The 57,671-nt window shown below is 60.1% G+C and carries 52 protein-coding genes and 1 pseudogene (2 of these 53 running past the window's edge); 36 read left to right on the top strand and 17 right to left on the bottom strand.

All coding sequences use genetic code 11. The features are described 5' to 3' along the window. Positions 1-2,241: the 5' portion of a glycerol-3-phosphate 1-O-acyltransferase PlsB gene (gene plsB, locus J3361_RS16560; protein ID WP_207965473.1), read on the bottom strand. The gene continues 264 nt to the left of window position 1, outside the view; only the first 2,241 of its 2,505 coding nucleotides appear in the window; its start codon is at positions 2,239-2,241; the stop codon falls past the left edge of the window. A 240-nt stretch (positions 2,242-2,481) separates the two neighbouring features. Between plsB and J3361_RS16555 the strand changes: the two genes are divergently transcribed. Continuing rightward, positions 2,482-2,691, top strand: a complete 210-nt coding sequence (locus J3361_RS16555; protein WP_207965472.1) for a cold-shock protein — start codon at positions 2,482-2,484, stop codon at positions 2,689-2,691. 161 nt (positions 2,692-2,852) lie between these two features. Here the strand turns inward: J3361_RS16555 and J3361_RS16550 are convergent, their stop codons facing one another. From J3361_RS16550 to dapE, 3 genes are all read right to left on the bottom strand, one after another. Next, a complete protein-coding gene (locus tag J3361_RS16550) occupies positions 2,853-3,230 on the bottom strand; it encodes a hypothetical protein (RefSeq protein ID WP_003198200.1) in 378 nt (125 codons plus the stop codon). Positions 3,231-3,309: 79 nt separating this feature from the next. Beyond that, entirely contained in the window at positions 3,310-4,119 is an 810-nt protein-coding gene (locus J3361_RS16545; RefSeq protein ID WP_207965471.1) for a putative RNA methyltransferase, read from the bottom strand. Next, a complete protein-coding gene (dapE, locus tag J3361_RS16540) occupies positions 4,119-5,270 on the bottom strand; it encodes a succinyl-diaminopimelate desuccinylase (protein ID WP_207965470.1) in 1,152 nt (383 codons plus the stop codon). Before dapE ends, J3361_RS16545 begins: the two co-directional genes overlap by 1 nt. Before the next feature lie 286 nt (positions 5,271-5,556). On the opposite strand from dapE, the gene tcdA reads away from it, so the two are divergent. After that, positions 5,557-6,375, top strand: a complete 819-nt coding sequence (tcdA, locus tag J3361_RS16535; RefSeq protein ID WP_198796337.1) for a tRNA cyclic N6-threonylcarbamoyladenosine(37) synthase TcdA — start codon at positions 5,557-5,559, stop codon at positions 6,373-6,375. Between the two features lie 126 nt (positions 6,376-6,501). On the opposite strand, the gene J3361_RS16530 is transcribed toward tcdA, so the two are convergent. The 4 genes from J3361_RS16530 to J3361_RS16515 all read right to left on the bottom strand — a co-directional run bounded on the left by J3361_RS16530 (position 6,502) and on the right by J3361_RS16515 (position 9,650). Next, a complete protein-coding gene (locus J3361_RS16530; protein WP_207965469.1) occupies positions 6,502-6,906 on the bottom strand; it encodes a SufE family protein in 405 nt (134 codons plus the stop codon). Next, positions 6,903-8,108 carry a cysteine desulfurase gene (locus J3361_RS16525; protein WP_207965468.1) on the bottom strand — a complete coding sequence of 402 codons (1,206 nt, stop codon included), beginning with the start codon at positions 8,106-8,108 and terminating at the stop codon, positions 6,903-6,905. The genes J3361_RS16530 and J3361_RS16525 overlap by 4 nt, the downstream gene beginning before the upstream one ends. A 112-nt stretch (positions 8,109-8,220) precedes the next feature. After that, entirely contained in the window at positions 8,221-9,255 is a 1,035-nt protein-coding gene (gene dapD / locus J3361_RS16520) for a 2,3,4,5-tetrahydropyridine-2,6-dicarboxylate N-succinyltransferase (RefSeq protein ID WP_207965467.1), read from the bottom strand. Between the two features lie 32 nt (positions 9,256-9,287). Further along, entirely contained in the window at positions 9,288-9,650 is a 363-nt protein-coding gene (locus J3361_RS16515; protein ID WP_053119206.1) for an ArsC family reductase, read from the bottom strand. Between the two features lie 334 nt (positions 9,651-9,984). Here J3361_RS16515 and J3361_RS16510 point away from each other — a divergent pair, with 334 nt between their 5' ends. Further along, complete coding sequence (locus tag J3361_RS16510) at positions 9,985-11,622, top strand: Na+/H+ antiporter (RefSeq protein WP_207965466.1); 1,638 nt, start codon at positions 9,985-9,987, stop codon at positions 11,620-11,622. A 523-nt stretch (positions 11,623-12,145) separates the two neighbouring features. On the opposite strand, the gene J3361_RS16505 is transcribed toward J3361_RS16510, so the two are convergent. Next, entirely contained in the window at positions 12,146-12,502 is a 357-nt protein-coding gene (locus tag J3361_RS16505; protein WP_207965465.1) for a hypothetical protein, read from the bottom strand. Positions 12,503-12,837: 335 nt separating this feature from the next. On the opposite strand from J3361_RS16505, the gene J3361_RS16500 reads away from it, so the two are divergent. Then, a complete protein-coding gene (locus J3361_RS16500; protein ID WP_207965464.1) occupies positions 12,838-13,908 on the top strand; it encodes a DNA cytosine methyltransferase in 1,071 nt (356 codons plus the stop codon). On the opposite strand, the pseudogene vsr reads toward J3361_RS16500, so the two are convergent. The 4 genes and pseudogenes from vsr to J3361_RS16480 form a co-directional block, all read right to left on the bottom strand. Beyond that, positions 13,844-14,259, bottom strand: a pseudogene (gene vsr, locus J3361_RS16495) (DNA mismatch endonuclease Vsr). The gene J3361_RS16500 and the pseudogene vsr sit on opposite strands and share 65 nt — an antisense overlap. Before the next feature lie 48 nt (positions 14,260-14,307). Beyond that, entirely contained in the window at positions 14,308-15,048 is a 741-nt protein-coding gene (locus J3361_RS16490) for an MAE_28990/MAE_18760 family HEPN-like nuclease (protein ID WP_207965463.1), read from the bottom strand. Then, on the bottom strand, positions 15,035-16,138 hold the full coding sequence (locus J3361_RS16485; protein ID WP_207965462.1) for a DUF262 domain-containing protein: 1,104 nt from the start codon (positions 16,136-16,138) through the stop codon (positions 15,035-15,037). The genes J3361_RS16490 and J3361_RS16485 overlap by 14 nt, the downstream gene beginning before the upstream one ends. Beyond that, positions 16,138-16,410 carry a hypothetical protein gene (locus J3361_RS16480; protein WP_207965461.1) on the bottom strand — a complete coding sequence of 91 codons (273 nt, stop codon included), beginning with the start codon at positions 16,408-16,410 and terminating at the stop codon, positions 16,138-16,140. Before J3361_RS16480 ends, J3361_RS16485 begins: the two co-directional genes overlap by 1 nt. A gap of 942 nt (positions 16,411-17,352) precedes the next feature. Here J3361_RS16480 and J3361_RS16475 point away from each other — a divergent pair. Further along, positions 17,353-17,712, top strand: coding sequence for a DUF6124 family protein (locus tag J3361_RS16475; RefSeq protein ID WP_207965460.1), 360 nt, complete (start codon positions 17,353-17,355; stop codon positions 17,710-17,712). A gap of 383 nt (positions 17,713-18,095) precedes the next feature. Here the strand turns inward: J3361_RS16475 and dapC are convergent, their stop codons facing one another. The 3 genes from dapC to map form a co-directional block, all read right to left on the bottom strand. Continuing rightward, positions 18,096-19,295 carry a succinyldiaminopimelate transaminase gene (gene dapC, locus J3361_RS16470; RefSeq protein ID WP_207965459.1) on the bottom strand — a complete coding sequence of 400 codons (1,200 nt, stop codon included), beginning with the start codon at positions 19,293-19,295 and terminating at the stop codon, positions 18,096-18,098. A 122-nt stretch (positions 19,296-19,417) separates the two neighbouring features. Beyond that, positions 19,418-22,120 (bottom strand): [protein-PII] uridylyltransferase, encoded by a 2,703-nt coding sequence (locus J3361_RS16465; RefSeq protein WP_207965458.1) that lies wholly within the window; start codon positions 22,118-22,120, stop codon positions 19,418-19,420. Between the two features lie 53 nt (positions 22,121-22,173). Beyond that, positions 22,174-22,956, bottom strand: coding sequence for a type I methionyl aminopeptidase (gene map, locus J3361_RS16460; protein WP_053118843.1), 783 nt, complete (start codon positions 22,954-22,956; stop codon positions 22,174-22,176). 432 nt (positions 22,957-23,388) lie between these two features. On the opposite strand from map, the gene rpsB reads away from it, so the two are divergent. From rpsB to ispD, 23 genes are all read left to right on the top strand, one after another. Further along, on the top strand, positions 23,389-24,126 hold the full coding sequence (gene rpsB, locus J3361_RS16455; protein WP_003198231.1) for a 30S ribosomal protein S2: 738 nt from the start codon (positions 23,389-23,391) through the stop codon (positions 24,124-24,126). Between the two features lie 195 nt (positions 24,127-24,321). Further along, on the top strand, positions 24,322-25,188 hold the full coding sequence (gene tsf, locus J3361_RS16450) for a translation elongation factor Ts (protein WP_030139490.1): 867 nt from the start codon (positions 24,322-24,324) through the stop codon (positions 25,186-25,188). Between the two features lie 212 nt (positions 25,189-25,400). After that, a complete protein-coding gene (gene pyrH, locus J3361_RS16445) occupies positions 25,401-26,144 on the top strand; it encodes a UMP kinase (protein ID WP_186705496.1) in 744 nt (247 codons plus the stop codon). Next, complete coding sequence (gene frr / locus J3361_RS16440; protein ID WP_060739001.1) at positions 26,141-26,698, top strand: ribosome recycling factor; 558 nt, start codon at positions 26,141-26,143, stop codon at positions 26,696-26,698. The genes pyrH and frr overlap by 4 nt, the downstream gene beginning before the upstream one ends. Positions 26,699-26,711: 13 nt before the next feature. Continuing rightward, positions 26,712-27,467 carry a polyprenyl diphosphate synthase gene (gene uppS, locus J3361_RS16435; RefSeq protein ID WP_207965457.1) on the top strand — a complete coding sequence of 252 codons (756 nt, stop codon included), beginning with the start codon at positions 26,712-26,714 and terminating at the stop codon, positions 27,465-27,467. After that, on the top strand, positions 27,467-28,273 hold the full coding sequence (locus J3361_RS16430) for a phosphatidate cytidylyltransferase (protein WP_207965456.1): 807 nt from the start codon (positions 27,467-27,469) through the stop codon (positions 28,271-28,273). The genes uppS and J3361_RS16430 overlap by 1 nt, the downstream gene beginning before the upstream one ends. After that, positions 28,270-29,460, top strand: a complete 1,191-nt coding sequence (gene ispC / locus J3361_RS16425; RefSeq protein WP_207965455.1) for a 1-deoxy-D-xylulose-5-phosphate reductoisomerase — start codon at positions 28,270-28,272, stop codon at positions 29,458-29,460. Before J3361_RS16430 ends, ispC begins: the two co-directional genes overlap by 4 nt. 52 nt (positions 29,461-29,512) lie before the next feature. Then, complete coding sequence (gene rseP / locus J3361_RS16420; protein ID WP_207965454.1) at positions 29,513-30,865, top strand: RIP metalloprotease RseP; 1,353 nt, start codon at positions 29,513-29,515, stop codon at positions 30,863-30,865. A gap of 74 nt (positions 30,866-30,939) precedes the next feature. Beyond that, a complete protein-coding gene (bamA, locus tag J3361_RS16415; RefSeq protein ID WP_207965453.1) occupies positions 30,940-33,315 on the top strand; it encodes an outer membrane protein assembly factor BamA in 2,376 nt (791 codons plus the stop codon). A gap of 45 nt (positions 33,316-33,360) precedes the next feature. Beyond that, positions 33,361-33,864: an OmpH family outer membrane protein gene (locus tag J3361_RS16410; protein WP_003184901.1), complete on the top strand. Its 504-nt coding sequence runs from the start codon at positions 33,361-33,363 to the stop codon at positions 33,862-33,864. A 3-nt stretch (positions 33,865-33,867) separates the two neighbouring features. After that, the gene (gene lpxD, locus J3361_RS16405) at positions 33,868-34,923 is read left to right on the top strand and encodes a UDP-3-O-(3-hydroxymyristoyl)glucosamine N-acyltransferase (protein WP_207965452.1); all 1,056 of its coding nucleotides are present in this window, start codon (positions 33,868-33,870) and stop codon (positions 34,921-34,923) included. 105 nt (positions 34,924-35,028) lie between these two features. Then, a complete protein-coding gene (gene fabZ / locus J3361_RS16400; RefSeq protein ID WP_003184897.1) occupies positions 35,029-35,469 on the top strand; it encodes a 3-hydroxyacyl-ACP dehydratase FabZ in 441 nt (146 codons plus the stop codon). After that, positions 35,466-36,242, top strand: a complete 777-nt coding sequence (gene lpxA, locus J3361_RS16395) for an acyl-ACP--UDP-N-acetylglucosamine O-acyltransferase (protein ID WP_003198252.1) — start codon at positions 35,466-35,468, stop codon at positions 36,240-36,242. Before fabZ ends, lpxA begins: the two co-directional genes overlap by 4 nt. A 2-nt stretch (positions 36,243-36,244) precedes the next feature. After that, positions 36,245-37,375 (top strand): lipid-A-disaccharide synthase, encoded by a 1,131-nt coding sequence (gene lpxB, locus J3361_RS16390; protein ID WP_207965451.1) that lies wholly within the window; start codon positions 36,245-36,247, stop codon positions 37,373-37,375. Next, entirely contained in the window at positions 37,372-38,025 is a 654-nt protein-coding gene (rnhB, locus tag J3361_RS16385) for a ribonuclease HII (protein WP_207965450.1), read from the top strand. Before lpxB ends, rnhB begins: the two co-directional genes overlap by 4 nt. A gap of 195 nt (positions 38,026-38,220) precedes the next feature. After that, positions 38,221-41,742 carry a DNA polymerase III subunit alpha gene (gene dnaE / locus J3361_RS16380; protein ID WP_207965449.1) on the top strand — a complete coding sequence of 1,174 codons (3,522 nt, stop codon included), beginning with the start codon at positions 38,221-38,223 and terminating at the stop codon, positions 41,740-41,742. Between the two features lie 150 nt (positions 41,743-41,892). Further along, a complete protein-coding gene (locus tag J3361_RS16375) occupies positions 41,893-42,840 on the top strand; it encodes an acetyl-CoA carboxylase carboxyltransferase subunit alpha (RefSeq protein WP_053182408.1) in 948 nt (315 codons plus the stop codon). Between the two features lie 132 nt (positions 42,841-42,972). Continuing rightward, positions 42,973-44,298 carry a tRNA lysidine(34) synthetase TilS gene (gene tilS / locus J3361_RS16370; RefSeq protein WP_207965448.1) on the top strand — a complete coding sequence of 442 codons (1,326 nt, stop codon included), beginning with the start codon at positions 42,973-42,975 and terminating at the stop codon, positions 44,296-44,298. A gap of 274 nt (positions 44,299-44,572) precedes the next feature. Further along, a complete protein-coding gene (locus tag J3361_RS16365) occupies positions 44,573-46,204 on the top strand; it encodes a CTP synthase (protein WP_207965447.1) in 1,632 nt (543 codons plus the stop codon). A gap of 4 nt (positions 46,205-46,208) precedes the next feature. Next, entirely contained in the window at positions 46,209-47,054 is an 846-nt protein-coding gene (gene kdsA, locus J3361_RS16360) for a 3-deoxy-8-phosphooctulonate synthase (RefSeq protein WP_122565457.1), read from the top strand. A 270-nt stretch (positions 47,055-47,324) separates the two neighbouring features. Beyond that, positions 47,325-48,614 (top strand): phosphopyruvate hydratase, encoded by a 1,290-nt coding sequence (gene eno / locus J3361_RS16355; protein ID WP_207965446.1) that lies wholly within the window; start codon positions 47,325-47,327, stop codon positions 48,612-48,614. A gap of 171 nt (positions 48,615-48,785) precedes the next feature. Next, the gene (ftsB, locus tag J3361_RS16350) at positions 48,786-49,064 is read left to right on the top strand and encodes a cell division protein FtsB (protein WP_003184873.1); all 279 of its coding nucleotides are present in this window, start codon (positions 48,786-48,788) and stop codon (positions 49,062-49,064) included. Next, positions 49,061-49,768: a 2-C-methyl-D-erythritol 4-phosphate cytidylyltransferase gene (gene ispD / locus J3361_RS16345; RefSeq protein WP_207965445.1), complete on the top strand. Its 708-nt coding sequence runs from the start codon at positions 49,061-49,063 to the stop codon at positions 49,766-49,768. Before ftsB ends, ispD begins: the two co-directional genes overlap by 4 nt. Positions 49,769-49,922: 154 nt before the next feature. Here the strand turns inward: ispD and J3361_RS16340 are convergent, their stop codons facing one another. Further along, positions 49,923-50,819: a LysR substrate-binding domain-containing protein gene (locus J3361_RS16340; RefSeq protein ID WP_207965444.1), complete on the bottom strand. Its 897-nt coding sequence runs from the start codon at positions 50,817-50,819 to the stop codon at positions 49,923-49,925. A 106-nt stretch (positions 50,820-50,925) separates the two neighbouring features. Here J3361_RS16340 and J3361_RS16335 point away from each other — a divergent pair, with 106 nt between their 5' ends. The 8 genes from J3361_RS16335 to rpoS all read left to right on the top strand — a co-directional run. Then, positions 50,926-52,038, top strand: coding sequence for an S-(hydroxymethyl)glutathione dehydrogenase/class III alcohol dehydrogenase (locus tag J3361_RS16335; RefSeq protein ID WP_186705510.1), 1,113 nt, complete (start codon positions 50,926-50,928; stop codon positions 52,036-52,038). A gap of 86 nt (positions 52,039-52,124) precedes the next feature. Continuing rightward, on the top strand, positions 52,125-52,976 hold the full coding sequence (fghA, locus tag J3361_RS16330; protein ID WP_207965479.1) for an S-formylglutathione hydrolase: 852 nt from the start codon (positions 52,125-52,127) through the stop codon (positions 52,974-52,976). A gap of 43 nt (positions 52,977-53,019) precedes the next feature. After that, entirely contained in the window at positions 53,020-53,493 is a 474-nt protein-coding gene (ispF, locus tag J3361_RS16325; RefSeq protein ID WP_003184863.1) for a 2-C-methyl-D-erythritol 2,4-cyclodiphosphate synthase, read from the top strand. Further along, positions 53,490-54,548, top strand: a complete 1,059-nt coding sequence (gene truD, locus J3361_RS16320) for a tRNA pseudouridine(13) synthase TruD (protein WP_207965443.1) — start codon at positions 53,490-53,492, stop codon at positions 54,546-54,548. The genes ispF and truD overlap by 4 nt, the downstream gene beginning before the upstream one ends. Further along, a complete protein-coding gene (surE, locus tag J3361_RS16315) occupies positions 54,536-55,285 on the top strand; it encodes a 5'/3'-nucleotidase SurE (RefSeq protein ID WP_207965442.1) in 750 nt (249 codons plus the stop codon). Before truD ends, surE begins: the two co-directional genes overlap by 13 nt. A gap of 41 nt (positions 55,286-55,326) precedes the next feature. Beyond that, positions 55,327-55,962, top strand: coding sequence for a protein-L-isoaspartate(D-aspartate) O-methyltransferase (locus J3361_RS16310; protein ID WP_170862085.1), 636 nt, complete (start codon positions 55,327-55,329; stop codon positions 55,960-55,962). A gap of 211 nt (positions 55,963-56,173) precedes the next feature. Then, positions 56,174-57,019 carry a peptidoglycan DD-metalloendopeptidase family protein gene (locus J3361_RS16305; protein WP_207965441.1) on the top strand — a complete coding sequence of 282 codons (846 nt, stop codon included), beginning with the start codon at positions 56,174-56,176 and terminating at the stop codon, positions 57,017-57,019. 106 nt (positions 57,020-57,125) lie between these two features. Further along, positions 57,126-57,671, top strand: the 5' portion of a protein-coding gene (gene rpoS, locus J3361_RS16300) for an RNA polymerase sigma factor RpoS (protein ID WP_003198289.1). Its footprint extends 462 nt past the window's final position; the window shows 546 of its 1,008 coding nt (coding positions 1-546); it begins with the start codon at positions 57,126-57,128; its stop codon lies beyond the right edge, outside the window.

Below are 57,671 nucleotides of genomic sequence, written 5' to 3'. Positions count from 1 at the left end.
GCGCTGGGCCATGACGGTGCAGAGGTCTTCCAATTCTTCGGCGCTGACGGTGTTCTGGCCGCTGTTGAGCAGCAGCGAGACGGTCATGTAGAAGCGCTGCAAAGTCTGGGCGATGCTTTTCGACAGCAACGTCAGCAGCACGAAGTGCCGCGAGCTTGGCGCCGGGCGCAGGTACAGGTCATTTTCGAAACGCAGCAGGCCCTGTTCGACGAAGGCTTCGAGCCACTGGTCGACCACGTCGTCCAGTTCTTCCAGCGACCAGCGAATGAACAATTCCGATTGCAGGTACGGGTACAACGCATGGGTGTAGCGCAGGATCTGTTCGCGGCTCATGCGCGAGCTGCTCTGGAAGAAGCTCGCCAGCAACGCCGGCAGGGCGAAGATGTGCAGCACGTTGTTGCGGTAGTAGGTCATCAGCACCGCGTTCTGCTCGTCCAGGTACAGAATCTTGCCCAAGGCATCGCTCTGTTCCGACAGCAGGTCCATGCCTTTGACGTGCTTGATCAGCGCTTGGCCATCGCCTTCGGGCAGGGTGGTGTGGGGTGAGTACGGGACTTTGCGCAACAACGCCAGGTAAAGGTCGAGCACCCGGGCCATGGCGCGATCGTCCAGGGCCAGGCGGCTGGTGGACAGCAGCGCCAGGGCGACGAGGTTGACCGGGTTGATGGCTGCGGCTTCGTTCAGGTGCCGGGCCACGCGTTCGCCGAGGCGGTGAGTGGTCGCGTTGAGCCAGGCCGGTTTGAACTGCGGGCCCAGTTCCTGCTGGCGCCAATCCGGCTGTTCGCCGTCGAGGAATTCCGCCAGCTTGATCGGTTCGCCGAAGTTCACCGCCACCTGGCCGAAGCGTTGCTTGAGGGCGCCGATGACCTTGAAGATGTCGAAGATCGATTCTTTTTTCTTGCTGGCCCCGCGTAGTTCGCCCAGGTAGGTGCGGCCTTCCAGCACCCGTTCATAACCGATGTACACCGGCACGAAGACGATGGGCATGCGTGACGAACGCAGGAAGCTGCGCAGGGTGATGGCGAGCATGCCGGTCTTGGGTTGCAGCATGCGCCCGGTGCGTGAACGACCGCCCTCGACGAAGTATTCCACCGGAAAGCCTTTGGTGAACAGCGTGTGCAGGTATTCGTTGAACACCGCGGTGTAGAGCGGGTTGCCCTTGAAGGTGCGGCGCATGAAAAACGCTCCGCCACGGCGCAGCAGGCCGCCGATCACCGGCATGTTGAGGTTGATGCCCGCGGCGATGTGCGGAGGCGTCAGGCCGTTGCGAAACAGCAGGTACGACAGCAAAAGGTAGTCGATGTGGCTGCGGTGGCACGGCACATAGATGACTTCGTGGCCTTGGGCGACCTTCTGCACGCCTTCGATGTGGTTGACCTTGATGCCGTCGTAGATCTTGTTCCAGAACCAGCTCAGCACCACTTCCAGGAAACGGATCGCGGTGTAGGTGTAGTCCGAGGCGATCTCGTTGCCGTAGCGCAGGGCCTGGGCCTTGGCTTTTTCCGGGGAGATCTTTTCCCGTTCGGCTTCCTCGGCAATCGCCTGCTTGACCAGCGGCTGGTTCAACAGGCCTTTGACCAAGTGGCGTCGGTGGGAGATGTCAGGGCCGATGACTGCGGCTTTCAGATTGCGGAAGTGCACCCGCAGGATCCGCTGGGCCATGCGCACGGTGCGTTCGTGGCCCTTGTCGTGTTCGATCAGTTCGCGCAGGTGGATCGGCGCGGAGAATTGCACGCGGGTCTTGCGCCCCAGGATCATGATGCTCAACAGCCGACGCAGGCGCCCGGTGACGGCCCAACTGTCGGCGAACAACAGTTTCCAAGGGCTGGATTCGCTGTCCGGCGACTGCCCCCAGAACACGCTGACCGGGATGATCTGGGCGTCTTCGGCGGCATTGTGGGTCAGGGCGTCGACCAGCCGCGTCAGGGTCGGCGGCGCACCGCGCTTGTCCTGGCGGCCGATCCAGTCCGGCGCCGGCGTCAGGTAGAAAAACGCCGCCGGCTCCAGCAGGTTGCCCACCGAGACGGGCAGCACCGGACGGGGCAGGCCGGCATTGGTGCATTCGGTGTCGAGCACCGCCAGGTCGGTGAGCGAAGGATCTTGCAGGACGTAGAACACCGGACGACTGCGGTCGAGGTTGAGGGTGAAGGACGACTGGTTGATGGTCTCGGAGCGAACCCAGAGGTACAACAGTCGGCGCAGGGTGCCAAACACTAGACGGCGGAACGGGGAGCGGGTCATACGGCTTCTGCATGAGTGAATGGGATGGGGCGGGCGCCAGTGTGCCGGATTCGCCGAAAATCGGCAAAAAAGCACCGAAGTAAAGTCAGTTGAGAGTTTTTCCGGGTGTCATATACTCGGCCGGTAGCTGCTTCGGCCTCCTGTTATGGATGGCCGGACGGTGACTAAGTTCGTACGGCTTTGCCTTTTGCGGTTGGGCGGGAAAAGCCGACTCTAAAAATAAAAATGGGAGTGAGCATCATGGCAGCACGGGAAACCGGCAGTGTGAAGTGGTTCAACGACGCGAAGGGCTACGGCTTCATCCAGCGTGAAGGCAGCGCGGATGTATTTGTGCACTACCGCGCGATCCGCGGCGAAGGCCACCGTTCACTGACTGAAGGCCAGCAGGTCGAGTACGCGGTGGTGGAAGGGCAGAAGGGCTTGCAGGCTGAGGATGTGGTGGGGTTGTAACCCCCCTCTTGAGGCCATAGTAGATCCCTGTGGGAGCAAAGCTTGCTCGCGATTGTGGTAGATCAGCTTGCATCGATGTTGAATGTACCTCTGCCATCGCGAGCAAGCTTTGCTCCCACAGTGCTCCCACATTTAGGTTCAGGTTGGACCTGAGACTAGGGTCACGCCGTCTTCCAGGTAATTTCTTCTTCCCCATCGGCGCTGATGCGAATCCAGCGGTCCGCCGATTCTTCCCCTTCTTCCTCGACCCACGACCCAGGCGCGCAGCGCACTTCGACGTTCAACGCGGCGAAGGCGGCGCGGGCGCAGGCGATGTCGTCTTCCCATGGGGTCTGGTCGCTTTCCAGGTACAGGCTGTTCCATTTGCCCACGGCCTTGGGCAGCCAGGTCACCGGGATGTTGCCGGCCTTGCACTTGTAGGTCTGGCCTTTCTGCACCCAGTCGCTGCAAGGGCCCAGGGCCTGGCCGAGCCAAGCGGCGATGGCCTTGTGGTCGACGTCGGCGTCCTTGAGGTAAATCTCGATATCGGGTTGGCGCATGGATGTCCTCGCTGCGGTCTTGAAAAATCCATTCGCGGATTTAACTGGCCCCAGGCGATTGCCCGAGGCCTAAAGGTCATTATTGAAGAATGAAATAATCGTAGCGCATCGACACCGTGACTTCGAACGGCTCGGCCTGCTCGATCACGCTGGCACGGCGTTCGGCGCTGGCTCGCCAGCCATGGGGCGTCATCGCCAGCAGGTTGGCGCGGTCCTGGCCATGGGTGAGCACCAGTTTGAATTCGAGGGTTTCGCTATGATCCAGCACCATGCCCGGCGGCACCAGGGCCAGGTGCTTGTCATCGGTGTATTCGCGTACTTCGTCGTACAGGCGCTCGCGCAGTTCCATCAGGTGACCGGCGGTGGGACCGACTTTCATCAGGCCGCCACCAGGGCTAAGCAAACGCTTGGCCTCCTGCCAGTCCAGCGGGCTGAAAACGCTGGCCAGGAACTGGCAACAGCCGTCCGCCAGCGGCACGCGGGCCATGCTGGCGATCAACCAGGTCAGTTGCGGGTTACGCTTGCAAGCCCGTTTGACGGCTTCGCGGGAGATATCCAGGGCGTAGCCATCGGCGTTGGGCAACGCTTCGGCGATCTGCGCGGTGTAGTAGCCTTCACCGCAACCGATGTCGAGCCAGCGCCCGGGCGCGCGTTCGGCGGCCAGCTCGGCCAGACGCCGGGCGACCGGCGCGTAGTGCCCGGCATTGAGGAAGTCGCGGCGCGCTTCGACCATCGCCTGGTTGTCGCCAGGGTCGCGGCTGTTCTTGTGCTGCACCGGCAGCAGGTTCAGGTAACCCTGCCGCGCACGGTCGAACCGATGCCCGGCCGGGCACACCACGCCGTTGTCCACCGCGTTCAGCGGTTCACTGCAGATCGGACAGGCGAGCATCAGGCGAGCAACTTGATCAGCGTCTTGTAGTAGATCTCGGTGAGCACATCGAGATCGGCGGCCAGCACGCGCTCGTTGACCTGGTGGATGGTCGCGTTGACCGGCCCCAGTTCTACCACTTGTGTGCCCATGGTGGCGATGAAACGACCGTCGGACGTGCCGCCGCTGGTGGAGGCTTTGGTCTCGCGCCCGGTGACGTCCTTGATGCTCGACGACACCGCATCCAGCAAGGCACCCGGCTCAGTGAGGAATGGCAGGCCGGACAACGCCCAGTCGATGTGCCAGTCCAGTTGATGCTTGTCGAGGATGTCGGCGACGCGCTGTTGCAGGCCTTCGACGGTGGATTCGGTGGAGAAACGGAAATTGAACACCGCCTCCAGCTCCCCGGGGATCACATTGGTCGCGCCGGTGCCGGAATTGAGGTTGGAGATCTGGAAACTGGTCGGCGGGAAAAAGTCGTTGCCGTGGTCCCAATGCTCGGCGGCCAACTCGGCCAAGGCCGGCGCGGCGAGGTGGATCGGGTTCTTCGCCAGGTGTGGATAAGCCACGTGGCCTTGCTTGCCGCGCACGGTCAGCTTCGCGCCGAGGGAACCGCGCCGGCCATTCTTGACCACATCGCCCACCAGCGTGGTGCTCGACGGCTCGCCGACGATGCACCAGTCCAGTCGTTCCTGACGGGCCTTGAGGCGTTCAATCACGGCTTTGGTGCCGTGGTGGGCCGGGCCTTCTTCATCGCTGGTGATCAGGAAGGTCAGCGAGCCCTTGTGGTCCGGGTAGTCGGCGACGAACCGCTCGGCCGCCACGACCATCGCCGCCAGGCTGCCTTTCATGTCCGCCGCGCCACGACCGCAGAGCATGCCCTGTTCGTCGATGACCGCATCGAACGGATCGAGCTGCCAGGCCTGCACCGGACCGGTCGGCACCACGTCGGTGTGCCCGGCGAAACACAGCACCGGACCGTCATGCTTGCCATGGCTGGCCCAGAAGTTATCCACATCCTCGATGCGCATCGGTTCGAGTTTGAAACCGGCGTCGCCCAGGCGCTGCATCATGATTTTCTGGCAGTCGGCATCCACTGGCGTCACGGACGGACGGCGGATCAGGTCGCAGGCGAGTTGCAGGGTCGGCGAGAGGTCGGCGTGGGCCGTCATGGAAAACTCCGGAAAGCTGGAAAGGAGATCACAGTCCATGTGGGAGCGGGCTTGCTCGCGAAGCTCTTAGCGTCAGTGATGACGCCTTCGCGAGCAAGCCCGCTCCCACAGGTCCTGAGTTCGACCGTTGGATTGTATTCGGTCGAGGCTTACAAAATGGCGGTTATCTTATAGCAAAACGACCACCATGGGCCCCTGGTGCTGGTCGGTTGGAACACAAATCCCACAGAGGTTTTGCTTAAATTGCCGAGACAAAGCCCTATAATGCGCGCCGGTTTTTGGGGTAATGGTCATGAGTACAGAAGATCCACGGTTTGCCGGCATCGCCCGTTTGTATGGCATCGAAGGCCTGGAGCGCCTGCGGGCGGCCCATGTGGCGATTGTCGGCGTTGGCGGTGTCGGTTCCTGGGCGGCGGAAGCCATTGCCCGTTGCGGCGTGGGCGAGATTTCGCTGTTCGACCTGGACGATGTCTGCGTCAGTAACGCCAACCGTCAGTTGCACGCCCTGGACAGCACCGTCGGCAAGCCCAAGGTCGAGGTCATGGCCGAGCGGCTGCGCGGGATCAACCCTGATTGCACGGTGCACGCGGTGGCCGACTTCGTCACCCGCGACACCATGGCCGAGTACATCACGCCGAACATCGACTGCGTGATCGACTGCATCGACAGCGTCAACGCCAAGGCTGCGCTGATCGCCTGGTGCAAGCGCCGCAAGATCCAGATCATCACCACCGGCGGCGCGGGCGGGCAGATCGACCCGACGCTGATTCAGGTCTGCGACTTGAACCGTACGTTCAACGATCCCCTGGCGTCGAAAGTGCGTTCCACGCTGCGCCGGGACTACGGCTTCTCCCGCACCGTGACCCGCCACTACAGCGTGCCCTGCGTGTTCTCCACCGAACAACTGCGCTACCCGAAGCCGGACGGCAGCATTTGCTTGCAGAAAAGTTTTGTCGGCGACGGCGTCAAGCTCGACTGCGCGGGTGGGTTTGGCGCGGTGATGATGGTCACGGCGACGTTCGGCATGGTCGCGGCGACCAAGGCTGTGGATAAGATCGTGGCGGGTGTGCGACGGCCGGCGGACAGGACCAAGCCCGGGCAGTAATGCAACGCTGCTCACTAAGGGAGTGGTGAACCTGTGGCGAGGGAGCTTGCTCCCGCTGGACTGCGCAGCAGTCCCCATTTTCATGAGCGCTTCGCACTCAAGCGGGAGCAAGCTCCCTCGCCACAGTTATTGCGTCAATTCGCGCATCCGCTTCAACACTGCATTCAAGCCATTGCTGCGCGACGGCGACAGCTGTCGCGACAATCCCAACTGATTGAACCAATCCGGCAAATCCACCTGCCGCAATTCTTCAGCGGACAAGCCGTTGACCCGCGCCAACAGTAGCGCTACCAACCCACGGATCAACCGCGCATCGCTGCTGGCAGAGAACTGCCAGTGCCCGTCGTGCAAGTGACCCACCAACCACACCTGACTTTCACAACCGTGGACCAGGTTAGCGTCGCATTTGTCCGCATCGCTCAACGGCGGCAAACGTTCGCCCCATTGCATCAACAGCCGGGCTCGTTGTTCCCAGCCGGAGGCGTCCTGGAAAATCTGCAGCGCGGCGGCGGCTTCGGCGGGCAGGTTCATCGGAGCATCTCCAGGGCTTGGTCCAGGGCTTCGAAGAAACGTTCGAGATCGGCGGAGTCGTTGTACAGCGCCAGCGACACCCGAATCGCCCCGGACAGCTTCAAATGCTTGAACAGCGGCATTGCGCAGTGATGCCCGGCGCGCACGGCGATGCCTTGCTCGGTCAGCAGGTGCGCCAGGTCGGCGTTGTGGATGCCTTCGACCACGAAGCTGACCAGGGCCAGGCGCGGGTTGCCCACCAGGCGCACGCCGTTGCGGGCCAACAGGCCGCTAATCAAATAGTCGTGCAACGCTGTTTCATGGTCGATGACCGCTTGCCCGTCGAGACCGGATAGGTAGTCGAGTGTCGCCCCCAGGCCAATCACGCTGGCGATGGGCGGAGTGCCGGCCTCGAAACCCAGCGGCGCCGGGCGGAAGGTGGCGCTGTGGTAATCGGCTTGCTGGACCATTTCGCCGCCAAATTGCCAGTGACGCAGTTTGCTGAGCGCTTCGGTACGACCGAACAACGCCCCCAGGCCTTCGGGGCCGTACAGCTTGTGACTGGAAAATACATAGAAATCGCAGCCCAGTGCCTCCACATCGTGGCGGCCATGGACGACACCCTGGGCGCCATCGATCACCGTCAGCGCATCTTGCGCCTTGGCCATCGCCAGCAATGCCGGCAATGGCTGCCAGGTGCCGAGGACGTTGGATAACTGGCTCACGGCCAACAAGCGCGTGCGCGGCCCGATCAGCTCGGCGGCGGCATTGGTATCGATCATCCCATCGGCATCCAGCGGCAGCACTACGAGCTTCAACGCGCGACGCTCGGCCAGTTGCTGCCAAGGCAACAGGTTGGCGTGATGTTCCAGGGCGCTGACAACAATCTCATCGTCAGGGTTGAACAGATGTTCCAGTCCGTAGGCGAGCAGGTTCAACGCCGAAGTGGCGCCGTGGGTGAAAACGATCTGTCCGCAGTCCCTCGCGTTGAGCCATTGCGAAACCTTGAGGCGACTGTCTTCGAATGCCTGGGTGGCCAGCGCTCCGGGCAAATGTTGCGCCCGGTGCACGTTGGCCGCGCCGTTGGCGTAATAGTGCGTCAGGGCGTCCAGCAGAGCTTGGGGTTTTTGCGTGGTGGCGGCGCTGTCCAGGTAAGTCTGGCCTTGCCGTTGCAGGGCGGCGATGGCCGGGAAGTCGGCGCGCCAAGGGGATTGGATCAACATGCTTTCGGGCCCTGCTGGAGTTACGCCGGACCCTGTGGGTGCGGGCTTTTTTTGTTGGGAGCAAAGCTTGCTCCCACCAAAAAGCTCGCCCCCACAGGTGAGGGTGTGCAGCTTAGTTGTGAGCGTGCAGTGCTTCGTTCAGCTCGATGGCCGACTTGTGCGTCTTGCATTCCACCGCGCCGGTCTCGGAGTTACGACGGAACAACAGGTCGGGTTGGCCGGCCAGGTCGCGGGCCTTGACCACTTTGACCAGTTGGTTGTTTTCGTCCAGCAGCTTCACTTTGGTACCGGCGGTCACGTACAGGCCCGACTCCACGGTGTTGCGGTCGCCCAGCGGGATGCCGATGCCGGCGTTGGCGCCGATCAGGCAGCCTTCGCCCACCTTGATCACGATGTTGCCGCCGCCCGACAGGGTGCCCATGGTCGAGCAACCGCCGCCCAGGTCCGAGCCCTTGCCGACGAACACGCCCGCCGAGACACGGCCTTCGATCATGCCCGGACCTTCGGTGCCGGCGTTGAAGTTGACGAAACCTTCATGCATGACCGTGGTGCCTTCGCCCACGTAGGCGCCCAGGCGCAGACGCGCGGCATCGGCGATGCGCACGCCGGCCGGGACCACGTAGTCGGTCATTTTCGGGAACTTGTCCACCGAGAACACTTCCAGCAGCTCGCCACGCAGGCGGGCTTCGAGCTGGTGTTCGGCCAGTTCGGCCAGGTCGATCGCACCCTGGCTGGTCCAGGCCACGTTCGGCAGCAGTGGGAAAATGCCGGCCAGGTTCAGGCCGTGGGGCTTGACCAGGCGATGGGACAACAGGTGCAGCTTGAGGTAGGCCTCAGGCGTGGAGCTCAGTTGGGCATCTTCGGCCAGCAGGGTGGCGACCAGTGGCTTGTGGCTTTCGGCCAGGCGGGTCAGCAGCTTGGCTTGCGCGGCATCGACGTTGCGCAGTGCCTCAGCCAACTGCGAAGCCTGGGCGGTGCTGAACGTGATGGCCTGGTTGCCTTCGCTGTAGCCCAGGATCGGCGCGATAGCGGCAACAATCTCGGTCGACGGCTTGAGCATCGGCTGTGCGTAGAACACCTCCAGCCAAGCGCCTTCACGGTTTTGAGTGCCGACGCCGAAGGCCAGGCTGAACAGGGTAGTGGACATGAAATTACCTCTACAAAATGGACTGGGCAGGCTTACTTGATCTCTGCCGCATAAATATCTGGCTTGAAGCCAATCAGGGTTCGGTCACCGAGATCAAGCACCGGACGCTTGATCATCGAGGGTTGGGCGAGCATCAGTTCGATGGCTTTCGTCTGGTCGAGATCGGCTTTGCGTTCGTCGTCGAGTTTGCGAAAGGTCGTACCGGCACGGTTCAACACCACTTGCCAGCCATGCTCGTTGCACCATTGGGTCAGGTGCTCACGGTCGATGCCGGCGGTCTTGTAGTCATGAAAATCGTAATGCACAGCGTGATCATCGAGCCAGGTGCGCGCCTTTTTCATCGTGTCACAGGCTTTGATGCCGAAAAGGTGCAACGTTTTGCTTGAATCGGTCAAGGAACTGCCCCCTTTGCAGGTGCTGGAAATAAAAGGTGAAGGATTATGCCATGACCGGACGGTTTCGCGGCGGCCCAGATCGGCATGCACTCAAACCTGTAGAGCGAGCCCTGTGGGTGAGCCTGTGGGAGCAAAGCTTGCTCGCGATACAGACGACACGGTTCAACGGCAAGACTGCGCCATCGCTCATCGCGAGCAAGCTTTGCTCCCACAGGCTCATTGCACAGGGCGGCCTGCGACATAGGTGTAACGGCCAGGCTGATCTTAGGCGGTTAATATGGCACTTCAACGGCAAGCTGTTGCCGGATGTGTGTCGCCGCAAGTGGAAACCGTCATGCAAAGCGCTTATACCGTCCTGATCCTATTGACGCTGGTGGGCCTGTCGCGCCTGATCGGACGGTTGATCCCATTGCCGCTGCCTCTGGTGCAAATCGGCGCCGGTGCCTTGCTGGCCTGGCCGTCCCTGGGCCTGCATGTGGCCCTTGATCCTGAGTTGTTCCTGTTTCTCTTCCTGCCACCGCTGCTGTTCTCCGACGGTTGGCGCATGCCCAAGCGCGAGTTGTGGCGCCTGCGCGGGCCGATCCTGACGCTGGCGGTGGGGTTGGTGCTGTTTACGGTAGTTGGGGCGGGGTATTTCATTCATTGGCTCTTGCCGAGTATCCCCTTGCCGGTGGCCTTTGCGCTGGCAGCAGTGTTGTCGCCAACCGACGCGGTGGCAGTGTCGGCGATTGCCCGAGAGCGCCTGCCCACACCGTTGATGCACATGCTCCAGGGCGAGGCGCTGATGAACGATGCGTCGGGCCTGGTGACCTTCAAGTTCGCCTTGGCAGCGGCGATCACCGGCGTGTTTTCCCTGGCGGGTGCAAGCCTGACCTTCGTTCTGGTGGCGGTCGGCGGCTTGTTGGTGGGCGTGGCCCTGAGTTGGCTGGTGGGCCGCTTGCGGGCTTGGATGATCGCCCGGGGCTGGGACGATCCGGCCACCCACGTGGTGTTCATGTTGTTGCTGCCGTTTGCCGCCTATGTGCTGGCCGAACGCTTGGGCGCCTCGGGCATTCTCTCGGCGGTGGCGGCGGGGATGATGCAGAGCTGGCTCGATCTGCTGCCGCGCCAGACCGGCACGCGGCTGCTCAATCGCAGCGTTTGGTCACTGCTGGAGTTCGCCTTCAATGGCTTGATCTTTCTGCTGCTGGGCCTGCAATTGCCGGACATCATCAAGGCGGTGACCAGCCATGAGCCGACGTTGTGGCCAACCCTGTTCTACCGCTGCCTGGAGGTGGTGGCGATTTTCCTGGTGTTGCTGGTGCTGCGGTTTGTCTGGGTGCAAAGTATCTGGCGCGTGTCCGGGCTGCTGCGGCGCTGGCGCGGCAAGGGCGAGTTGACCCTGGTGCCGACCGCGCGTTCGTGCTGGCTGCTGACCTTTGGCGGCGTGCGTGGGGCGGTGACACTGGCGGGCGTGTTGTCGGTGCCGTTGTTGTTGAGCGCCGGTGTTGAATTCCCGGAGCGCGACTTGCTGATCTTCATCGCTGCCGGGGTGATCCTGTTGTCGCTGATCGCGGCCTGCATCGCCCTGCCGATGCTGCTGCGTGGCATCGAGAAAAGCCCCGACGACAAGCGCCGAAACGAAGTGCGCGAGGCCTGGCGCAAAACCGCTGAAGCGGCGATTCATGCGTTGGAAGTTGAAGAGCCAAGCGTTGCGCCGGACGCGGCCAAGGCTGCGCTGGCGACGGAGGTCAAGGCGCGGTTGATGTCCGAGTATCGCCATCAACTGGCGGTGTACAACGATTCCGCCGAAGCCCAGGCGCAGGCGTTCGAGATGGACTTGCTGGAACGCCGGCTGCGTTTGAAGGCCTATCGGGCGCAGCGACTGGAGCTGTATCGGCTTAGCCGGCATCACCAGATTGGCGACGATGTGTTGCGGGAGGTGCTGGGGGAGTTGGATTTGGCGGAGGCGAATTTGGGGTTGGGTAAGTAGCAGCCATGGCGCAAAGCTACGTGTGGCGAGGGGATTTAGCAAAATGTCGCACCGCCCCGCTGGGCTGCGATACAGGTGTAACGGCCAGGTTAAATGCTGAGCAGTAAATACGGCACTTCAACGGCCAGCTGTTACTGGATGTGTGTGGCTACTCTTGGAAACTGTAATGCAAAGAGTTTGTCCGTCCTGATCATAGTGGTCTCAGGACGCAAAGCTGCTTGGCACCTAGCTAATGGCGGTGGGGGATTCGTCCCGTTGCTTCAAGGCAATTAGACAATGAAAATGGGACCATCACCCCACAAAACAGCCAATGAATGAAGGTCATTTCGCGCCGGCGACAGCGCCGTATAAGGTCAGTCAGTGGGCAGAGGGAGATACCATGAGACCAGATCGGCTAGACCTCATCGATAAACAAACGAGATTGATACTGGCTGTGAAGCGAGACCGGTCGGCTAGATGGTGCCTCAGGTTGTGGAGTCGCTTCATCAAGGCTAGAGACGGCTTTCAATGCATCGTATGCGCCTCAAATGATCGTGTTCAGGCTCACCACATTTTTCGTAGATCGGTGTATCCGTACGGCTGGTTTCAACCGGGCAACGGCATCACGCTTTGCTATGAGTGTCATGAGCGGCAGCACTCTGCATTCAATGGTCGGCCAAATATGAGCCTTCCAATGGATGCGGAAGGTGGTGATAACCTGGAAGACTCGCTCGCTTATTTCGATTGCCTGATTAGGTCTGCGAACGCTCAAGGTCTTGATCACGACGAGTTCTATTACATTGACGATCAGATGCTGTTTTTTTTCATGCGTCTGCAACAGTGCGAGCACATGCGCAAATTTGTGAGGTGCGGAAAATACAGTCGGTTGAGAATCGCCCATGAGATTTGGCGAACGTCGCCACCGAGAATTCTAACGGCGCTCATACGGGCCAATCTTTGATATTCCAAGAGTCCAATCTGGGTACTTCTCCGGGGGCAGCTCGGAGGCTGCTGAAGCTCAATCGCCTAGTTTATGTAGGGTCAAGCTCTGCCCGAGGAAGGATCCAGCGATGGACTACAAGCTCAGCGATGAGGCGTGGGGCTTGGTCGGGAGTCAGTCGAGACTCGTGGAGGGTGTGCTTGAGGCTGCCAAAAAGCATGTATAAATTTTCAGTATTCGAGCTCGGTCTTTTGCCCTGAACCGGATACAATGACGTCCGTTAGGAGACTATTTCCATGCATGATATTGACGCCGTTGACCTTTTTTGTGGAGCGGGAGGACTGACCGCGGGTCTGCTCAAGACTGGTATCAGCGTACGCGCTGGCTACGACATTGATCTCAACTGCGAGTTTGCCTACAAAACGAATAATGGCGCCGAATTCGTCGCGGAAAGTGTGGACCTCGCTGAGGTGAAGGATGTTGCCTCTTGGTATCGCCCAAGCCGAATCAAGCTCCTGGCAGGCTGCGCTCCTTGTCAACCTTTCTCGACTTACAATCAAGGTCGAGATACCAGCACTGATCGCAAATGGCCGCTTTTGTACTCCTTCGAAAAGCTCATCAAGGGCATCAAGCCCGAGCTGGTTACCATGGAAAACGTGCCTGACGTGACCAAACACAAGGTCTATCTAGATTTTGTAAAAGGATTGCAGGATGAGGGCTACCATATTTGGGCAGGCACGATCCATTGTGTGGATTATGGCCTCCCGCAGCAGCGCCGCCGCCATGTGTTGCTGGCTTCGAAGCTTGGCCCTATTGCAATGATTCCGAAGACCCATGCTGGCAAGCCTGTGACGGTTGAAGAAGCGATCGGCCATCTTCCCAAACTTGCTGCGGGAGAATGCGATCCTGGTGATCCGCTGCACCGGGCAGCGACTCTGACACCAACGAACCTTGAGCGCATCAAGCGCTCAAGACCAGGCGGCACTTGGAAAGATTGGCCTGAGTGGCTGCGCGCAGCTTGCCATCGTAAGGCATCCGGCAAGACCTATCCGAGCGTTTATGGTCGGATGCGTCATGATGAGCCGGGACCGACCATGACCACACTGTGCTATGGATTCGGTAACGGTCGCTTTGGCCACTACGACACGGAACAGCACCGGGCAATCTCTCTTCGAGAGGCTGCCACATTGCAGTCCTTTCCTGAGACTTATCAGTTCATGCCGCCTGAGCAAATTACCTTCAAAGCGGTTGGGCGAATGATCGGAAACGCCGTTCCTGTTCGGCTGGGGGAAATTATTGGTCTCAGTATCCAGCGCCATCTTGAGGAGCTGGACTCGGCGGAGAAAGCAGGGAGAAATCTCCCCTAAGCCGTTTTTCAAGAGCACTTTGGTCCCTCGCTTCACATTCCCACACCACCAGAACTCGCCAGCCCAGCGCCTCAAGTTGGGCGGTTTTTCTAGCATCTCTTTCTACGTTGGCATCGAATTTGGGTAGCCAGTAGTCCTGTCGTGTTTTCGGTGTCGTCGCATACCTGCAATTGGAGTGACGGTGCCAGAAACAACCATGCACGAAGAGATTGCGGTCCTGTGTTTAGCAAGGACTACATCTGGGCTTCCAGGAAGTGATTTTTGGTGCAGCCGGAAACGAAATCCCATCCTATGAAGTAATTGCCTAACCTTCATTTCGGGGCGAGTATGCATGCGCCCTACCGACTTCATGATCTTCGAGCGAATGCATTGAGAGTTTATTTCTTTCAGCGTGGCTTCCTATAAAGCCAGCAGTACAGGTGGCGCCGCATATTTCTTTCCCCTCAGATAGGACGAAATTGACCATAATACAGATCTAAGGTAGACCGTGGTTTGGTAATGGACCTTTGAAAGATATTCTGGCGATGTGTCCTGGCCGCATTGTTCAAAGGAAAGTCGTCCGTGTGCCAATGCATTTCTCTTGTCTCTTATATCTTTTAATTGGCGCAATGTTTGGCGGCCGTTCAAGTTGGGGTCTGCAGTTTGAAAGCCATATTTTTTTGCTGTTGTTCTGATTTCTGCGCAATCGACATTTCCAGAAAAAATCTTTTCTCTATCGTATCCTAGCCGGGTTATTGCAATTTCGATGGGGTGTATTCTCCCATCTAGAGCAGAGCTGTGATTATCTTTGATCGCGCGCTTGAAGTGGCTCAAGGCAATATTTTGTAGATTTCCACTTAGTTGGTCGAAGCCAAGGTTGTCACCATCTACAGTCTTGTGTATTGCGTCTATAGCATTAGTCATGGTGGCTTCGACAAGATTGTATAGAAGTAGATATGTATTCGCTCTTAGTGTTTTAGTTAGTTCGCGAGAGAGCTCTGCTCCCTCAATTGGAGTTAGTGCTCCGTCGACCTCTCCGGCCAGCGCGACGGATCTATTGTTTGCGATGAGTTCTATGAAGTTTATATACCTGCGAACCTCTGCGCAGCGTTGCCGAAAAAGGTCATACAGCTCAACGAGTAGCACCTCACTGTTGGTCATACTGGACCTCTCGACCTAGCAAATTATCCCTCACGAAGTGGATTCTGTTCAGCACTTTAGGTCTTGAGTTACTTGCATCTGAGCGTGTCAGTGTTTTGAACTCATCGCTTGCTAGCCACGCCATTGATGCAGGAGCCAGGCCGGGGTTCTCTTGCTGAGCTAGAGCGACACCAACCGAGATTGATTCGAAGCGAATTCGAGGCACGGACGAGTTATTCGATGCTTTCTTGAAGCCGTGTGGAAAGAATCGTTGAACGAAGTCCAGCATGCTTTCGAAAGTTGCTCGCAGCTCATCTTGGTTAAAGCCATTAGTGTTCATGTGGTCGAGGTACTCGTCCAAGAACTCGTCGACACGTTTGTTGAAATTCCTGTATCTATGAAGATATGCGTAAAATCTCAGTACCATTTCTTCATAGTCGCGATGATTGATTCTGACGTCGCTAATCGGGCAAAGCTGTCTGAATCTCAGATTAGAAGCAGTCTCTCGAACGAAGTCAGTGAACGGACCATCTTGTGAGCCGAATCTTTGCTCCATGTCTTTTAGTTTAGTGCCGCCGGTATTTAGCCGGTCGAAGAGTTGACGGCGAGCTTCTTCATCAACTTCCATCAGCTCAATCATTCGCATGGTCTTACGTCTGAACCTGAGTTGGCGAGAGACAGGGAAATCTTTGAAGTGGAAGCCATTCAGCATCGGCAACATCTTTAGATCGTCGAGCTTGAATTCATTGCCTAAGAAACGAACCAAAGTCCTGATTCGTTGTGATCCATCGACGATTTCTAGGCGCCCCTCATTCTCTCCCGTGTGCACGTCTGCAACGTATAGATATGGAATAGGGAGGTTGAGAAGAATCGACTCAATGAATCGACCTTGCTGTTCCTCACTCCAAACTAGCTCCCGTTGATAGTCAGGGATGAATAGTTCTGCTTTGTCAGTTTCTTCTAACTTATCTACGTATTTTGATACGATAACCTCAATGGGGTATTCCCTTATGTCGAAATCTGTTTCTTTTTGTCTTTCAATTATTTGTTTTTCAGCTTCCGCTTTTTGATCGTCACTTATAAGTGCGAACATTTCTCCTTGCTTAGCCATTAAAATTCCTTGCTATTTGTATTGATGCGGTCTTGGTGATGTTTATATGGTTTGTCTTGGCGTTCTGTTTGAATAACCCTCGTCGCCGTGCTCAGGTCAGTCGCTTTTAGCATGCACCGATCGACGATTGATAGCTTCAATAGGGTGGGGTAGTCGGTGCTATCACCGTATAGATCCGTGAAGTTGAATCCAGCGTACTCCCGCTGAGCGGCTACCCTTGAAGCCTTGCGAGGTTTGTCGTTCCATTCTGCTTTCATTTGTACCCAATCCATTGAATTATCCTGAAGTGGCATTATGGCATCGTGTAGAGCGGATGGAAGAGCTGCCTTTGTCGATGGGTGCTTTTCCTGCCTGGTCTCGCAATGTCAGCACTACAAGGAGCCCGCCCCAGTCTGTAGGATCAACGCTGGTGGTAGTGTCCAGTGGGCTAGGGTGTTCGCTTGGCACCCGCCGCTGGATGGTTTATCGCCCCAATCCTTCTTGAACCATAGCTGAGCTGCCTCTTGATGACGGGGGGTTCACCCGACAAGCTCCGTCTCCCCCGATGCTCGGCGAAAAGTTGTTCGCCAGCCGATATCGGAGAGAGCTCCCAGGTGTTACACCACAATACCCGGATAAGCTGGGTGTCAACTATACCTTCAAGCATCCCAATCGCCCTGCTATCTGAGGCTTGCATGTGGGAAAGCTTTTGTGGTCATCGGACTGGAATGAGTGGAGTGGAGCAAGTAGTGCAAATCCTGCTGAATATAAAGCAAAGCCGCCCGAAGGCGGCTTCAATCGACACGCAACTGAGCTTGCTCTGCCCCGTCTGCGTGGCTGGGTCAACCCGAAGAGGGACCCAGACTCCTGCCAGCGTTCACCGGTGACGGGGACGATCATGGCTACTGGTATCAGCGAATTCAAGCGAGCTTGATTCTTGAAACAGGGCTGCATGAGTTTTGTTGAGGTGTTAAACCCGTAAAATCAAGGGCTTGCTTTGACGAGGTGCGTTTTATTTCTTTTCTTGTCTGAGTAAGCGTTTGTGGTCTGTCAGACGCGCCGAAGTTTCCGACACGTTTTTAAGGTTGTCCGTCGGAAGCGAGGGCTCTAGCCTCTGGGTGTCGCTGCCAATTCAGCGACCGGACGTGAGAATCCGAACATCTCTAGGAGCACGGGCTTCTGCACAATCCAAGTGCAGGGCTTTACATCTTCAGCTCTAGGGAGCAAGCAATTCGATGATCAAAGAACCCCAAAATCCACCAAAGCCAGCCTCCACTTTCCCTTACGGCGACTACGCCCCAGAAAAGCTGCAAGAGGCTGCTGACCGTGTGCTGGATCAATACCTCAAACCTGACGACAGCAAGTCAGAACCCAAGCCTTCAGTACAGTTATTCACTGTGGCTGACGGTATCGACACCGAAGTGTTGCTGGCCAACCTCAGCGAAACCCTGGCTTCGGCCAATGCAATGCTCAACGACCTTGCCTTCGATCAGGACGGCTCGCGACGACATGTAGCATTGGGAGTGGCCCAGATGATTGAGTTGGGGATGTTGTTGGCGAACAAGTGCCTGGATCGGGTAGAGCTTCGGACTTGATGCAATAAGTGCCGGCCTCATCGCGAGCAGGCTCGCTCCCACAGTGGTTGGGTGTTGTTCACAGAACTCGTGATCGACACCAGCCTCTATGGGAGCGAGCTTGCTCGCGAAGACGTAGGCCCATCCAACATGGATGCGAGCTGAACCACCGCTTTCGCGAGCAAGCCCGCTCCCGCAGGGGATTTGTGGGTTCACAGACATGGGGGCGACACCAAGCCCTCGTGGCGAGGGAGCTTGCTCCCGCTGGGGCGCGAAGCGGCCCTGAAACCGGGCAGCGCGGTACGTCAGGCAGATTGAGTTGACTGCTTCACGGGCCGCTACGCAGCCCAGCGGGAGCAAGCTCCCTCGCCACAACAGCGGTCCGCTTCAGTGCGATATAGCCATCAACCCCGACGCTGGATGAACGCGCGAATCCGCTCCGCCGCTTCCACGCATTCAGCCAATGGCGCGACCAGGGCCATGCGCACGCGGCCGGCGCCTGGGTTGACGCCGTCGACATCGCGGGACAGGTACGAGCCAGGGACGACGGTCACGTGTTCCTGTTCGAACAGGTCCCGGCAGAAGGCTGCGTCATCGCCCGCCACATTTGGCCACAAGTAGAAGCTGCCATCCGGGCGCTGCACGTCCAGCACTGGGCTGAGGATTTCCAGCACCGCATCGAACTTTTCCCGGTACAGCGCGCGGTTGGCCCGTACGTGGACTTCGTCGTTCCACGCGGCAATGCTCGCCAATTGCGTCTGAACCGGCATCGCGCAGCCGTGGTAGGTGCGGTACAGCAGGAAGCCCTTGAGGATGTCCGCGTCGCCGGCCACGAAACCGGAGCGCAGGCCCGGCAGGTTGGAGCGTTTGGACAGGCTGTGGAACACCACGCAGCGCTTGAAGTCCTTGCGACCGAGTTCGACACAAGCGGTAAGCAGCCCCGGCGGCGGGGTCTGTTCGTCAAAATACAATTCGCTGTAGCACTCGTCCGAGGCGATGACGAAGTCATATTCATCCGCCAGGGCGATGAGTTTCTTCAGCACGTCCACCGGGATCAGCGCGCCGGTCGGGTTACCAGGCGAGCACAGGAACAGGATCTGGCAGCGTTTCCAGATCTCCGGTGAGACGGCATCGAAATCCGGATTGAAGCCATTAGTGTCCAGGCACGGCAGGTAATGCGGCTTGGCGCCGGCCAGGAACGCTGCGCCTTCGTAGATTTGGTAGAACGGGTTCGGGCTCACCACCAAGGCGTCGTCGCCACGGTTGACCACGGTCTGGGTGAAGGCGAACAAGGCTTCACGAGTGCCGTTGACCGGCAGAACATGGCGCGCCGGGTCGAGCCAGCCATTCGGCACGTTGAAGCGGCGCTCGCACCAGCCGGTGATGGCTTCACGCAGTTCCGGGATGCCGAGGGTGGTCGGGTACACCGCCATTTTTTCCAGGTTGCTGGCCAGGGCCTCGGCCACGAAGCTGGGCGAGCGATGCTTGGGCTCGCCGATGGACAGAGCGATTGGGCGCTTGTCCGGGTTGGGCGTGACGCTGCCGAGCAGGGCGCGGAGCTTTTCGAACGGGTAGGGCTGGAGCTGGTTCAGAGCGTTGTTCATTGAGGGCCTCGTTCAATGTGGGAGCGGGCTTGCTCGCGATAGCGGTGTATCAGGAAGCATCAATGCTGGATGTTCCGCCGCCATCGCGAGCAGGCTCGCTCCCACAGGGGACATGTGTTCGTTCAGATGCTGATGCGTGTCAGGTGGGCATCAGGCTCCTGGTTGACGCTCAAGTGCTGCACGATCGCTTCCTGCAAGCGGCTGCACAGTTGCGGATCGGACAACGGCTGGTTGTGAGCGTCGGTAATGAAAAATACGTCTTCCACCCGTTCGCCGAGGGTGGCGATCTTGGCGTTTTGCAGCGACAGGTCGAATTCCAGGAAAATATGGCCGACCCGCGCCAGCAGGCCTGGGCGATCCGGGGCGCTGAGTTCCAGCACGGTGACCTGGCGCTGGGCGTCGTTGTGGATCGTCACCTGGGGCGCGAAGGCGAAGTGCTTGAGCTGGCGCGGCACCCGGCGCTGGATGATGGTCGGGTAGTCCGCCGGGTTACGCAGGGCCTCGGTGAGGCCGTCGCGAATCTGCTTGACCCGCGCCGGGTTGTCGCCAATCGAGTCGCCGTCGGTGTCGAGCACGATGTAGGTGTCGAGGGTGAACTGGCTGCTGGAGGTGATGACCCGGGCGTCATGGATGTTCAGGTTGAGCTGGTCCATCGCCGCCACGGTCACGGCGAAGAAGTCGTGCTGGTCCGGGGCGTAGATGAAGATCTGCGTACCGCCCTCGAACTCGCGCTGGGTGGTTTCCTTGATCAGCACCAGCGGCCCGCCATCGGCCGGTTGCTGCAGGATCGCGTCGCTGTGCCAGGCCACGTCGCCGGCGGTGTGGCGCAGGAAATAATCATCGCCCAATTGCGACCAGAGCTGCTCGACATCGTCCGGGTCGGTGCCGCCGCGGACCAGGATGTCCAAGGCCGCGCTTTGGGTGCGACGGATCTGCTCTTCGCGGTCCACTGGGTTTTCCAGGCCGCGGCGCAAGGCCCGCTTGGTCTCGGTGTAGAGCTGGCGCAGCAGGCTGGCGCGCCAGGAATTCCACAAGCTCGGGTTGGTGGCGTTGATGTCGGCCACGGTCAGCACGTAGAGGTAATCCAGGCGCGTTTCATCGCCGACGACCTGGGCGAAGTCGTGGATCACCTGCGGGTCGGACAAGTCCTTGCGCTGGGCGGTGGTGGACATCACCAAATGGTTCTGCACCAGCCAGACGATCAGCCGGCTGTCCCACAGGGGCAGTTGATGGCGCTGGCAGAACGCCTCGGCGTCCACCGCGCCGATCTCGGAGTGATCGCCCGGGCGGCCCTTGCCGATGTCGTGGTACAGCCCGGCCATGTAGATCAGTTCGGGCTTGGGTAACTTGGCCATCAGCTTGCTGGCCAGCGGGAATTTCTCTGACACCTGGGTGTACTGCAGCTTACGCAGGTGCTTGATCAGGTTCAGCGTGTGGGCATCGACCGTATAGATGTGGAACAGGTCGTGCTGCATCTGCCCGACGATGAAGCCGAACTCCGGCAGGTAACGCCCGAGGATTCCGTAGCGGTTCATCCGGCGCAGGTTGCGGTGCACGCCGATCCGGCACTTGAACAACTCGATGAACAGGCTGGTGTTGCGGATGTCGTGACGGAAATCGTCATCGATCAGATGACGGTTTTCCCGCAGCAGGCGGATGGTATCGGCGCGTACGCCCTTGATTTCCGGCTGCTGGGCCATGAGCACGAAGATTTCGAGCATGGCGAACGGCGTGCGGCGGAACACATAGTCGTGACGCGCTTCGATGTAGCCGTCGTGCAACTGAAAACGCGAGTTGATCGGCTGCGGCGGCTCTTCGTCCTCGGGGGAGAGGATGACTTCCTCGAAGTGCTGGATGATCAGTTCGCTGAGCTGGGCGATGCTCATCACCACGCGGTAGTACTGCTGCATGAAGTTTTCGATGGACTGCTTGGCATCTTGCCCCTCGAAACCCAGCAGGCCGGCGATGGAGCGCTGGTGATCGAACAGCAGGCGATCCTCGGAGCGCCCGGCAAGCATGTGCAGGGCGTAGCGGACCTTCCACAAGAATTCCTGGGAAGAGGCCAGCAAGGCGTTTTCGCTTTCCACCAGGAAACCTTCCCCGGCCAGGGCGCGCAGGTTCAGCGTGCCGTATTGGCGGCGGGCGACCCACAGGATCGTCTGGATGTCCCGCAGCCCGCCGGGCGAGCCCTTGACGTTGGGTTCCAGGTTGTATTCGGTGTCGTTGTACTTGTGGTGACGGGCCTTCTGCTCGGCGTGCTTGGCCAGGAAAAAGTCCTTGCTGGGCCACATGTGCTCTGTGCTGGTGACATCGAGCATGCGCTGGCGCAGGTGCTCGGGGCCGGCAACGGTGCGGCTTTCCATCAGGTTGGTGATCACTGTCAGGTCGGCGCGGGCCTCGTCGGCGCATTCCTGCACCGAACGCACGCTTTGGCCGACTTCCAGGCCGATGTCCCACAACAGCGTCAGGAAGCGCTCGATGGAGTCGCGGAAAATTTCATGATCGGCGCTGTCCAGCAGGATCAGCAGGTCGATGTCGGAGTAGGGGTGCAGCTCGCCGCGCCCATAGCCGCCCACCGCCACCAGGGCGATGTCGGCATCCTCGCTCCAATCGAACTGCTCCCAGGCCTTTTGCAGGATGTTATCGACGAACCAGGCGCGGTCCTCGATCAGCCGACGAATGTCCCGGCCATTGCGAAAGCGCTGGTCGAGCACTTCATGGGCCTGGCGGATGGCCTTCTTGAACGCCGAGATGGGGCTTGCCTTCAGGGCCAGTTCTGCCTGGAACTGGCCGCGGTCGAAGAGTTCGGGATCCACCTGCGGCATTGAATGGCTTTCCTTTCTATCTATATCTGTTGGATCTATAGGCTGGGTTAGGATCAGGCGGAAACGCGCGCGATGGTGTCATCGCTGCGCAGGGTGAAGATTTCGTAGCCAGTCTCGGTGACCAGCAGGGTGTGTTCCCACTGGGCCGACAACTTGCGGTCCTTGGTGATGGCGGTCCAGCCGTCGCCCAGCACCTTGGTGTCGGCGCGGCCCTGGTTGATCATCGGCTCGATGGTGAAAGTCATGCCTGCCTGCAGTTCCATGCCGGTGCCGGCGCGGCCGTAGTGCAGGATCTGCGGTTCTTCGTGGAACACCTTGCCGATGCCGTGGCCGCAGAATTCGCGCACCACCGAGAAACCGTTCTTCTGCGCGTGCTTCTGGATCACTTCGCCGATGTCCCCCAGGCGGCAGCCCGGTTTCACCAGTTCGATGGCCATGTACATGCATTCCTGGGTGACCTTGGACAGGCGTTGGGCCCACTCCGGTACGTTGCCGACATGGAACATGCGGCTGGTGTCGCCGTGATAGCCGTCTTTGATGACGGTGACATCGATGTTCAGGGTGTCGCCATCCTTCAACGGTTTCTCGTTGGGGATACCGTGGCAGACCACATGATTGATCGAGGTGCAGATCGACTTCGGGAAGCCTTTGTAGTTGAGCGGGGCGGGGATGGCTTTCTGCTCGTTGACGATGTAGTCGTGGCAGATGCGGTCCAGCTCTTCGGTGGTCACGCCCGGCTTGACGTAGTCGGCGATCATCTCCAGCACTTCGGCGGCGAGTTTGCCGGCGACACGCATTTTGGCGATGTCCTCGGGCGTCTTGAGGGTAACGGTCATACAGGCTCTCTCTGCGCCCGACGGCGCTGTTCAAAACGAAATGGGCGGCGGGTGATGATTCGTGCGGCCCTGAAAGAGGCGATTCTAACAGACGATCAGTACAAAGAACTCCCCAGCCCGGAACTCTGTGGCCTGGGCGCGAGAGTGGGAGCAAAGCTTGCTCGCGATCCAGGCGACTCGATTTCTAAAGGACCGCATCGCCTCTTCGCGGGCAAGCCTTGCTCCCACAATCCCCTCGCCACAGGGATTTGAGAATCCGTGTTCCGTTTTCGCCCTTGCTGTGGTATAAAATGCGCCGCTTTCCGGGGATGACCCCGTAAGCTTAAATCCACACACGTGTCGACACGATGACCTGGGTGCCTTCGGCTTATATAGCCGCTGGTTGGTCATTGGGATACGTGGAGGCCAAACCCGACTTATCAAGGAACTATCATGTCCCAAGTCAACATGCGCGATATGCTGAAGGCCGGTGTGCACTTCGGTCACCAGACCCGTTACTGGAACCCGAAAATGGGCAAGTACATTTTCGGCGCGCGTAACAAGATCCACATCATCAACCTTGAAAAAACCCTGCCGATGTTCAACGAAGCACTGACCTTCGTAGAACGCCTGGCCCAGGGCAAAAACAAGATTCTGTTCGTCGGCACCAAGCGTTCCGCTGGCAAGATCGTTGCTGAAGAAGCAGCACGTTGCGGTTCGCCGTACGTCGATCACCGCTGGTTGGGCGGCATGCTGACCAACTTCAAGACCATTCGCGCTTCCATCAAGCGTCTGCGTGACCTTGAAGTCCAGTCCGAAGACGGTACTTTCGCCAAGCTGACCAAGAAAGAAGCGCTGATGCGCACTCGCGATCTTGAGAAGCTGGACCGCTCCCTGGGCGGTATCAAGGACATGGGCGGTCTGCCTGACGCACTGTTCGTGATCGACGTTGATCACGAGCGCATCGCGATCACCGAAGCCAACAAGCTGGGTATCCCGGTCATCGGCGTTGTCGACACCAACAGCAGCCCGGAAGGCGTTGACTACATCATCCCAGGCAACGATGACGCCATCCGCGCCATCCAGCTGTACATGGGTTCGATGGCTGACGCTGTGATCCGTGGTCGCAACAACGTTAACGGCGGCACCGAAGTCTTCGCTGAAGAAGCTCCGGCAGCAGCCGCTGAGTAATCGACGCCCCTGGCGTTGACTCAGTAAGCAAAAAGGGGGCTTGGCCCCCTTTTTGCCACCTCGAAAACCATTTGCCGCCAGCGCAGTGACTTGTTTGTAACCTGCCGCGGCCTATAAGCAGTGGTTTTCCGGGAAGAATTGATCGCCCGTTCGGTCGGGTGGAATGGTTGAAAACCTATCCAAGAGGATTTTGAAATGGCAGAGATTACTGCAGCGTTGGTTAAAGAACTGCGCGAGCGTACCGGCGAAGGCATGATGGATTGCAAGAAAGCCTTGACCAAGGCTGGCGGCGACATCGAGAAAGCCATTGATGACATGCGTGCTTCGGGCGCCATCAAGGCGGCCAAGAAAGCTGGCAACGTTGCCGCTGAAGGCGCCATCGCTATCAAGGACGACGGTAAAGCCGCCGTTCTGCTGGAAGTCAACTCCCAGACCGACTTCCTGGCTCTGCAGGATGACTTCAAGGCATTCGTTGCTGCCAGCGTCGATAAAGCCTTCGCTGACAAACTGACCGACGCAGCTCCGCTGATCGAAGCTCAGGAAGAAGCGCGCCTGGTACTGGTTGGCAAGACCGGTGAAAACGTCAACATCCGTCGTCTGGTTCGCGTTGAAGGCGACGTGGTCGGTACCTACCTGCACGGCAACAAGATCGGTGTTGCGGTTGTCCTGAAGGGCGGCGATACCGAGCTGGCGAAAGACATCGCCATGCACGTGGCTGCAACCAACCCTGAGTTCCTGCTGCCTTCGGACGTTTCGGCTGAAGCGATCGAGCGCGAGAAAGGCGTTTTCCTGCAGCTGAACGAAGAGAAGCTGAAAGGCAAGCCTGCTGAAATCGCCGAAAAAATGGTCAGCGGCCGTATCTCCAAGTTCCTGGCCGAAGCCAGCCTGGTTGAGCAGGCTTTCGTCAAGAACCCGGAAATCAAGGTCGGCGATCTGGCGAAGAAAGCCGGCGCTGAAATCGTTTCGTTCACCTACTTCAAAGTAGGCGAAGGCATCGAGAAGCCGGTCGACAACTTCGCAGAAGAAGTTGCTGCCCAGGTAGCTGCTGCCAGCAAGCAATAAGACGGTTTCCATAACGTCGCCCAGAAGAGGCTGCCCGCTTAACGCGCGCAGCCTCTTTTTGGATGGGGATGCCGATTTTTATTGGTTTCCTGTCGGAACTGGCTTACAAAGCCGTGTTCCGATGGCGCTGTGTCAGCGTCAGACTAGAGTGAACGCAAGCTGAAAACAGCTTGCAAAGAATTTTTGAAAATACGCCGCAGGAGAGATTCGCAATGGCTCAGCAGGGCAGTGGTTATCAGGCTCGCTATAAACGCATTCTACTCAAGCTTAGCGGCGAGGCCCTGATGGGCTCGGAAGAGTTCGGGATCGATCCGAAAGTGCTGGATCGCATGGCCCTGGAAGTTGGCCAGTTGGTCGGGATCGGCGTTCAGGTCGGCCTGGTCATCGGCGGCGGCAACCTGTTCCGCGGCGCAGCGCTGAGCGCGGCCGGCATGGATCGGGTCACAGGCGACCACATGGGCATGCTGGCCACTGTGATGAACGCCCTGGCTATGCGTGACGCGCTGGAGCGTGCCAATATCTCGGCCATCGTGATGTCGGCCATTTCCATGGTCGGCGTGACCGATCACTACGACCGCCGCAAAGCCATGCGCCACCTCAATTCCAAGGAAGTGGTGATTTTTGCCGCCGGTACCGGCAATCCGTTCTTCACCACGGATTCCGCTGCCTGCCTGCGAGCGATCGAGATCGATGCCGATGTCGTGCTCAAGGCAACCAAGGTCGATGGCGTCTATACCGCCGACCCGTTCAAGGACCCGCATGCCGAGAAGTTCGATCATCTGACCTACGATGAAGTACTGGATCGCAAGCTGGGCGTCATGGACCTGACGGCTATCTGCCTGTGCCGCGACCACAAGATGCCGCTGCGCGTCTTTAACATGAACAAGCCGGGCGCCCTGCTGAATATCGTCCATGGCGGCGCCGAAGGAACACTGATCGAGGAAGCTCAACAATGATCAATGAAATCAAAAAAGACGCTCAAGAGCGCATGCAGAAATCCCTGGACTCTCTGAACCACGCATTCGGCCAGATTCGTACCGGCAAGGCTCACCCCAGCATCCTCGGCAGCGTCATGGTGCCTTACTACGGCACTGACACACCGCTGAGCAGCGTGGCCAACGTCACCGTGAAAGACTCGCGCACCCTGCAGGTCGTGGCTTTCGAGCGCAACATGCTCGCTGCTGTAGACAAGGCGATCCAGAGCGCCGGTCTGAACCTCAATCCAACTAACTTGGGGGAGCTGCTGCTGATCCCGATGCCGGCCCTCACCGAGGAAACGCGCAAAGGCTTCACCAAACAAGCCCGTAGCGCAGCGGAAGATGCGCGTGTTGCTGTGCGCAATATCCGTCGTGACGCGTTGGGTGAGCTGAAGAAGTTGGTCAAGGATAAGGAAATCAGTGAAGACGAAGAGCGTCGTGCCATCGCTGATATCGATAAGCTGACCAAAGAATCCGAGGCCCAGATCACCAAGGCCACGGACGAGAAAGAAAAAGACCTGATGGCCGTATAAGGGTCTCGTTTTCATGGAAAAGACCAAGCAGGCCGTGCCGTTCGCGGTGCCGCGCCACGTGGCGATCATCATGGACGGCAACAATCGCTGGGCCAAGAAACGCTTCATGCCCGGCGTCGCCGGGCACAAGGCGGGGGTCGACGCGGTTCGTGCGGTCATCGAGGTGTGCGCCGAGGCGGGGGTCGAGGTATTGACCCTGTTCGCCTTCTCCAGCGAGAACTGGCAGCGGCCGGCCGATGAAGTCAGCGCCTTGATGGACCTGTTCCTCAAGGCCCTGCGGCGTGAGGCCAAGCGCCTCAACGACAACCAGATCAGCTTGCGCATTATCGGTGATCGCTCGCGCTTCCATCCGGAGTTGCAGGCGGCGATGCGCGAAGCTGAGACCGCGACGGCGGGCAGCAATCGGTTCGTCCTGCAGATCGCCGCCAACTATGGTGGTCAGTGGGATATTGCCCAGGCGGCCCAGCGGCTGGCGCGAGAAGTCCAAGCCGGGCACTTGCGCCCGGAAGACATCACCCCCGAACTGTTGCAGGCCTGTCTGGCGACCGGCGACCTGCCGTTGCCGGACCTGTGCATCCGCACCGGTGGCGAACATCGCATCAGCAACTTCCTGCTTTGGCAGTTGGCGTATGCCGAATTGTACTTCTCCGACCTGTTCTGGCCGGACTTCAAACACGAAGCCATGCGCACCGCACTGGCCGATTTCGCTTCCCGTCAGCGTCGCTTCGGTAAAACGAGCGAGCAGATCGAAGCTGGAGCCCGGGTTTAATGCTTAAACAACGAATCATCACTGCCTTGATCCTGTTGCCTATCGCCCTGGGTGGTTTCTTCCTGCTCGAGGGCGGTGGTTTTGCGCTGTTCATCGGGCTGGTCGTGACCCTGGGTGCCTGGGAGTGGGCGCGGTTGGCGGGTTTTCCTGCGCAGTCGGCGCGGGTGGCCTACGCAGCGGCCGTGGCGGCCATGCTGTTCATCATGTATGTGGTGCCCGGCCTTGCGCCCTGGGTGCTGGGGGCGGCGGTGCTGTGGTGGGCGATGGCGACCTTCCTGGTCCTGACTTATCCGCAGACCACCCATCATTGGGCCAACGCGGCGGCCAAGCTGGTCATCGGCCTGTTGATCCTGCTGCCGGCCTGGCAGGGGTTGATCTGGATCAAGCAAGGCCCGTTGGGCAACTGGCAGATCATGGCCGTGATGGTGCTGGTCTGGGGGGCCGACGTTGGCGCCTATTTTTCCGGCAAGGCCTTCGGCAAGCGCAAGCTGGCGCCCAAAGTCAGTCCTGGCAAGAGCTGGGAAGGGGTCTATGGTGGCCTGGCCCTGAGCCTCGTGATCACTACCGTGGTCGGCTTCGTGCGGGACTGGACGGTGGCGCAACTGTTCATGGGCCTTATTGGCGCAGCCCTGATCGTATTTGTGTCGGTGGTCGGTGACTTGACCGAAAGCATGTTCAAGCGTCAATCCGGGATCAAGGACAGCAGTAACCTGCTGCCCGGTCACGGTGGCGTGCTGGATCGCATCGACAGCCTGACGGCTGCGATCCCGATCTTTGCCGTGCTGTTGTGGATGGCGGCATCGTGAGTCGCCCCCAGCAGATCACTGTCCTTGGCGCGACCGGATCGATTGGCCTGAGTACGCTCGACGTCATTGGTCGGCATCCGGAGCGCTACCAGGTGTTCGCCCTCAGTGGTTTCACGCGCTTGAGTGAATTGCTGGCGTTGTGCATTCGCCACACCCCGCGGTTTGCCGTGGTGCCTGAGGCTGGCGTGGCGCGGGCGTTGCAGGACGATCTGCGCGCCGCCGGCCTGCAAACCCTCGTGCTGGTAGGGGAGGAGGGGCTTTGCCAAGTGGCTTCCGACCCCGAAGTCGACGCTGTGATGGCGGCGATCGTCGGTGCGGCGGGCTTGCGTCCGACGCTGGCGGCGGTGGAAGCCGGCAAGAAGATCCTGCTGGCCAATAAAGAAGCGCTGGTGATGTCCGGCGCGCTGTTCATGCAGGCTGTACGCAAAAGTGGCTCGGTGTTGCTGCCGATCGACAGCGAGCACAATGCGATTTTTCAATGCATGCCGCGGGATTTTTCCCGCGGTCTCGGCGCGGTAGGGGTTCGGCGGATTTTGCTGACAGCCTCCGGTGGTCCGTTCCGGCAGACGCCGCTGGAAGAATTGGTGCATGTTTCCCCCGAGCAGGCCTGTGCGCACCCGAACTGGTCCATGGGGCGCAAGATCTCGGTGGATTCGGCCAGCATGATGAACAAGGGGCTGGAGCTGATCGAGGCCTGCTGGCTGTTCGATGCCAAGCCGGTGCAGGTCGAGGTGGTGATTCACCCCCAGAGCGTGATTCACTCCCTGGTGGACTACGTCGACGGTTCGGTGCTGGCCCAGTTGGGCAACCCGGACATGCGCACGCCGATCGCCAACGCCCTGGCCTGGCCGGAGCGCATCGACTCGGGCGTTGCGCCGCTGGATTTGTTCGCCATCGCGCGCCTGGATTTCCAGGCGCCCGATGAGCAGCGTTTCCCCTGCCTGCGCCTGGCACGCCAGGCGGCCGAGGCGGGCAACAGTGCACCGGCCATGCTTAATGCTGCCAATGAGGTGGCCGTTGCCGCGTTTCTCGATGGACGTGTCCGTTACCTCGAGATCGCGAGTATCATCGAGGAAGTCTTGAATCTTGAAGCCGTGGTTTCGGTCGATGACCTCGATACGGTATTTACGGCGGATGCCAGGGCCCGTGAGTTGGCGGGCCAATGGCTGCAGCGCCACGGGCGTTGAAGCTGCGATACGTTAGCCAGGGTTGTCCTGGACAGGATTGCGGAGAAAACAGATGAGCGCGCTCTATATGATTGTCGGCACCCTGGTTGCCCTGGGGGTGTTGGTTACCTTTCACGAATTCGGTCATTTCTGGGTCGCGCGTCGCTGTGGCGTCAAGGTCCTGCGTTTTTCCGTGGGCTTTGGCATGCCGTTGCTGCGTTGGCACGACAAGAAAGGCACCGAGTTCGTCGTGGCGGCTATCCCGCTGGGCGGCTACGTCAAGATGCTCGACGAGCGTGAAGGCGAAGTCCCGGCCGATCAGGTCGACCAATCCTTCAATCGCAAGACCGTCCGTCAGCGTATCGCCATCGTCGCGGCGGGGCCGATTGCCAACTTCCTGCTGGCCTTGGTGTTTTTCTGGGGCCTGGCGATGCTGGGCAGCGAGCAGGTACGTCCGATCATCGGTGGCGTAGAGGCCGGCAGCGTTGCGGCTCGTGCCGGGCTGGGTGCCGGGCAGGAAATCGTCGCGATCGATGGCGAGCAGACATCGGGCTGGGCGGCGGTCAACCTGCAACTGGTACGTCGCCTGGGTGAAAGCGGTTCGCTGCAGTTGATGGTGCGCGAGCAGGGTTCCACCGTGGACTCGCCTCGCGAACTGATCCTGGACAACTGGCTCAAGGGTGCCGACGAGCCGGATCCGATCCGCTCCCTGGGGATCAAGCCCTGGCGTCCGGCGTTGCCGCCGATCCTCGCCGAACTCGACCCGAAAGGCCCGGCCCAGGCTGCCGGCCTGAAGACCGGTGATCGGTTGCTGGCCCTCGATGGCCAGCCGGTCAGCGACTGGCAGCAGGTGGTCGATTCGGTTCGTGTGCGTCCTGATACCAAGATTATGCTGCGCATCGAGCGCGACGGTGCTCCAATCGACGTCCCGGTGAGCCTGGCCGCCCGTGGCGAAAGCAAGGCGCCGACCGGTTACCTGGGGGCGGGCGTCAAGGCGGTCGACTGGCCACCGGAAATGATCCGCGAGGTCAGTTTCGGCCCTGTGGCGGCGATTGGCGAGGGTGCGCGTCGTACCTGGACCATGAGCATCCTGACGCTGGACTCGCTCAAGAAAATGTTGTTCGGCGAGCTCTCGGTAAAAAACTTGAGTGGACCGATAACCATTGCTAAAGTGGCGGGCGCTTCTGCCCAGTCGGGCGTCGCTGATTTCCTGAATTTCCTTGCTTATCTGAGCATTAGCCTGGGGGTTCTGAATTTGCTGCCCATCCCTGTACTGGATGGGGGGCATCTGCTGTTTTATCTGATCGAGTGGGCGCGTGGTCGTCCCTTGTCGGATCGGGTGCAAGGTTGGGGGATACAGATCGGTATCAGCTTGGTGGTCGGGGTCATGCTGCTTGCCCTCGTCAACGATCTGGGTCGTCTGTAACGCTTCGCTGAATTGCGAATCTGCCGCATTTTGCGGCAGTTTGTTTATTGCCAGTTGGAATAAGAAAGGACTTCATGAAACGTCTGCTGCTAACTGCGGTTCTCACCGTATTGATGATCGCCGAAGTTCACGCCGAGTCCTTCACTATCTCTGATATTCGCGTCAACGGCCTCCAGCGGGTTTCCGCGGGTAGCGTCTTTGGTGCCTTGCCGTTGAACGTCGGCGAGCAGGCGGATGATCGGCGCCTGGTGGAATCCACGCGTGCGCTGTTCAAGACCGGCTTCTTTCAAGATATCCAGCTGGGCCGTGACGGCAATGTCCTGGTCATCACGGTAGTCGAGCGCCCGTCGGTCGCCAGTATCGAGATCGAAGGCAACAAGGCGATCTCCACTGAAGACCTGATGAAGGGCCTCAAGCAATCCGGCCTGGCCGAAGGCGAGATCTTCCAGCGCGCCACCCTCGAAGGCGTGCGCAACGAGCTGCAACGCCAATACGTCGCCCAGGGCCGCTATTCGGCCACCGTCGACACCGAAGTGGTGCCGCAGCCGCGCAACCGCGTCGGCCTGAAGGTCAACATCAACGAAGGCACCGTGGCGGCCATCCAGCACATCAACGTGGTGGGCAACACGGTTTTCCCCGACGAAGACCTGATCGACCTGTTCGAACTCAAGACCACCAACTGGCTGTCGTTCTTCAAGAACGATGACAAGTACGCCCGTGAAAAACTCTCCGGTGACCTGGAGCGCCTGCGTTCCTATTACCTGGACCGTGGCTACATCAACATGGACATCGCTTCGACCCAGGTGTCCATCACCCCGGACAAGAAGCACGTCTACATCACCGTCAACGTCAACGAAGGCGAGAAGTACACCGTTCGTGACGTCAAGCTCAGCGGTGACCTGAAGGTTCCCGAGGACCAGGTCAAGTCGCTGCTGCTGGTGCAGAAGGGCCAGGTGTTCTCGCGCAAGCTGATGACCACCACGTCCGAGCTGATCACCCGTCGCCTGGGTAACGAGGGCTACACCTTCGCCAACGTCAGCGGCGTGCCGCAGCCGCATGATGAAGACCATACCGTCGACATCACCTTCGCCGTGGACCCGGGCAAGCGTGCCTACGTCAACCGCATCAACTTCCGTGGCAACACCAAGTCCGAAGACGAAGTGCTGCGCCGTGAAATGCGCCAGATGGAAGGTGGCTGGGCGTCGACCTACCTGATCGACCAGTCCAAGACCCGCCTGGAACGCCTGGGCTTCTTCAAGGAAGTCAACGTCGAGACACCGGCCGTGCCGGGCGTCGATGACCAGGTCGATGTGAACTACAGCGTCGAAGAGCAAGCTTCCGGCTCGATCACCGCCAGCGTCGGTTTCGCCCAGAGCGCCGGCCTGATCCTCGGTGGTTCGATCACCCAGAACAACTTCCTGGGTACCGGTAACAAGGTCAGCGTCGGCTTGACCCGCAGCGAATACCAGACCCGCTACAACTTCGGCTTCGTGGACCCCTACTGGACCGCGGACGGCGTGAGCCTGGGCTACAACGCCTTCTACCGCACCACCGACTACGACGAGCTGGATTCGGATATCTCCAGCTATGCGGTGGACAGCTACGGTGTCGGCGCCAACGTCGGCTACCCGATCAGCGAGACTTCGCGCCTGACCTTCGGCCTCACCGCCCAGCAGGACAAGATCAACACCGGTCGCTACACCGTCGACGAGATCTTCGATTTCGTGAACAAGGAAGGCGACAGCTACCTGAACTTCAAGGCGTCTGCCGGTTGGTCCGAGTCGACGTTGAACAAAGGCGTACTGGCGACCCGTGGTCATTCCCAGAGCTTGGTCCTGGAGACGACGACGCCAGGCAGCGACCTGTCGTTCTTCAAGCTCGACTACCGTGGCCAACTGTTCCAGCCGCTGACCGACACCTACACCATGCGCCTGCACACCGAGCTGGGCTTTGGTGATGGCTACGGCTCGACCGACGGCCTGCCGTTCTACGAGAACTACTACGCCGGTGGTTTCAACTCGGTACGCGGCTTCAAGGACAGCACCCTGGGCCCGCGCAGTACGCCGAGCAAGGGCAACAACCCGGGTACAATTGCAGACCCGGACCAGGATCCACTGCCGTTCGGTGGCAACGTGCTCATTCAGGGTGGCCTCGAGGTTCTGTTCCCGATGCCGTTCGTCAAGGATCAACGCTCCCTGCGTACCTCGGTATTCTGGGACGTGGGTAACGTTTTTGATTCCAGTTGCAGCGACACCACCAACGCCAACGGCACCAAGTCCGACACCAAGTGCAACGACATCAGCCTGAGCAACCTGGCCAGTTCCGTGGGTGTGGGCGTGACCTGGGTCACCGCGCTGGGTCCCTTGAGCTTCGCGTTGGCGATGCCGATCAAGAAGCCGGATGACGCTGAAACCCAAGTGTTCCAATTCTCCCTCGGCCAGACGTTCTAAGCGTCCGGCCCAAGATAACGACAATGGATTTTGTAGGAGTACATCGTGCGTAAGTTGACTCAATTGGTTCTCCTGGCGACCGTACTGGTTGCAGGTCCGGCTTTTGCCGACATGAAAATCGCCGTTCTGAACTATCAGATGGCCCTGCTGGAATCCGACGCGGCGAAGAAATACGCCGTGGATGCCGAGAAAAAATTCGGCCCGCAACTGACCAAGCTCAAGGGCCTGGAAAGCAGCGCCAAGGGCATTCAGGATCGTCTGGTCGCCGGTGGCGACAAGATGGCCCAGGGTGAGCGCGAGCGTCTGGAGCTTGAATTCAAGCAAAAGGCCCGTGACTTCCAGTTCCAGTCCAAGGAGCTGAACGAAGCGAAAGCTGTTGCCGACCGCGAAATGCTCAAGCAACTCAAGCCGAAACTCGACAGCGCTGTGGAAGAAGTCATCAAGAAAGGTGGTTTTGACCTGGTGTTCGAGCGTGGCGCAGTGATCGATGTCAAGCCTCAATACGACATCACGCGCCAAGTGATCGAGCGCATGAATCAGCTGAAGTAATCCATGACAGCGACTATCAAGCTCGGCCAGTTGGCCGAGTTCCTCGGCGCCACCCTGCGTGGCGACCCGGAGAAGGCAATTACTGGGCTAGCCACTTTACAAGAGGCTGGCCCAGCTCAGTTGAGCTTTCTGGCAAATCCCCAGTACCGCAAGTACCTGGCCGACTGCCGGGCAGCCGCGTTGTTGCTCAAGGCCGCCGATGCCGATGGATTTGCCGGCGATGCCCTGGTCGTGCCCGATCCGTACCTGGCGTATGCCCGCATTTCCCATCTGTTCGATCCCAAGCCGACATCGGCCGCCGGTATTCATCCCAGCGCAGTGATCGCCGCAGATGCCGTGGTTGACCCCACGGCCAGCGTCGGCCCGTTCGTGGTCATCGAAAGCGCGGCCCGAATCGGTGCCGGCGTCACCCTGGGCGCTCATTGCGTCGTTGGTGCGCGCAGCGAGATCGGCGAAGGCGGCTGGCTGGCGCCACGGGTCACCCTGTATCACGATGTGCGCATCGGCAAACGGGTGGTGATCCAGTCCGGTGCCGTGCTGGGCGGCGAAGGGTTCGGTTTTGCCAACGAGAAGGGCATCTGGCAAAAGATCGCCCAGATCGGCGGTGTCACCATTGGCGATGACGTGGAGATCGGCGTCAACACTGCGATCGACCGCGGTGCCTTGGCCGACACGGTCATCGGCAATGGCGTCAAGCTCGACAACCAGATCCAGATCGCCCACAACGTCCAGGTCGGTGACCACACCGCCATGGCCGCCTGCGTGGGCATCTCCGGCAGCACCAAGATCGGCAAGCACTGCATGCTCGCCGGTGGCGTAGGCCTGGTGGGCCATATCGATATCTGTGACAACGTGTTCCTGACCGGGATGACCATGGTGACCCACTCGATTACCGAGCCGGGTGCCTATTCTTCCGGCACAGCCATGCAGCCGGCAGCCGAATGGCGCAAGAGCGCGGCGCGTATCCGCCAGCTCGACGACATCGCGCGGCGCCTCAAGCAGGTGGAAAAGCGTGTAGGGGACGTGACCCCTGGCGGTAATGCTTCATCAGATGGCTGATACCATTTCCATATCAAGTGTGCACAGCCGTTAGGGCATCTTGATTTGCTAGCGGAGTGCGCGTCACTCGTGCGCTCCCAATCTTTACATAGGCTTCCCCCCGAAATGATGGACATCAACGAGATTCGCGAATACCTGCCTCACCGTTACCCGTTCCTGCTGGTGGATCGGGTGGTGGACCTGGATGTTGAAGGCAAGCGCATTCGCGCCTATAAGAATGTCAGCATCAACGAGCCATTCTTCAATGGTCACTTCCCCGCGCATCCGATCATGCCGGGCGTATTGATCATCGAGGCGATGGCCCAGGCTGCCGGGATCCTTGGTTTCAAAATGCTCGACGTAAAACCTGCCGACGGCACGCTCTACTACTTCGTCGGTTCCGACAAGCTGCGCTTCCGCCAGCCGGTCACTCCGGGTGATCAATTGATCCTTGAAGCCAAGTTCATCAGTTGCAAGCGCCAGATCTGGAAGTTCGAATGCCAGGCTTCGGTCGACGGCAAGCCAGTCTGCTCCGCTGAAATCATCTGTGCGGAACGCAAACTATGAGTTTGATTGACCCTCGCGCAATCATCGATCCGACGGCCGTCCTGGCCGCCGATGTCGAGGTCGGCCCGTGGTCGATTGTCGGCGCAGGTGTGGAAATCGGCGAGGGTACGGTGATCGGTCCCCACGTAATTCTCAAGGGACCGACCCGGATTGGTCGTCACAATCGCATCTACCAGTTTTCCTCGGTAGGCGAGGACACGCCCGATCTCAAGTACAAAGGTGAAGAAACCCGCCTGGTCATTGGCGATCACAACGTGATCCGCGAAGGTGTGACGATTCACCGTGGCACTGTCCAGGACCGTTCCGAAACGACCCTGGGCGACCACAACCTGATCATGGCTTACGCACACATCGGCCACGACAGCGTGATTGGCAACCATTGCATCCTGGTCAACAACACCGCGTTGGCCGGCCATGTGCACGTGGACGATTGGGCGATCCTGTCCGGGTTCACCCTGGTGCACCAGTATTGCCACATCGGCGCCCACAGCTTTTCTGGCATGGGTACCGCCATCGGCAAGGATGTCCCGGCTTATGTCACGGTGTTCGGCAACCCAGCCGAAGCCCGCAGCATGAACTTCGAAGGCATGCGCCGTCGGGGTTTCAGTGAAGAGGCGATTACCGCGCTGCGCCGCGCCTATAAGGTGGTGTACCGCCAGGGCCTGACCGTCGAGCAGGCGCTCGCCGAACTTGCCGAGGCGTCGGCACAGCACCCGGAAGTCGCGATCTTCCGCGATTCCATCCAGTCTTCGACCCGCGGCATCACTCGCTGACCATGGCTAACGTGCGTGTTGCACTGGTGGCGGGAGAGGCTTCCGGTGACATTCTGGGCGCGGGCCTGATGCGAGCGCTCAAGGCGCAGCACCCCGCGGTGGAATTCATCGGTGTCGGCGGGCCGTTGATGCAGGCCGAGGGCCTGACCTCCTATTTTCCGATGGAACGCCTTTCCGTGATGGGCCTGGTGGAAGTGCTCGGTCGCCTGCGCGAGCTGCTGGCTCGACGCAAGAAGCTGATCCAGACCCTGATCGACGATAAACCGGATGTGTTCATCGGCATCGATGCGCCGGATTTCACCCTCACTATCGAACTCAAGTTGCGTCAGGCCGGGATCAAGACCGTGCACTACGTCAGCCCGTCGGTCTGGGCCTGGCGGCAGAAGCGCGTGCTGAAGATCCGCGAAGGCTGCGACCTGATGCTGACACTGCTGCCGTTCGAGGCCCGCTTCTACGAAGAAAAGGGCGTGCCGGTGCGGTTTGTCGGACACACCTTGGCCGATACCATTCCCCTGGAAGCCGACCGCGAGGCCGCTCGCCAGGCGTTGGGCCTGCCCGACGGGCCGCTGGTGGCCTTGATGCCGGGCAGCCGCGGTGGCGAAGTGAGTCGCCTGGGTGGCTTGTTCTTCGACGCCGCCGAACGTCTTCTGACGCTGCGCCCCGGTGTGCGTTTTGTCCTGCCATGTGCCAGTGCCCAGCGTCGCGTCCAACTGGAAGCCCTGTTGGACGGTCGCGATTTGCCGGTGACGTTGCTCGACGGTCGCTCCCATGACGCACTGGCGGCCTGTGATGCCGTGTTGATTGCCTCCGGCACGGCTACCCTTGAGGCGTTGTTGTACAAACGCCCGATGGTGGTCGCCTATCGCCTGGCGCCGCTGACGTTCTGGATTCTCAAACGCATGGTCAAGAGCCCCTACGTGTCCTTGCCGAACCTGCTGGCCCAGCGCCTGTTGGTGCCGGAACTGCTGCAGGACGATGCGACCGCCGAGGCGCTGGCCAGCACGCTGTTGCCCTTGATCGATGGCGGCGAGGAACAGACCCGGGGCTTTGATGAAATCCATCGTACCCTGCGTCGCGATGCCTCCAACCAGGCGGCTGACGCAGTACTGACCCTGATTGGCGCAAAACCATGAGCAACTCAAAGCTACAGATGGGCCTGGACTTCAACCTGGTCGCCGAAGTGGAAGAACTGGTGGCCGGTGTCGATGAAGTGGGGCGCGGCCCTTTGTGTGGCGCGGTGGTGACGGCGGCGGTGATTCTCGACCCGAACCGGCCGATCCTCGGGCTGAATGATTCGAAGAAGCTCACTGAGGCCCGTCGCGAAAAACTCTACGACGAAATCTGCGAGAAAGCCCTGAGCTGGTGCATCGCCCGGGCCGAAGTCGAAGAAATCGATGAACTCAATATCCTGCACGCCACCATGCTCGCCATGCAGCGTGCGGTGCAGGGCCTGCACATCACGCCGAAGCTGGCGATGATCGATGGCAATCGCTGCCCGAAACTGTCGATGCGCGCCGAAGCGGTGATCCAGGGCGACGGCAAGGTACCGGCCATTGCAGCGGCCTCGATCCTGGCCAAGGTCAGCCGTGACCGGGAAATGAGCGCCTTCGAATTGATCTACCCGGGCTACGGCATCGGCAGCCACAAGGGCTACCCGACCCCCGTGCACCTCGAAGCCCTGGGGCGCCTTGGGCCAACGCCCATTCATCGGCGCTCGTTCGCCCCGGTGCGGTTGGCTTATGAAGCTCGTGATGGGTTGATCGTGAGCGAGGGGTTCACCTGATTCATCGTGGCGAGGGAGCTTGCTCCCGCTTGGGTGCGAAGCGCCCATAAGAAGGGGGCTGCTGCGCAGCCCAGCGGGAGCAAGCTCCCTCGCCACGGGTTCAATCCTCAAGAGAATGGGTTGCTGGCTGATGTTTTACCCAAGGCCCGGTACAATCCGGGCCTTGTTGTTTTCATGACTTAACGCAGGATCACTATGCCGGCTTCATTCGTTCATCTACGCCTGCACACTGAATACTCCCTGGTCGACGGTCTGGTGCGGATCAAGCCCCTGGTCAAGACCCTGGTGGGCATGAACATGCCAGCCGTGGCGGTCACCGACCAGAACAACATGTGTTCGCTGGTCAAGTTCTACAAGGCCGCCATGGGCGCCGGGATCAAGCCGATCTGTGGCGCCGACCTGTGGCTGTCGAACAAGGACCCGGACGCGCCGCTGAGCCGTATCAGCCTGTTGGTGATGAACGCCGTGGGGTATCGCAACCTCACCGAGCTGATCTCCCGCGGTTTCATCGATGGCCAGCGCAACGGCTCGATCATCATCGAGCGTGAGTGGGTGGCCGAGGCCAGCGAAGGGCTGATCATGCTGTCGGCGGCCAAGGAAGGCGAAATCGGCCTGGCCCTGCTCAGTGGCGACCTCGACGAAGCCGAGACCCTGGCCCGCGACTGGATGGCGGTGTTCCCGGACCGCTTCTACATCGAAGTGCAGCGCACCCATCGCCCCAATGACGAAGAACACCTGCACGCCGCCGTGGCCCTGGCCGACAAGATCGGCGCGCCGCTGGTGGCGACCAACGACGTGCGATTCATCAAGCAAGAAGATTTCGAAGCCCACGAAACCCGCGTTTGCATCGGTGAGGGCCGGGCCCTCGACGACCCGCGTCGGTCGAAGAACTACAGCGACCAGCAATACCTCAAGAGCGCCGAGGAAATGGCCGAGTTGTTCAGCGACCTGCCCGAGGCGCTGGAAAACACCGTCGAGATCGCCAAGCGCTGCAACATCGACGTGAAGCTGGGCAAACACTTCCTGCCCAACTTCCCGATTCCCGATGGCATGACCATCGACGAGTATTTCCGCAAGGTGTCCTTCGATGGTCTTGAAGAACGCCTCAGCGTCCTGCTGCCCAAGGACACCACCGAAGATTACGAAGCCAAGCGCCAGGTCTATGTCGATCGGTTGAATTTCGAGCTGGATATCATCATCCAGATGGGCTTTCCCGGTTACTTCCTGATCGTGATGGACTTCATCCAGTGGGCCAAGAACAACGGCGTGCCCGTCGGCCCTGGCCGTGGATCGGGCGCCGGGTCGCTGGTGGCCTACGTGCAGAAGATCACCGACCTCGACCCGCTGGAATATGACCTGCTGTTCGAACGTTTCCTCAACCCGGAACGGGTCTCCATGCCCGACTTCGACGTCGACTTCTGCATGGACGGTCGCGACCGGGTGATCGACTACGTGGCCGAGAAATATGGCCGCAACGCGGTGAGCCAGATCATCACCTTCGGTTCCATGGCCGCCAAGGCGGTGGTGCGTGACGTGGCGCGGGTGCAGGGCAAGTCCTACGGTTTGGCGGATCGCCTGTCGAAGATGATTCCGTTCGAAGTCGGCATGACCCTGGAGAAGGCCTACGAGCAGGAAGAAATCCTGCGGGACTTCATCAAGGTCGACGAAGAGGCCGCGGAAATCTGGGAGATGGCCCGCAAGCTTGAGGGCGTGGTGCGTAACGTCGGCAAGCACGCCGGTGGCGTGGTGATCGCGCCGACCAAGCTGACGGACTTCTCGCCGATCTATTGCGACGAAGAAGGCGACGGCCTGGTGACCCAGTTCGACAAGGACGACGTCGAGGCGGCGGGCTTGGTGAAGTTCGACTTCCTCGGCCTGCGAACCCTGACGATCATCGACTGGGCGCTAAAGACCATCAATCGCGACCGGGCCAAGGTCGGCGAAGAGCCGCTGGACATTGCCTTCATCCCGCTGGATGACAAGCCGACCTACAGCCTGCTGCAAAAAGCCGAAACCACGGCGGTGTTCCAGCTTGAATCCCGGGGCATGAAGGAGCTGATCAAAAAGCTCAAGCCCGACTGCCTGGAAGACCTCATTGCACTGGTGGCCCTGTTCCGTCCGGGGCCTCTGCAATCGGGCATGGTGGATGACTTCATCAACCGTAAGCACGGCCGCGCCGAGCTGGCCTACCCGCACTCGGATTATCAGTACGAAGGCTTGAAGCCGGTGCTGGCACCGACCTACGGCATCATCCTGTATCAGGAACAGGTGATGCAGATTGCCCAGGTCATGGCCGGTTATACCCTCGGCGGTGCGGACATGCTGCGCCGGGCCATGGGTAAGAAAAAGCCCGAGGAAATGGCCAAGCAGCGCGGCGGTTTCATTGAGGGGTGCGCCACCAACGGCATCGACCCTGACCTGGCCGGTAACATTTTCGACCTGGTGGAAAAGTTCGCCGGCTACGGCTTCAACAAATCCCACTCCGCCGCCTATGGCCTGGTGTCGTACCAGACCGCGTGGCTGAAGGCGCACTACCCGGCGCCGTTCATGGCTGCGGTACTGTCGGCGGATATGCACAACACCGACAAGGTCGTGACCTTGATCGAAGAAGTGCGGACCATGAAGCTGCGTCTCGACGCGCCGGACGTGAACGCTTCGGAGTTCAAGTTCACGGTGAACGACGAAGGTCGCATCATCTATGGGCTTGGCGCGATCAAGGGCGTGGGCGAGGGGCCGGTGGAAGCTATCACCGAAGCGCGCCAGGATGGGCCGTTCAAGGATCTTTTCGACTTCTGTGCGCGGGTCGACCTCAAGCGCATCAACAAACGCACCCTCGACGGTTTGATCCGCAGTGGCGCCTTGGACCGGTTGGGGCCCTATTTTCACGATGAGCCCAAGGCCTACCAGGCCAACATCGACCGCAACCGCGCGGTGTTACTGGCGGCGATGGAAGAAGCGATCAAGGCCGCCGAACAGACCGCCCGCACCCACGACAGCGGCCACGCCGACCTGTTTGGCGGGCTGTTCGTCGAGGAGGATGCCGATGTCTACGGCAACCATCGCAAGGCCAAGGAGCTGACGCTCAAGGAACGTCTCAAGGGTGAAAAAGACACCCTGGGCCTGTACCTGACGGGGCACCCGATCGACGAATACGAAGGCGAGATTCGCCGCTTCGCTCGTCAGCGCATCATCGACCTCAAGCCGGCGCGCGACACCCAGACCGTCGCCGGCATGATCATCGCCCTGCGGGTGATGAAGAACAAAAAGGGCGACAAGATGGGCTTCATCACCCTCGACGACCGCTCCGGGCGCATCGAGGCCTCATTATTCGCCGATGCGTTCCATTCGGCGCAATCGCTGTTGCAGACCGACGCGATGGTGGTGGTGGAAGGCGAGGTCAGCAACGATGACTTCTCCGGTGGCCTGCGGCTGCGGGTCAAGCGGGTGATGAGCATGGAAGATGCCCGTACCAACCTGGCCGAGAGCCTGCGCCTGAAGTTGCAGACCCAGGATCTCAAGGGCGATCAGCTACGCTGGTTGGGCGAATTGTTCAAGCGCCATCGCGGTGCTTGCCCGATCACCATGGAATACGTGCGCCCCGATGCCAAGGCCGTGCTGCAGTTCGGCGAAGGTTGGCGGATCGATCCGGCGGATGCGTTGATTCAAGCCTTGCGTGACCAGTTCGGCAAAGACAACGTCTTCCTCCAATACCGTTGACGGCCAGGGGCCACTGTTGAAACCGGAAAGCCCCTGATCTCGACCCGAATTTTTAATCTCGACCTGAACGCGCCTCTCCCTTAAGGTAGGGCGCGAATAGACAACCGGCCGGCCCAAGCTCTCTTGGACGTCGACCCAAGACGGACGCCTATGAACCCGAATTTTCTAGATTTCGAACAGCCGATCGCCGACCTGCAAGCCAAGATCGAAGAGTTGCGCTTGGTCGGTAATGACAATTCGCTGAATATCGGCGATGAAATCTCTCGTCTGCAGGACAAAAGCCGCACGCTGACCGAAGACATCTTCGGCAAGCTGACCAGCTGGCAGATTGCCCGCCTGGCGCGGCACCCGCGTCGTCCCTACACCCTGGACTACATCGACCACATCTTCACCGAGTTCGATGAGCTGCACGGCGACCGTCACTTCTCCGACGACGCCGCGATCGTCGGCGGCGTTGCCCGTCTGGACGACCAGCCGGTGATGGTCATCGGTCATCAGAAAGGCCGCGAAGTGCGCGAGAAAGTGCGCCGCAACTTCGGCATGCCGCGTCCGGAAGGCTACCGCAAGGCGTGCCGCCTGATGGAAATGGCCGAGCGCTTTAAGATGCCAATCCTGACTTTCATCGACACCCCAGGCGCCTACCCGGGCATCGACGCCGAAGAGCGCAACCAGAGCGAAGCGATTGCCTGGAACCTGCGCGTCATGGCACGCCTGAAAACCCCGATCATCGCCACCGTGATTGGCGAGGGCGGTTCCGGCGGTGCGCTGGCCATTGGCGTCTGCGACCAGTTGAACATGCTGCAATATTCCACCTATGCGGTGATCTCGCCGGAAGGCTGCGCCTCGATCCTGTGGAAAACCGCCGAGAAGGCACCGGATGCCGCTGAAGCCATGGGCATTACCGCCGAGCGTCTCAAGGGCTTGGGCATCGTTGATAAAGTGATCAACGAGCCAGTGGGCGGTGCCCATCGCGATCCAGCCGCAGCCGCAGCGCTGATTCGTGCGGAGCTGAGCTCGCAGTTGTCGATGCTCAAGAAGTTCGACAACGACGCGCTGCTGACCCGTCGCTATGAGCGGTTGATGAGCTACGGTCTCTGATCGAACTGCAACACCCATGTGGGAGCGAGCCTGCTCGCGAAAGCGGATTGACATTCAACGGATGAGTTGACTGATACACCGCTTTCGCGAGCAGGCTCGCTCCCACAGTTGTTTGTGACAAGGCTGACTCCTATGAACTCAAGCGCGGATCTGCCAACCCGGCTCCTCACACAGCTATCCCCCTGGCGCAACGCCGCCACCTGGCGCATCGCCTTCTCCGGTGGTCTCGACTCCACCGTCCTGCTGCACCTGCTCGCGACCCTTTCGCAACGCCAACCCCTGCCCGCGCTGAGCGCCATCCATGTGCATCACGGCCTCCAGGCGGTGGCTGAGGCGTGGCCGGATCATTGCCGTTCGGTCTGCGCGGCCCTGGGCGTGCCGTTGGACGTGGTGAATGTGCAAGTGCGCCCCGGCGCCAGTGTCGAGCGCGCGGCTCGAGAGGCGCGTTACGCGGCCTTCGTCGCGGCGATCGGCAGCAACGAAATGCTGCTCACCGCCCAGCATCGCGATGACCAGGCCGAAACCCTGCTGTTTCGCCTGCTGCGGGGGGCGGGGGTGAGGGGCTTGGCGGCGATGCCTCGGCAGCGACCCTTGGGCCAGGGCCATCTGCTACGGCCGTTGCTCGATGTGTCCCGGGCGGAGTTGGAGGGCTATGCGACGCAACAGGGCTTGAGCTGGATCGACGACCCGTCCAACGATGATCAACGGTACGCGCGCAACTACCTGCGCCAACGGATTTTTCCGGCGCTGGCCGATCACTGGCCGCAAGCCTCGACAACCCTGGCCCGCAGCGCGGCGCACATGGGCGAAGCCCAGGGCTTGCTGGATGACTTGGCGCGGATCGACCTGGCCCAGGCCGCGACCCCGTGTGCGTTTGACTGGCTTGGGCTGCAATCCCTGGCGCTGGCGCCGTTACGGGCGTTGTCGGCGGCCCGTCAGCGCAATGCCTTGAGCCACTGGCTGGTGCCGCTGACCCTGCTGCCCGACAGCGATCACTGGGCGGGCTGGGATTCGTTGCGCGATGCCGCGGACGATGCCCGGCCAGTCTGGCGCCTGGCCGGCGGCGAGTTGCGCCGGGCCGGCGGGCGGGTCTGGTGGTTATCCGACCACTGGCTATCTTCGCCGCCAAGTGCCGGCGACTGGGCGGATCCGGCGGTTGCGCTGCGCTTGCCGGGCAATGGCAGGGTGGCACTCACCGGCAAGCCGCCTGCGGGACCGCTTAGCGTGCGCTATCGTCAAGGCGGCGAGGTGCTGGCGTTAGCGGGTCGTGGTCATCGTGATCTCAAGCGTTTACTCAATGAAAAAGCCGTGCCGTCGTTCGTTCGCGACCGATTGCCGCTGCTCTATCAGGGCGAGCAATTGCTGGCGGTGGCCAACCTGGTCGGGCTCGATGCACAGGCTGATGGCAGTTGGCAATTGACCTGGACGCCAGGAAACCAAGATCTGGGTTTGAGCTGAAAGGGGCTTTCCGGTAGACTACGCTCCCTTCTTGATACAACTTCTGTGGATTCGCCTGAATTGCAGGAGTTGCCGATTACCAAGCAGTCTTTGCTGGGCGATTCCAAAAAATGTGTAGCGAGCAACGTACCGGTGATTTCACTTCCGGTCTGTCCCAACGCGGCGGTTTTTTTGAAAGGTGCACTGTGATTAATGCAGGTGATCGGGGGCTTCGGCCTTCCTTCGCTTTCCCCGGCGGCTCGGACCGCTTTAACGCAGACTTCTAGGGTTTTTCATGACGCGCTACATATTCGTCACGGGCGGTGTTGTTTCTTCATTGGGGAAAGGCATTGCCTCGGCTTCATTGGCGGCCATCCTGGAGGCGCGGGGACTTAAGGTCACCATGCTCAAGCTGGACCCGTACATCAACGTTGACCCGGGCACCATGAGCCCGTTCCAGCACGGTGAAGTGTTCGTCACCCACGACGGCGCCGAGACCGACCTGGACCTGGGCCACTACGAGCGGTTCATCCGCACGACCATGACCCAGAACAACAACTTCACCACCGGCCGTGTCTATGAGCACGTGCTGCGCAAGGAACGTCGTGGTGACTACCTGGGCGCGACCATCCAGGTCATCCCGCACATCACCGACGAAATCAAGCGCCGCATCATCAAGGGTGCCGGCGACGCCGACGTGGCGATGGTCGAGATCGGCGGTACCGTGGGCGATATCGAGTCCCAGCCGTTCCTCGAAGCCATCCGCCAGTTGCGGTTCGAAATCGGCGCCAAGCGCGCGATGCTGATGCACCTGACACTGGTGCCGTACATCGCCACCGCTGGCGAAACCAAGACCAAGCCAACCCAGCACTCGGTCAAGGAACTGCGCTCCATCGGCCTGCAGCCGGACGTGCTGATCTGCCGCTCCGATCATCCGATCGACATCTCGTCGCGTCGCAAGATCGCTCAGTTCACCAACGTTGAAGAGCGCGCGGTCATCGGCCTGGAAGACGCCGACACCATCTACAAGATCCCGGGCATCCTGCACTCCCAAGGCCTGGACGATTTCGTCGTCGAGCGTTTCGGCCTGCAATGTGCCGGCGCCGATCTGTCCGAATGGGACGCCGTGGTCGATGCCAAGCTCAATCCGGAACACGAAGTGACCATCGCCATGGTCGGCAAGTACATGGAGCTGCTGGATGCCTACAAGTCGCTGATCGAAGCGATGAGCCACGCCGGTATCAGCAACCGCACCAAGGTCAACCTGCGCTACATCGATTCCGAAGACATCGAGAACCAGGGCACCGGCCTGCTCGAAGGCGCCGATGCGATCCTCGTACCGGGCGGCTTCGGCCTGCGGGGCGTGGAAGGCAAGATCACCGCCGTGCAATACGCTCGTGAAAACAAGGTGCCTTACCTGGGGATCTGCCTGGGGATGCAAGTGGCGGTCATCGAGTTCGCCCGTAACGTGCTGGGCTGGAAAGACGCCAACTCCACCGAATTCGATCGCGCCAGCGGCCATCCGGTCGTGGGCCTGATCACCGAGTGGGAAGATGCCACCGGCGCGGTGGAAGTACGTACCGAAAGCTCCGACCTGGGCGGCACCATGCGTCTCGGTGCCCAGGAATGCCTGCTCGAGGCCGGCTCCAAGGTGCACGATTGCTACGCCAAGGATGTGATTGTCGAGCGTCACCGTCATCGCTACGAAGTGAACAATAACCTGCTGCCACAACTGATCGAGGCTGGCTTGAAAATCTCCGGACGTTCCGGTGACGGCGCGCTGGTGGAAGTGGTCGAGGCCCCGGACCATCCATGGTTCGTCGCCTGCCAGTTCCACCCCGAGTTCACCTCGACGCCACGGGACGGTCATCCGTTGTTCAGCGGTTTCGTGAAGGCCGCTTTGGCTCAACACCAGAAAAAGGCATAAGACGATGGCCCAGAAGATCATCCGCGTCGGCGACATCGAGATTGCCAACGACAAGCCGATGGTGCTGTTCGGCGGCATGAACGTGCTGGAAAGCCGCGACATGGCGATGCAGGTTTGCGAAGAGTACGTGAAGGTCACCCAGAAGCTGGGGATCCCTTATGTATTCAAGGCCAGCTTCGACAAGGCCAACCGCTCGTCCGTGACGTCCTACCGTGGCCCGGGCCTGGAAGAAGGCATGCGGATCTTCCAGGACATCAAGCAAGCCTTTGGCGTGCCGATCATCACCGACGTCCACGAGCCTGCCCAGGCCGCGGTCGTCGCCGAGGTCTGCGACATCATCCAGTTGCCGGCCTTCCTGTCGCGCCAGACCGACCTGGTGGTCGCGATGGCCAAGACCGGCGCGGTGATCAACATCAAGAAGGCCCAGTTCCTCGCGCCCCAGGAGATGAAACACATCCTGAGCAAGTGCGAAGAGGCCGGCAATGACCAGTTGATCCTCTGCGAGCGCGGTTCGAGCTTCGGCTACAACAACCTCGTGGTGGACATGCTCGGCTTCGGCATCATGAAGCAGTTTGAATACCCGGTGTTCTTTGACGTGACGCACGCCTTGCAGATGCCCGGTGGTCGTTCCGACTCCGCCGGCGGTCGTCGCGCCCAGGTCACCGATCTGGCCAAGGCGGGCATGAGCCAGTCCCTGGCCGGTCTGTTCCTCGAGGCCCACCCCGATCCAGACAACGCCAAGTGCGATGGTCCTTGTGCCTTGCGTTTGAACAAGCTGGAACCTTTCCTGTCTCAGCTCAAGTCGCTGGATGAGCTGGTCAAGGGTTTTCCGACGATAGAAACCGCGTAACGCGGTTTTCTCCGGTAAAGTACCGCTCGATTATCGCTCTGGCCCGCTGGCCGCACTGCTCTTGTGGGAGCATGGCTTGCCAGCGATGGTGCCCTTGAGGCCCCCATCGCCGGCAAGCGGTGCTCTTGTGGCGAGGGAGCTTGCTGTGGCGAGGGAGCTTGCTCCCGCTGGAGCGCGAAGCGCTCCCATTCGGTCTCTTCCGGCTGAATCGCAGCTGTGAGCGAGCAAGTTTTCTGCAACGTTCTAGTCAACTTTGGAGTGTTTACAACAATGGCAAAAATCGTCGACATCAAAGGTCGTGAAGTTCTCGACTCCCGTGGCAACCCCACTGTTGAAGCGGACGTGCTTCTCGACAACGGCATCATCGGCAGCGCGTGCGCGCCGTCCGGTGCTTCCACTGGCTCGCGCGAAGCGCTGGAGCTGCGTGATGGCGACAAGAGCCGTTACCTGGGCAAGGGCGTGCTCAAAGCCGTTGCCAACATCAACGGTCCGATCCGTGAACTGTTGCTGGGCAAGGATCCTGCCGATCAGAAAGCCCTCGATCACGCGATGATCAAGCTCGACGGTACCGAAAACAAAGCCACCCTGGGCGCCAACGCGATCCTCGCCGTGTCCCTGGCCGCTGCCAAGGCTGCTGCCCAGGACCAGGACCTGCCACTGTACGCACACATCGCCAACCTCAACGGTACCCCGGGTGTCTACTCGATGCCGGTGCCGATGATGAACATCATCAACGGCGGCGAGCATGCCGATAACAACGTCGACATCCAGGAATTCATGGTGCAGCCGGTTGGCGCCAAGACCTTCTCCGAAGGCCTGCGCATGGGCACCGAGATTTTCCATCACCTCAAGGCCGTGCTGAAAGCCCGTGGCCTGAGCACCGCCGTTGGCGACGAAGGCGGTTTCGCACCGAACCTGGCGTCCAACGAAGATGCGCTGAAAGTGATCTCCGAAGCCGTGGCCAACGCTGGTTACACGCTGGGCACTGACGTGACCCTGGCCTTGGACTGCGCCGCCAGTGAATTCTACGAAGACGGCAAGTACAACCTGTCCGGCGAAGGCCAGGTGTTCACCGCCGAAGGTTTCGCCGACTACCTCAAGGGCCTGACCGAGCGTTATCCGATCATCTCCATCGAAGACGGCCTGGACGAGTCCGACTGGGCCGGCTGGAAAATCCTCACCGACAAGATCGGCGAGAAGACCCAACTGGTGGGCGACGACCTGTTCGTGACCAACACCAAGATCCTGAAAGAGGGCATCGACAAGAAGATCGCCAACTCGATCCTGATCAAGTTCAACCAGATCGGCACACTGACCGAAACCCTGGAAGCCATCCAGATGGCCAAGGCTGCCGGCTACACCGCCGTGATCTCCCACCGCTCCGGCGAAACCGAAGACTCGACCATTGCCGACCTGGCCGTGGGCACTGCGGCAGGCCAGATCAAGACTGGTTCGCTGTGCCGCTCCGACCGCGTTTCCAAGTACAACCAACTGCTGCGTATCGAAGAGCAGTTGAATGGCAAGGCCAAGTACAACGGTCGCGCCGAGTTTCGCGGTTAAGCGGTAAATGGTAAAAAGACAGCGGGTTAGCTCGTAAAGGTCGCCATGATGGCGGTTTTGCCTCTAATCTGATGCCTTATCAAGCACAAGCCTGGGTTCTCCAGGCTTCGTGCTATCAGACGCTTCAAAGTTTGGCATGGCGGTCTTTTTTCACTGGATACCTGATATTCGATGCGCAGTCCCAATTGGTTGTTTCTTGTCTTGCTCCTGTTGCTGGCCGGCCTGCAGTACCGCCTGTGGGTGGGTAATGGCAGCCTGGCGCAAGTGGCCGACCTGACTCAGCAAATTGCCGATCAACACGCCGAGAACGAGGCGTTGCTGGAGCGTAATCGGGTGATGGACGCCGAAGTGACCGAGTTGAAAAAAGGCATGGAGACCGTTGAAGAACGGGCTCGACATGAACTGGGCATGGTCAAGGAGGGCGAAACCCTCTACCAGTTGGCCCAATGAGCATTCGTTTGCCGGCCTTCTGGGCCGTGATTCCCGCCGCGGGCGTTGGTGCTCGCATGGCCGCCGACCGTCCCAAGCAATACCTGCAATTGGGCGGACGCACAATTCTTGAACACAGCCTTGGCTGCTTTCTCGATCACCCCACCGTCAAGGGTGTGGTGGTCAGCCTTGCCCATGATGATCCTTACTGGCCGACCCTGGCCTGCGCCAACGACACGCGCATCCAGCGCGTTGACGGTGGCGAACAACGTTCGGATTCGGTGCTCAATGCGTTGTTGCACCTTCACGAGCAGGGCGCCGATGATTTCGATTGGGTACTGGTGCACGACGCCGCCCGGCCCAACCTGTCTCGGGACGATTTGGACACACTGCTAAGCGAGTTGGCGAACGACCCGGTCGGTGGTCTGCTGGCCGTCCCGGCGCGCGACACCCTCAAGCGCGTCGACAAGCATGGCCGTGTGCTGGAAACCGTTGATCGCAGCGTGATCTGGCAAGCCTACACACCGCAAATGTTCCGCCTCGGTGCCTTGCATCGGGCCCTGGCCGACAGCTTGGTGGCGGATGCGGTGATTACCGACGAAGCCTCTGCCATGGAATGGGCGGGGCAGGCGCCTCGGTTGATCGAAGGGCGGGCGGATAACATCAAGGTCACCCGGCCGGAAGACCTGGAGTGGTTGCGTCAGCGGTGGGCGAATCGGCGTTAAGCGAGAAATGGAGGCGTCTTCTGAATCGCCATCGCGAGCAGGCTCGCTCCCACAAGGGATTTTGGCTGCACACAAAATTTGTATCCGCTGAAGATCCACTGTGGGAGCGAGCCTGCTCGCGATAGCAATCGCCCAGGCAATATAAAAACCAGAGTTACCCCCGGTACTCCGGCCGCTCAGCCAACCCCCCCTTCAAATAATCCACCAACTTGCGCACCTTTGGCGACAGATGCCGCTGCTGCGGATACAGCGCCCACACCGCCGTATTCGGCGGCTGATGAGCCTCCAGCAGCGAGATCAACGCACCACTGTGCAAATGCTCCAGCACGTAATAATCCGGCAACTGACACAACCCCACCCCTTGCAGCGCCGCATCGAGCACCGCTTGCCCACTGTTGCAGCGCCAGTTTCCCTGCACGCGCTGGGAAAATTCCCGCCCGTTCTGCTCCAGTTGCCACATGTCGGAGCTGCCGATCAGGCAATTGTGGCGGCTCAGCTCCGACACGCTATGGGGGCGGCCGTAGCGTTCCAGGTAAGAGGGTGAGGCGCATAGGTACATGCGTCGCGGTGCCAGGCGCGTGGCGACCAGGCGCGAGTCCTGTAAGCGACCCAGGCGAATCGCCAGGTCCAGGCTCTCATGCACCAAGTCCAGTGGGCGATTGCTCAACTCGATGTCGACCCGAAGTTGCGGGTAAAGCCCCATGAACCGCGTCACCAACGGCACGATGAACCGCTCGCCATAAGCCACGGCACAGGTCATGCGCAGCATGCCCTTGGGTTCGCTGGTCAGATCGCCGACGGCTCGCAGTGCTTCCTCGCGTCCATCTTGAAGACGCTGGCAATGCTGCAAAAAGGTTTGTCCGGCTTCGGTCAGTGTCACGCGGCGGGTACTGCGGTAGAGCAAGCGCGTCTGTAGACGCTCTTCAAGCCGTACGATTTGTCGACTGATATGGGAAGACGACACCCCGAGGCGTTCGGCGGCGGCAGTGAATTGGCTGCATTCGGCCACGGCCACGAACTCGTCGATGCCTTCCCAGCGGTTATCGGACATGAAGATTATCCCTGTGCAGCAATAATATTTTGCTTTTGGCTGGATTATTCATTGTCCAGCGGAGGATTACACTCCCGGTCTTGTTTTTATTTGCTGGAGAATCCGGATGATCAAGTCGCGCGCTGCCGTTGCCTTCGAGGCCAAGAAACCCCTGGAAATCGTTGAAGTCGACGTGGCCATGCCCAAGGCGGGCGAGGTGCTGTTGCGCGTGGTGGCTTCCGGCGTCTGCCACACCGACGCCTATACCTTGTCGGGCGCCGACCCGGAAGGGATCTTCCCGTCGATCCTCGGTCACGAAGGCGGCGCGATTGTCGAAGCCATCGGCGAAGGCGTGACCTCGGTCGCGGTGGGGGACCATGTGATTCCGCTGTACACGCCGGAGTGCGGGCAGTGCAAATTCTGTAAGTCGGGCAAGACCAACCTCTGCCAGGCGATTCGCGCCACCCAGGGTAAAGGCCTGATGCCGGACGGCACCTCGCGCTTTTCCTACAAGGGCGAGACGATTTTCCACTACATGGGCACCTCGACGTTCTCCGAGTACACCGTGTTGCCGGAAATCTCCGTCGCGAAGATCCCAAAAGAAGCGCCGCTGGAAAAAGTCTGCCTGCTGGGTTGTGGCGTCACCACCGGCATCGGCGCGGTGCTCAACACCGCCAAGGTCAAGCCGGGTGATACCGTGGCGATCTTCGGCCTGGGCGGCATCGGCCTGTCGGCGGTGATCGGTGCCGTGAAGGCCAAGGCTGCGCGGATCATCGCCATCGACATCAACCCGGCCAAGTTCGAAATCGCCAAGCAACTGGGTGCCACCGATTGCGTCAATCCGAAAGACTTCGACCGTCCGATCCAGGAAGTCATCGTCGACATGACGGACGGCGGCGTGGACTTTTCCTTCGAGTGCATCGGCAATGTCCAGCTGATGCGTGCCGCCCTGGAGTGCTGCCACAAAGGCTGGGGCGAGTCGGTGATCATCGGCGTGGCCGGTGCTGGCCAGGAAATCGCCACCCGTCCATTCCAACTGGTGACCGGGCGCGTCTGGCGCGGTTCGGCCTTTGGCGGCGTGCGCGGTCGCAGCGAGTTGCCAAGCTACGTGGAAATGGCCGGGAAGGGCGAGATCCCGCTGGATACTTTCATCACCCACACCATGGGCCTGGAAGATATCAACAAGGCGTTCGACCTGATGCATGAAGGCAAGAGCATCCGTACCGTCATTCATTTCTGAGGAGCAGCCACAAGCTTCAAGCCATAAGCTGCAAGTCGGTTCACTGCCCACTTGCAGCTTGAAGCTTGCCGCTTGCAGCTGATGTATTGCCCATGAACCTCGAAAACATCTCTTGCCAGAAAAGCTTCGGCGGCTGGCACAAGCGTTACCGGCACCGTTCCGACGTGCTGGGCTGTGACATGGTGTTTGCCGTGTACCTGCCGCCGCAAGCCGAGCAGGGCGGCAAGTTGCCGGTGCTGTATTGGTTGTCCGGGCTGACCTGCACCGACGAGAACTTTATGCAGAAGGCTGGCGCCCAGCGCATGGCCGCCGAGCTGGGCCTGATCATCGTCGCGCCGGACACCAGCCCTCGTGGCGCCGACGTGCCGGGCGATCCGGACAACGCCTGGGACTTCGGCCTGGGGGCGGGGTTTTATCTGAACGCCACGCAGGATCCGTGGGCGCGGCACTATCGGATGCATGACTACGTGGTGCAGGAATTGCCGGCGCTGGTCGAAGCGCATTTCCCTGCTTCGGACAAACGCGGCATCAGCGGTCACTCCATGGGCGGCCACGGAGCGCTGATCTGCGCCTTGCGCAACCCGGGGCGCTACCGTTCGGTGTCGGCCTTTTCGCCGATCAACAACCCGATGGATTGCCCATGGGGACAGAAGGCTTTCTCCCGTTACCTGGGAGAAGATCGCTCGAAATGGCGGGAATGGGATGCCTGTGCATTGATTGCCGAGGCGCAGGAGAAGCTGCCATTGCTGGTGGACCAGGGTGATCGTGATGATTTCCTGGCCAATCAACTCAAGCCCGAAGCCTTGCAACAGGCGGCCAAATCCGCCGATCATCCGTTGGAGCTGCGCCTGCAACCAGGCTACGACCACAGTTACTTCTTCATCGCCAGCTTCATTGACGACCACTTGCAGCATCATGCGCGCGCTCTGAACGCCTAATGCAGGTAGAATCACGCCCTGACAAAAATCGGGGCGTTTTTTTATGCGTATTGGCCACGGCTACGATGTTCACCGTTTCGCTGAAGGCGACTTCATTACTCTGGGCGGCGTGCGGATCGCACACGGCTTCGGGCTGCTCGCGCATTCTGACGGTGATGTCCTGCTGCACGCCTTGAGCGATGCGCTACTCGGTGCCGCCGCCCTGGGTGACATCGGCAAGCACTTCCCTGACACCGACCCGCAGTTCAAGGGCGCCGACAGCCGCGTGTTGCTGCGCCATGTGGTCTCTCTGATTCATGCCAAAGGCTGGAAAGTCGGCAATGTCGATAACACCATCGTGGCCCAGGCCCCCAAAATGGCTCCGCACATCGAAGCGATGCGCCAGTTGATCGCCGAGGATCTTCAAGTTGAGTTGGACCAAGTGAACGTGAAAGCCACCACCACCGAAAAGCTGGGCTTCGTCGGTCGCGAAGAAGGCATTGCCGTCCATTCCGTTGCCTTGTTGCTGCGCCCATGACCGAACTGGAACTGTTGGGGCCGCGGGCCTACGGCGAGTCGTTGGGCAGCGCGGTACTCAAGGCCAGCGCTGAAGATTTCCAGGTCGATGAAGTGCTCGACATCCCGTTGACCGGCGATGGCGAACACTTGTGGATCTGGGTTGAAAAACGTGGCTTGAACACCGAAGAGGCTGCCCGGCGAATCGCCCAGGCCGCCGGCGTGCCGTTGCGCACCGTCAGTTATGCCGGGCTCAAGGACCGTCAGGCCCTGACCCGCCAGTGGTTCAGTGTCCAATTGCCGGGCAAGGCCGATCCGGACTTGTCGGCGGCAGAGAACGACACGCTGAAAATCCTCAAGACCGCACGCCATCGGCGCAAGCTGCAACGCGGCGCGCACTCGGCCAATGGCTTCACCTTGCGCCTGACCCAGTTCTCAGGCGACAAAGCGGCGGTCGAGGCGCGTCTGCAGCAGATCATTCGACAAGGCATCCCGAACTATTTCGGCGCCCAGCGCTTCGGCCATGACGGTGGCAACGTCGTTGACGCCCGCGCGTGGGCCGCACGCAAGGCCTTGCCGGAACAGCGCAACGTGCGTTCGCGCCTGCTGTCCACGGCCCGCAGTTTCCTGTTCAACAAAGTGCTGGCGGCCAGAGTGTCCGACGGTACGTGGCAACACGCCCAAGTGGGCGATTTGCTGGCCTTTACCGACAGCCGCAGTTTCTTCCCCGCCGGGGAGGCCGAGTGCAGCGATCCGCGCCTGGCGATTCTTGATCTGCACCCGACCGGACCCCAGTGGGGCGAAGGACCTTCGCCCACCGCTGGCGTGGTCTTCGAATTGGAGCAGGCTATCGCCGAAAGCGAAGTGGATCTGCGCGACTGGTTGATAAACGCGGGAATGAGTCACGAACGTCGCATCCTGCGACTGCCCATTGGCGGGCTGTCGTGGCATTATCCCTCGCCTGACATTCTGCAATTGGAATTCGTCCTGCCGGCCGGATGTTTCGCCACTGTCTTGGTGCGCGAACTCGTCGATCTGGTGCCGGTGGGGCAGACGGACAGCCCATGCGTATTCTGATTTCTAACGACGACGGGGTGACTGCACCCGGTCTTGCCGCGCTTTATGCTGCGCTGGCGGATTTTGCCGAGTGCGTGGTCATCGCCCCGGACCAGGACAAAAGCGGCGCCAGCAGCTCGCTGACGCTCGACCGTCCTTTGCATCCCAGCTATCTGGACAACGGCTTCATCAGCCTCAACGGCACCCCGACCGATTGCGTGCACCTGGGCCTCAACGGCTTGCTGGAACGTGAACCGGACATGGTGGCGTCGGGCATCAACCTGGGGGCCAACCTGGGGGATGACGTGTTGTATTCCGGCACGGTTGCCGCGGCCCTGGAAGGTCGCTTCCTGGAAAAGCCGTCGTTCGCCTTTTCGTTCGTTTCCCGACAGGTCGATAACTTGCCGACCGCCGCCTACTTCGCCCGTAAACTGATCGAAGCCCATGGCGAGCTGGACCTGCCGCCACGCACGGTACTGAACGTGAACATCCCCAACCTGCCGCTCGATCACATTCGTGGCATCCAGCTCACGCGCCTGGGCCATCGTGCCCGCGCCGCCAAACCGATGCACGTCGTCGACCCGCGCGGCAAGGCCGGTTACTGGATCGCCGCCGCCGGCGATGCCGAGGATGGCGGGCCGGGCACTGATTTCCATGCGGTGATGCAAGGTTATGTCTCGATCACGCCGTTGCAACTCGACCGTACCTTCAACGATGCCTTCCGAAGTCTCGATGGCTGGCTGGAGGGGCTGCGCTGATGGCTCGTGAGCAAGACGATATGCTGCGCCGTGGAATCGGCATGACCTCCCAGCGCACCCGTGAACGACTGATCCAGCGTCTCTATGAAGAAGGCCTGTCCAACGCCCAGGTGTTGGAAGTGATTCGCCGCACGCCGCGCCATCTGTTCGTCGATGAAGCCCTGGCCCATCGCGCCTATGAAGACACGGCGTTGCCGATTGGCCACAACCAGACCATTTCCCAGCCGTACATGGTGGCCCGCATGAGCGAGTTGCTGCTGGAGGCGGGACCGCTGGACAAGGTAATGGAGATCGGCACCGGTTCGGGTTACCAGACCGCGGTATTGTCGCAACTGGTCGAGCGGGTGTTTTCCGTGGAGCGGATCAAGGTCCTGCAGGATCGCGCCAAGGAACGCCTGGTCGAGTTGAACCTGCGCAACGTGGTGTTTCGTTGGGGCGATGGCTGGGAAGGTTGGCCGGCCCTGGCGCCGTACAACGGCATCATCGTTACCGCCGTCGCCACCGACGTGCCTCAAGCCCTGTTGGATCAGCTCGCCCCCGGTGGACGGCTGGTCATCCCGGTGGGCGCCGGCGAGGTTCAGCAACTGATGCTGATCGTGCGCGAAGAGCACGGCTTTTCGCGACACGTCCTGGGGGCGGTGCGGTTTGTGCCGTTACTCAATGGACCGTTGGCCTGAGCATTTATAAACGGGCGCTGAATTCCGCGGCCACGCCTGTGTCTTACAGCGGCACCGATTCGCTGAACAGAGCCCAATGGCGTCGAGCAAACGTGTGCGGCGGTGAGTTGCGCTTCATTAATAGAAGCGCAGTCGTCGCCAGCTATATTTGTATGAACGCTGCCTGGACAGGCAGCCTCCAATTTTTCAGCCACCACAAAGGGAGCGGCGGGTGAGTCTCACAGTCATTGCGCAGCGTATGGGTATCACGAGCTTTCAGCGCCTGGTGACTGGCCTTGTCTTGAGCACTTTGCTGGTCGGTTGTTCCAGTACGCCGTCGAGCAATGTCCGGGTTGTCGATCGCAACAGTGCAGCACCTCAACGTCCTACGGTAACGACCGGCCAATATGTAGTCCGTCGCGGCGATACGCTGTTTTCCATCGCTTTTCGCTACGGCTGGGACTACAAGGCCCTCGCGGCGCGGAACAACATTCCTGCGCCTTATACGATTCACCCCGGTCAGACGATTCGTTTCGATGGCCGTAGCGGTTCAACGCCTTCCGCGGTGGTGACACAGTCGGGTTCGACGCCTTCATCGTCGAGCAAAACCACAGTCATCCGCCGGCCGGCGGGGGCTGGAACGGCGGCAGTACCGTCCGTCGCGAGCAAACCGACCCCTGCTCCGATGCCTCCCGCAGGCCCCGCCCCGACAGGCTGGGGATGGCCTTCTAATGGCGTTCTCATTGGAAAATTCTCTTCAAACGGTAGTTTGAATAAAGGAATTGATATCGCCGGGGATTTGGGACAGCCTGTTTTAGCTGCGTCTGATGGCACGGTTGTGTACGCCGGGAGTGGTTTGAGGGGCTACGGCGAACTCGTCATCATCAAACACAGCGATACCTACGTCAGTGCCTACGGTCACAACCGCAGGCTGTTGGTTCGGGAGGGGCAGCAGGTCAAGGTCGGACAGACAATTGCCGAAATGGGATCAACGGGAACAGACCGGGTGAAACTGCATTTTGAGATTCGCCGGCAAGGTAAACCAGTCGATCCGCTGCAATTCCTGCCACGTCGTTGATTTGATTGTCAGCCTGTTCCGTCACGTAGAGGGAACAGGCTCCAGCGTTGCCAAGGATAAAGGCGTCGCTCGAGCTTGAGGTCGAACTCACCAAAGGACTATAACAATGGCTCTCAGTAAAGAAGTGCCGGAGTTTGACATCGACGATGAGGTTCTCCTTATGGAGACCGGCATCGCTATGGATTCGATGTCGAATGATGAAGGGGCGACTCCACCTTCCGTTCGTGCCAAATCCAAACACTCCGCTTCACTTAAACAACATAAGTACATCGATTACACCCGGGCGCTGGACGCCACTCAGCTGTACCTCAACGAAATCGGTTTCTCGCCACTGCTCTCCCCCGAGGAAGAAGTTCATTTTGCGCGGCTGTCGCAAAGTGGTGACCCGGCCGGTCGAAAACGCATGATTGAAAGCAACCTGCGCCTGGTGGTGAAAATCGCCCGACGCTACGTCAATCGCGGGCTTTCGCTGCTGGACCTGATTGAAGAGGGCAACCTGGGCCTGATTCGCGCCGTCGAGAAATTCGACCCCGAGCGCGGTTTCCGTTTCTCGACCTATGCGACCTGGTGGATTCGCCAGACCATCGAACGGGCGATCATGAACCAGACCCGGACAATCCGGTTGCCGATTCATGTGGTCAAGGAGCTGAAC

Source organism: Pseudomonas sp. OA65 (genome assembly GCF_017498305.1).
Classification (GTDB): domain Bacteria; phylum Pseudomonadota; class Gammaproteobacteria; order Pseudomonadales; family Pseudomonadaceae; genus Aquipseudomonas; species Aquipseudomonas zanjanensis.
Note: the sequence above shows the minus strand (reverse complement) of the source record. Positions and strands in the feature narration are given on the sequence as shown.

Coding starts and splice junctions, on each gene's coding strand:
- J3361_RS16555 (WP_207965472.1), top strand. CDS start 2,482: ATGGCAGCACGGGAAACCGGCAGTGTGAAGTGGTTCAACGACGCGAAG.
- J3361_RS16550 (WP_003198200.1), bottom strand. CDS start 3,230: ATGCGCCAACCCGATATCGAGATTTACCTCAAGGACGCCGACGTCGAC.
- J3361_RS16545 (WP_207965471.1), bottom strand. CDS start 4,119: ATGCTCGCCTGTCCGATCTGCAGTGAACCGCTGAACGCGGTGGACAAC.
- dapE (WP_207965470.1), bottom strand. CDS start 5,270: ATGACGGCCCACGCCGACCTCTCGCCGACCCTGCAACTCGCCTGCGAC.
- tcdA (WP_198796337.1), top strand. CDS start 5,557: ATGGTCATGAGTACAGAAGATCCACGGTTTGCCGGCATCGCCCGTTTG.
- J3361_RS16530 (WP_207965469.1), bottom strand. CDS start 6,906: ATGAACCTGCCCGCCGAAGCCGCCGCCGCGCTGCAGATTTTCCAGGAC.
- J3361_RS16525 (WP_207965468.1), bottom strand. CDS start 8,108: ATGTTGATCCAATCCCCTTGGCGCGCCGACTTCCCGGCCATCGCCGCC.
- dapD (WP_207965467.1), bottom strand. CDS start 9,255: ATGTCCACTACCCTGTTCAGCCTGGCCTTCGGCGTCGGCACTCAAAAC.
- J3361_RS16510 (WP_207965466.1), top strand. CDS start 9,985: ATGCAAAGCGCTTATACCGTCCTGATCCTATTGACGCTGGTGGGCCTG.
- J3361_RS16505 (WP_207965465.1), bottom strand. CDS start 12,502: ATGGGCGATTCTCAACCGACTGTATTTTCCGCACCTCACAAATTTGCG.
- J3361_RS16500 (WP_207965464.1), top strand. CDS start 12,838: ATGCATGATATTGACGCCGTTGACCTTTTTTGTGGAGCGGGAGGACTG.
- J3361_RS16490 (WP_207965463.1), bottom strand. CDS start 15,048: ATGACCAACAGTGAGGTGCTACTCGTTGAGCTGTATGACCTTTTTCGG.
- J3361_RS16485 (WP_207965462.1), bottom strand. CDS start 16,138: ATGGCTAAGCAAGGAGAAATGTTCGCACTTATAAGTGACGATCAAAAA.
- J3361_RS16480 (WP_207965461.1), bottom strand. CDS start 16,410: ATGGATTGGGTACAAATGAAAGCAGAATGGAACGACAAACCTCGCAAG.
- J3361_RS16475 (WP_207965460.1), top strand. CDS start 17,353: ATGATCAAAGAACCCCAAAATCCACCAAAGCCAGCCTCCACTTTCCCT.
- dapC (WP_207965459.1), bottom strand. CDS start 19,295: ATGAACAACGCTCTGAACCAGCTCCAGCCCTACCCGTTCGAAAAGCTC.
- J3361_RS16465 (WP_207965458.1), bottom strand. CDS start 22,120: ATGCCGCAGGTGGATCCCGAACTCTTCGACCGCGGCCAGTTCCAGGCA.
- map (WP_053118843.1), bottom strand. CDS start 22,956: ATGACCGTTACCCTCAAGACGCCCGAGGACATCGCCAAAATGCGTGTC.
- rpsB (WP_003198231.1), top strand. CDS start 23,389: ATGTCCCAAGTCAACATGCGCGATATGCTGAAGGCCGGTGTGCACTTC.
- tsf (WP_030139490.1), top strand. CDS start 24,322: ATGGCAGAGATTACTGCAGCGTTGGTTAAAGAACTGCGCGAGCGTACC.
- pyrH (WP_186705496.1), top strand. CDS start 25,401: ATGGCTCAGCAGGGCAGTGGTTATCAGGCTCGCTATAAACGCATTCTA.
- frr (WP_060739001.1), top strand. CDS start 26,141: ATGATCAATGAAATCAAAAAAGACGCTCAAGAGCGCATGCAGAAATCC.
- uppS (WP_207965457.1), top strand. CDS start 26,712: ATGGAAAAGACCAAGCAGGCCGTGCCGTTCGCGGTGCCGCGCCACGTG.
- J3361_RS16430 (WP_207965456.1), top strand. CDS start 27,467: ATGCTTAAACAACGAATCATCACTGCCTTGATCCTGTTGCCTATCGCC.
- rseP (WP_207965454.1), top strand. CDS start 29,513: ATGAGCGCGCTCTATATGATTGTCGGCACCCTGGTTGCCCTGGGGGTG.
- bamA (WP_207965453.1), top strand. CDS start 30,940: ATGAAACGTCTGCTGCTAACTGCGGTTCTCACCGTATTGATGATCGCC.
- lpxD (WP_207965452.1), top strand. CDS start 33,868: ATGACAGCGACTATCAAGCTCGGCCAGTTGGCCGAGTTCCTCGGCGCC.
- fabZ (WP_003184897.1), top strand. CDS start 35,029: ATGATGGACATCAACGAGATTCGCGAATACCTGCCTCACCGTTACCCG.
- lpxA (WP_003198252.1), top strand. CDS start 35,466: ATGAGTTTGATTGACCCTCGCGCAATCATCGATCCGACGGCCGTCCTG.
- lpxB (WP_207965451.1), top strand. CDS start 36,245: ATGGCTAACGTGCGTGTTGCACTGGTGGCGGGAGAGGCTTCCGGTGAC.
- rnhB (WP_207965450.1), top strand. CDS start 37,372: ATGAGCAACTCAAAGCTACAGATGGGCCTGGACTTCAACCTGGTCGCC.
- dnaE (WP_207965449.1), top strand. CDS start 38,221: ATGCCGGCTTCATTCGTTCATCTACGCCTGCACACTGAATACTCCCTG.
- J3361_RS16375 (WP_053182408.1), top strand. CDS start 41,893: ATGAACCCGAATTTTCTAGATTTCGAACAGCCGATCGCCGACCTGCAA.
- tilS (WP_207965448.1), top strand. CDS start 42,973: ATGAACTCAAGCGCGGATCTGCCAACCCGGCTCCTCACACAGCTATCC.
- J3361_RS16365 (WP_207965447.1), top strand. CDS start 44,573: ATGACGCGCTACATATTCGTCACGGGCGGTGTTGTTTCTTCATTGGGG.
- kdsA (WP_122565457.1), top strand. CDS start 46,209: ATGGCCCAGAAGATCATCCGCGTCGGCGACATCGAGATTGCCAACGAC.
- eno (WP_207965446.1), top strand. CDS start 47,325: ATGGCAAAAATCGTCGACATCAAAGGTCGTGAAGTTCTCGACTCCCGT.
- ftsB (WP_003184873.1), top strand. CDS start 48,786: ATGCGCAGTCCCAATTGGTTGTTTCTTGTCTTGCTCCTGTTGCTGGCC.
- ispD (WP_207965445.1), top strand. CDS start 49,061: ATGAGCATTCGTTTGCCGGCCTTCTGGGCCGTGATTCCCGCCGCGGGC.
- J3361_RS16340 (WP_207965444.1), bottom strand. CDS start 50,819: ATGTCCGATAACCGCTGGGAAGGCATCGACGAGTTCGTGGCCGTGGCC.
- J3361_RS16335 (WP_186705510.1), top strand. CDS start 50,926: ATGATCAAGTCGCGCGCTGCCGTTGCCTTCGAGGCCAAGAAACCCCTG.
- ispF (WP_003184863.1), top strand. CDS start 53,020: ATGCGTATTGGCCACGGCTACGATGTTCACCGTTTCGCTGAAGGCGAC.
- truD (WP_207965443.1), top strand. CDS start 53,490: ATGACCGAACTGGAACTGTTGGGGCCGCGGGCCTACGGCGAGTCGTTG.
- surE (WP_207965442.1), top strand. CDS start 54,536: ATGCGTATTCTGATTTCTAACGACGACGGGGTGACTGCACCCGGTCTT.
- J3361_RS16310 (WP_170862085.1), top strand. CDS start 55,327: ATGACCTCCCAGCGCACCCGTGAACGACTGATCCAGCGTCTCTATGAA.